Origin of the sequence: Corynebacterium sp. HMSC05C01 (assembly GCF_001807155.1) — a bacterium.
GTDB classification, from domain to species: domain Bacteria; phylum Actinomycetota; class Actinomycetes; order Mycobacteriales; family Mycobacteriaceae; genus Corynebacterium; species Corynebacterium coyleae.
Genome location: NZ_KV787962.1, coordinates 1 through 41,282, shown reverse-complemented (window position 1 = coordinate 41,282; position 41,282 = coordinate 1). Strand labels below are relative to the sequence as shown.

Here is a 41,282-nt window from a genome sequence, read left to right as displayed (position 1 = left end):
ACTTCACACACAAACACCCGTAGACGAAACCACCCAGTTTCATCTACGGGTGTTTTTTCACATTCCCATCCCTCTACATTTCGTTGGTGACCACCAACTTGTCCGCAATGCGGAGTCGGAATGTCTGCAATGCGGAATCAACGACAAAACCGGCGTCACTATCCCACTGCATAGTCAACGGCTGGGTTCCCAACCGCCCGTGACCTGGCTGAGGCAACAGAATCGTTGGTGTCCACCAGGTTGTCCGCAACGCGAAGTGAGAATCGGAATGAGGCTCACTATGCCACTGCATAGTTGGTGTCCACCCACTTGTCCGCAATGCAGAGTAAGGAGGGGATCGGGCATGACTATGCCGCTGCATAGTTAATGGGTACACCCCCACTAGTCCGCAATGCGGAGCCAAGCGGTTTCCACCCGCCCGTAGATACTTCATGTCTGGCGCGAACAGCTATCGATGCAAAATGATGCCTCATCGGCTGCAGGGTTTTACACTCCGCCCAGGTCAGCGAAAGGTGTGATGTGCAGTTTTGCATTCGGGGTTCCGGTAAGTCAGAAATGGTCCCGACAGATTGTGACAGCCGGACTGGCCAACGAAGGAGCTGTCAGGCCTTCCCGCCTCTAATTCAGCGCGAAGGAGCGATCTTCGCCGGTCAATGGATCTACAAACCCTAAGCGGATGCAACGTAACCGCATGGGGCGGGAGAAGTCTTCGGCGTCGGCGGGGAGTAGGACTGGGTAGATGGTGTCGCCAAGGATGGGGGCGGCTTCGGTCATCATTTGCAGCCGCAGTTGGTGGGTGCGGCCGGTCGTTGGGTGGAGGACGTAGCGTGCCAGAGGAACGGTAACGCCATAGAGCGACTGCAACTCCTGCTCCTGCTCGGCAGGCAGCCGAGTAACGGAAGCTACCTCGGTGTGGGAGTTCGGCTCCTCACCCACGAGTACAGAACCAGCGGCTTCGCCAGCAACCTTGACCAGGTGGTGGGACCAGTCTGCAGGTACGGACAGTGCAACATACGGTGCGATCGCCTCGTACATCTTGTCCACCTCCCGGCGGGCAAAAAGTTCCTGGTAGGCGCCACGGACTTCGCGGCGTTTGGTCAACAGCAACAAACCAGAAGTGCCGCGGTCCAACCTGTGAGCGGGGGTGAGTTCTTCGTTCCCGGTGGCGCGACGGAGACGCACGGTGGCGGTTTCGGTGATGTGGGAGGCACGCGGCATCGTCGCCAGGAATGGTGGCTTGTCCACGACGAGGATGTTGTCGTCTTCGAAGACTGGAACGATGTCGTAGGGGACGGCGGTTTCGGGGGCGGGACGTCGGTAGAAGAAGACGTCGGTGCCCGGGGCCAGCCAGTCCTCGGGAGAGATTGGGGTGGTGTCGCGGTGAACGACGAGGGAGTCGTCGAAACGCTGTTGTACTGCGGAAAAGTTGTCTTCGGGGTGGCGGTGGCGCTGAGTGGAGACGAGGTGCCAGATGAAGTCGATGGCGCGGATGCCGTCGCCTTCGGGGACGCGGGCGCGGGATGCGCCGAGGCCGCCGCGGGGTGGCAGCGGCATTGCTGGTGGACCCTTCTTTCTCGCCATAGTGTGTAGTAGATTAGCCCGCATGGATCTTGGAGCATTGGTTGAGCCATTGATGGGCTTCTTTTCGCAGGGCATTGGTAAGGCGATCGCGGACGCGTTGACCCTGATTTACAACTTGCTGTATCCGGCGAATGCGCCGGCAGCAACCCCGGTGGAGATTCCCCGCTAACTTGCGCTTGCGCGACTAGAATGTGGGTATAACCAGCTGTCTAGCTCAGAAAGGCTGAGATAATGACCCAGGAAGAGACCCGCGAAGACATCGTCGTTGTTGCTGTCGATGGCAGCCCCGCTTCAGATAATGCGGTGCGTTGGGCGGCGAATACGGCGATGAAGCGTGGTATTCCGCTGCGTTTGGCTGCGAGCTACACCATGCCGCAGTTCCTGTACGCGGAGGGCATGGTTCCGCCGGCGGAGATTTTCGACGAACTCCAGCGCGAGACGATGCAGTCCGTGGATCGTGCCCGCGATATCGCACTTGAAGTGGCGCCGGACCTGCACATTGGCCACGCGGTGGCTGAGGGTTCTCCGATTGACATGCTGCTGCGTATGTCGAATGAGTCCACGATGATCGTGATGGGCTCCCGTGGTCTGGGTGGCCTGTCTGGCATGGTGCTGGGCTCCGTTTCTGGTGCTGTGGTGTCGCACGCGAACTGCCCGGTTGTGGTGGTGCGCGAGGATAGCGCGGTGACCGAGGAGAACAAGTACGGCCCGGTTGTGGTCGGTGTGGATGGCTCCGAGGTTTCGCAGCGCGCAACTGAAGTTGCCTTCGAGGAGGCGGCGGCGCGTGGTGCCGAGCTGGTTGCGGTGCACACTTGGGTGGATACGCACATCCAGGGCCCTGGTGCTGGATACGCGGTGGCTGAGGATCACTGGGAAGCTGTGAAGCAGGATAAGCAGCAGCTTCTCGACGAGTTGTTGGCCGAACTGATCGAGAAGTACCCGGATGTCCAGGTGAAGAAGGTTATTGCACGTGACCGTCCGGTGCGCGCACTGACCAACGCGGCAGAGAACGCCCAGTTGCTGGTGACCGGTTCGCACGGCCGTGGCGGCTTCAAGGGCATGCTGCTTGGCTCCACTTCGCGTGCGCTGCTGCAGTCGGCGCCGTGCCCGATGATGGTGGTCCGTCCGGAGGAGTAATAGATTCGTTACCCAAAAGTCCGAAAAACGAGGGACAATGGTAGGGGTAACTGACAAAATCTATTTAAAAGGACGGATTCCAACATGACTCCAACACTTGGTTTTATCGGCTGGATTATTATCGGCGGCCTTGCTGGCTGGATCGCATCCAAGATGCAGAACCGTGACGCACAGATGGGCATCGGCCTGAACATTCTGGTCGGTGTTATCGGTGGTTTCATCGGTGGCTGGCTGCTTGGCCTGCTCGGCTTTGATGTGGAAGGCGGTGGACGCTTCTTTAGTTTCTTGACCTGCCTGATCGGTGCGGTGATTCTGCTGTGGATTGTGAATAAGGTGACAGGTAGTCGTCGATAAGCAATCTGCTTTGAGCCCCCGGAGTGAGCTGCTCCGGGGGCTTTTCGCTGGAATAGACGAACCGTTTTGTCTATATTGAGATGGTCCTGTTTTAGGCGCGCGAAAGGAGTTCCTATTGGCCGCCGCCACGAGTAAGAAGAAGGCGCCTGCGCGCCGCCGCGATCGTCCGAGTCCTCGGCAGCGTCTGCTGGATGCCGCGACGAAGCTGTTTACAGAAGAAGGTATCCGCGTCATCGGCATCGACCGCATTTTGCGTGAGGCGGATGTGGCGAAGGCGTCGTTGTACTCGCTGCTGGGGTCGAAGGACAACTTGGTTGTTGCGTACCTGGAGGAGCTCGACGAGCAGTACCGTTCACGTTGGGGTGAGCGTGCGGCGAAGGCGCCGGATGCGGATTCGAAGATCCTCGCCTTGTTCGATATGGCGATCGAGGAGGAGCCCCAGAAGGAGTTCCGTGGCTCGCCGTTCCTCAACGCTGCGGCCGAGTACCCGCGCCCGGAGACGGAATCCGAGGAGCGGATTGTGGAGACCTGCAGGAATCACCGCCTGTGGATGCATTCCACGATCACGGAGTTGCTCAATGAGAAGAATGGCTACGATTCGTCCTCGTTGACGGATGAGCTGCTGATCTTTTTGGAGGGTGGGCTTGCTGGTGCGCGCATTTTGCGTGATAGCGCACCGCTGCACACCGCGAAGGCTCTGGCTAAGTCCAAGCTGGGTGCGCCACCGCCGGATTACTCCATTTAGGTAGGGCTGTGAAGAATCGGATTAGCTTCTCGCAGGTGATTGGCGAGGTCCTGCTGACGGTTGGTGTGTTGCTGTTGCTGTTCGCGTTTTATGAGTCCTATTGGACCAATTTGGCGTCGGCGAAGATGCAGGACGATGTGCAGACGAGGCTTGAGGAGCAGTGGGTGAACCCTCGTCAGGCAAAGCAGGCTGAGTTGGGGGACGCGCTTGCGAAGATGTATATCCCGGCGTTTGGGCAGGACTACCAGTTCGCCATCGTCGAGGGCGTGCAGGAGGCGCAGTTGCTCACGGGTCCGGGGCACTACCCGGATACGCAGTTCCCGGGCCAAGATGGCAACTTCGCGGTTGCCGGTCACCGTGTGGGCAAGGGTGCGCCGTTTAACGACCTTGGCGCACTGAAGGCGTGCGACGCGATTGTGGTGGAGACGCAGCGCGAATGGGTGACGTACCGGGTGATGCCGTTGTCGCCGGATCCGGCGGCTCGTCACGCGGAGGGCGCCGGATGCTTGCCGGAGCAGATGAATGAGCGCATCGCGTCGGGCGATTACCAGCACGTGCTTGGCCGGGAGATAACGCTGCCGGGCAACATTGAGGTGGTCAACCCGATGCCGGGGTCGAAGTCCACGAAGGTGGAGCCCGGCATGGAGGGCTTGATTACATTGACCACGTGTCACCCACAGTTCTCTAACGCGGAGCGCATGATCATTCACGCGGTGCGCACGGAAGTGACGCCGAAGGACCAGGCGGGCGCGCTCCCGCCGGCGATGACGGAGGTGGATTAGCCCATGTATGCAGCGTTGTGGCGTAAACTGCCCGGCCCGCCGGTGGTGAAGTGGCTGCTCACCGCCGTCATTTTGGTGTTGCTGTTCCTCCTGCTCATGGAGGTTATTTACCCATGGGTGTCGGCGCAGATGCCGTATAACGACGTCGCGGTGTAGCCCTTAGAGCCAACGCGGTACCGGTGGGTGCCAGGCGCGCAGTGCTGCGATGAGTTCGTCGGGGTCGTCGGCGACGATGAGGTGTGCCCGGTCGGTGGCGCGCACAAAGCCGTGGGCGACCATGTGGTCCACCATGGCGATGAAGGGGGCCCAGAAGTCGCGGCCGAGCAGCCCGATGGGTTTGCGGTGGAGGCCGAGTTGTTGGTTGGTCCATTCGTCGAAAAGTTCGTCGAGGGTGCCGGCGCCGCCGGGAAGGGCCACGATGGCGTCGGAAAGTTCGCTCATGCGTGCTTTGCGCTCGGCGAGGGTGTCCACCATTTCGAGGCGCTCGAGCCCGTCGTACTGGATCTCGTATTGCGCCAGGTGGTGTGTGAGGACGCCAATGCTTTTCGACGACCCCCTCGCCACCTCACCCATCAACCCGAGCTTGGATCCGCCGTAGACCAGAGTGATGTCGTGGCGGGCCAGTGCCTCGCCGAAACTGCGGGCGAGCGTGGCGTTGTTCGGGTCGGTGCCCTCGCGGGCGCCGGCGAACACGGCGATGGCGTTGATGTTCGCGGGGGTTAGCGCGGGAAAGATTTGGGTGCGCAGCAGGGGCGCGATTTCAAAGTCGGCGTGGTCGGTGGGGTCGATCCAGGTGGCTTCGGCGATCTCGGCGGCGGGGGCCGGGTCGGCGGGCAGGCCGGGGTGGAGGAACACAGTGGAGGTCACGCTGTGGCCGGGCTCGTTGGAGGCCTCGGCGGTAAACGTGCCCAGGTAGCTCAAGTGTTCGGGGTCGACGTCGATGCCGATTTCTTCGCGGGTTTCGCGCATTGCGGTTTGCAGGCGAGTCTCGCCGCCTTCCGGCTTGCCTCCGGGGAGTTGGAAGCGCGGGCTGGAGTGTTTGCGTACGCACAGGACACGCCCGGTGCTGTCGGTGAATACGATGGCGGCGACGTTGATGGTGTTCATTACAGCCCTAGGTTAGTGATTGCTTCGGTGGCGACCGCTTCGGCTTTGACCGACTCATCCTGGTTAGTAAACACCGTCACGGCCACGTTGCCTTTGGCCACGGAGTATGCGGCGCCGATGCGGTTGGGGACGTCCCCGCCGCCGTGGCGGCCGCCGTCCCAGCCTGCGGGGTGGTCGGCGGGTTGGGTGAGGTCCACTGGGGTGGCCCAGTCCACCACCGCCATGGCCTGTTCGGGGGAGTCCATGTGGCGCACGATCACGGTCAGTTGGGGTTCTTCGGGGTAGGACCAGAACTGGCAGGCTGGGGTGTCGAAGCGGGTGTCGGTGCCCACCCCGGTGACGCGCTGGCCGTTGGTGCGCGCTACCCACTCGGTGTCCAGGTAGGGGCATTCCTGCCACCCGTCGCGTGCGGTTTCCGGCAGTGCTTCGACGGGCAGGCCGGAATCGGGGGCGGGTGCGGGTTCGGGGGTGGGGTTGTCGTCGTTAAGCGATTGCTCCCCGCAACCGGCGAGGGCGAGCACGAGCAGCACGATGGGTAATCTCGAACGCATGAGCTCCAGATTAGTGCTGCTGGAGCAGCACCCCGGAAAACGTACCGAAAACAGCGCGCTTGATTCCGGCATCACCATTTTGGCCGTGTGCCTGATGGTGGTGTCGCTGGGCGCGCTGGCGCGGATGCCGCTGAACGAGGCGCTGCTGCACATTTTGCTCACCGCCGGGTTCGCGTTTCTGCTGTTCTACGGCATGGTGGAGATGTACCGGTGGGGCAAATGGGGTCGCATCGTGTGGGCGTTTAGCGCGACTGCGTTGTGGGTGGCGGATACGACGGTGTCGCCGGTGGCAGTGTACTGGGTGTTTGTGCTGTTCTTCGTGTACCTGCGGGCGATGCGCGGCTGGCTCGGCTACGCCTGGGTGGTGGTGGGGCTGGCGATCAGTATCGCGGTGCAGATCCCGGCGGGGCTCACGCTCGGCGGGGTGATGGGGCCGGCGCTGTCGGCGGTGGTGGTGATGGCGATTGATTGGGCGTTTTTCACCATCAATAAGGTCAGCCAAGAGCGCCAGCAGCTTATCGACGAACTCCTGGCCACCCGCGACCTTCTCGCCGAAACTGAGCGCGCCGCCGGTGTAGCGCAGGAACGCGAACGATTGGCTCACGAGATTCACGACACGGTGGCGCAGAACCTGTCCTCCATTCAGATGCTGCTGCACTCCGCCGAGCGCGACATCCAAGCGTTGGGTGTGGACGCGACGCAGCCGTTGCGCAAGATGGAAACTGCGCGGCGGGCGGCGTCGAACAACCTGGCAGAAACGCGGGCGATGATTGCGGCGTTGGCGCCGGCGCCGTTGACGGAGTCGTCGTTACGTGAAGCGCTCGAGCGGGTCGCGGGTGACTTTGCCGCGGCAGGCGAGTTGGACATTGAGGTGGAGACAGACGGCGAGGCCATCCAGCTGCCCATGCGCGTGGAGGCCGGCCTGCTGCGTATCGCGCAGGGGGCGGTGTCCAACGTGGTCAACCACGCCGAGGCCACCCGTACCCGCATCACGCTGACGTATGCGCCGGACGAGGTGCGCCTGGACGTGGTGGACAACGGACGCGGCTTCGACGTGGATGCTCAGGAACTCAAACCCAGCGGGTTGGGGCATCTGGGGCTGGACGCGATGCGTTCACGTGCGGCAGAACTGGGCGGAAAGTTGGACATTGAGTCCGCGCCGGGCGGGCCTACGGCCCTTTCTGTCGCCGTGCCGGTTAATATCAACCAAAAGACGTAAACGAGGAGGTCCCCGGTGATTAGAGTCCTGCTGGCAGACGACCACGAGATCGTTCGCCTCGGCCTGCGTGCCGTGCTCGAAGAAGCGGACGACATCGAGGTCGTGGCAGAAGTTGCCACCGCGGAAGGCGCGATCGCCGCAGCGCAAGCCGGCGGCATTGACGTGGTGTTGATGGACCTGCGCTTCGGCGCCGGCGCGGAAGGCCAGCGTGTGACCACGGGTGCGCAGGCGACGGCGGAGATCCGTTCCCGGATGTCCAACCCGCCGAAGGTGCTGGTGGTGACCAACTACGACACGGATGCGGACATCCTCGGTGCGATTGAGGCCGGTGCGGTGGGCTACCTGCTGAAGGACGCCCCGCCAGAAGAGCTGGTCGCGGCGGTGCGCTCGACTGCCCGCGGTGATGCCACGATGTCGCCGGTGGTGCGCGACCGTTTGGAAACGCGCGAGCGTACGCCACGTTCGTCGCTGACGCCGCGCGAGCTGGAGGTGCTGCAACTAGTGGCTGCTGGCTCGTCGAACCGCGAGATCGGCCACGAACTCATGCTGTCTGAGGCCACCGTGAAGTCCCACCTTGTCCACATTTACGACAAGTTGGGTGTGCGCTCGCGCACCTCGGCCGTGGCGTCGGCGCGCGAGCAGGGAGTGCTCTAACTAGCGGGAGAGGCGCTCCTGGACATCGCCGGCGAGGACGTTGAGGTCCTCGTCGATGGAGTTGTGGGCCAGGCGGCGCTGCTCCGGGTTGGCGTGTTCGGCGTTGCGGACGGCCTGCTCGAGCTCGTCGAGACGCACGCTCGCGTCACGCTTGAAGCTCTCGGTCAACTCGCCGGAGCCGGACACGCTTGCGCGGATCGCCTCGATGCGGGCCTTGAGCTCGGCGCCGCGGCCGGAGTGGCGCGCCAGATCACCTGCGGACAGGCCGAGGCCTGCTGCGTTGGCGTTCACCTGGTTCTGCTGCAGGGAGGTCAGCGCCTTGTAGATCAGCGGCAGCGCGATGGGGATGAGGACGCGGGCGGCGCCGGTCCACTGCTGGGCCTTCTTCTTGGTAATGCCGGCTTCCTCGATGCGCTTCAGGTGAGCCTTAGCCAGGTCCTTTTCGTGCTTACGCTTGCGCTTCAGGCCCTTCTTCTCTTCCTTCAGCAGACGCTTTTCTGCCTTGTCCAGCAGTTCGGCGGTGCGCTTGTCGGCCTTCGCCTGATCCTTGGCCAGTTGGCGTGCGTGCACCTCAGCGGCCTTAATTTCGGCCTTGACGTTGCGGCGTGCTTTGCGGATGATGCCCAGGACACCCATGGTCGGTACTCCTTGCGTTTTCGTTTGCGTTAACTCCAAACAACTGTACCTGTCGGTCCGGCAACGCTGCCCGGGTATCGTGGCAGGCATTGTGAAACCTCCCACCGTGGGCGGGACTGCCCAACCAGCGCAGCCGGTGCGGGCATCCGATCTTGTCGGGTGCCGCTACCGGCTGCGTCAGCGACGCGCGCACCCGGATACGCCTGAGTTGCCGGATGCGCTGCTGCGCCAACCGCAGATTGATGCGGGTCGTGCTGCTGTGTTCGATGCGTTGCCGGTGAAGCGGGCGGTTGGGGATGGCCGTGGAAAGGCGTTTACGCGCATTGATATCGATCCGGGTGCGGGGGTGGATGCGCGGGTCGTCGATACGCGGTTGGCGCTGAAGCGGCGCGCACACCTGATCACTAACGCGGCGCTCGAAGGCGAGATCGATGGGGCGCCTGCACTCGCGGAGGTTGACATCCTCGTGCGCACCGACCGCGGGTACGCGCCGGTAATCATCTCGAACCACCGGGTAGCGCGGGAGCATCCGACGAACGAGATGTTGATGGTGCCCACCGCCAGGCTCGGGTTGGGGCGCGCGATGACGGTGAAGGCGAAGGGCCGCCACCACACGGTGGACGGGTACCGCCTGGCCATGGCGCATGTCCTGCTGGGCACGCTTGCGGATGGTCGCGGCGGAGCGGTTGGGCAGGATCGGGCGCGCGTGTACGTCGTCGACCCCGCCCGCTACGTCCCGCAGTTGCGTGAGGCGCTCGCCGTGGAGATCCCAGACGAGCCGAAGCGGATGAAGCAGTGCGCATCCTGCCGATTCTGGCCGCTGTGCAAGCCGCGCCTGGAGGAACTCGATGACATTTCGCTGCTCCTGCCGGGCGGCCGCGGGGACGTGTGGCGCGAGGAAGGGATCACCACGGTGCAGTCGCTTATCGACGACGGCCCCGCCGAACCCGCAGCCATCGCCCGCGCCTGGCGCGCCGGTATCCCGGTGCTGCGGCGTGAGAAGTTAGCGCCGGTGCCGCGCGCCGACGTGGAGATCGACATCGACATGGAGGCCTACCTCGACCAGGGCGCCTACTTGTGGGGCGCGTACGACGGCGAGGAGTACCGCGCGTTTGTCACCTGGGAAGACGTTGGTGGTGCGGCCGAGGAGGCGAACTTCAACGCGTTCTGGTCGTGGCTGATGCAGCGGCGTCGCGACGCGCGCGAGGCCGGCCAGACCTTCCGCGCTTACTGTTATGCGGCGGGTGGGGAGAACCACTGGCTGCGGTCGTCGGCACGCAGGTTTGCCTCGGTGGACGAGGCGGAGGTTGCGGAGTTCATCGCGTCTGAGGATTGGGTCGACGTGTTCGCCCTGGTGCGACGTTCGCTCGTCGGCACGGATGGGCTCGGCCTGAAAGTACTCGGGCCTGTGGTCGGCTTCGCGTGGGAAGACGACGACGTGGATGGGGAACGCTCCGTGGCACTGCGCCGCGCGGGCAGGCTTGGCGATATCGACGCGCGCGACATGCTCATCCGCTACAACGAAGACGACTGCCTGGCCACCCGTGCCGTGCGCGACTTCCTCGACGCCGGCGCGCCGGGCGTGCCACGATTGGGCGAGGTTTAGCGGGGTTTAGCGGGGCTCCGCCTTCCACAGCGCCGCACCCGTGGCCACGAGGGCAGCAAGTAGCCCAGCGAGCACACCGACGAAACCTGCCCACGGCAACGCCTCGTACGCACGCCCGGTGGCCGCGCCCAAGATCGACGAGCCCATGTAGTAGCAGAACACGTACATACTGGAGGCCTCCGCACGGTCGCGCTCAGCGATGAGCCCAACCCAACCGGACGCCGTGGAGTGCAGCGCGAAGAAGCTGGCGGTGAACACCAACAGGCCAATCAGCGTGACCCACAGCGATCCGCTGGCTGCGGCAAGCGCACCGAGGAGCATGAGTATCGACGATGCCAGCACCACCACCCCGTGCCCGTGGCGCTTCAGCAGCACTCCGGCACGCGCGCTCGACCAGGTGCCGGACAGGTACACCACGTACACCAGGCCGGACAGTGCGGCGGGCAGACCGAAGTCCAGCACCGCGCGGAAGCCGAAGAAGTTGTACATGGAGACGAACACGCCCATGGCCACGAACGCGGTGGCGTAGAGCACCAGCAGCCGGGGGTTGCGAAGGTGGCGGGCCATCGCGCGAATTTCCGCGCTCGGCCGGATGGAGAGTTTTGGTACGAAATTGCGCTGCTCCGGAAGCAGCCACACGGCAATCACTGCCAGCAGGAAGGCAACGAGGCCGCTGCCTAACAGCGCCCACCGCCAGGAGGTGACCTCCAAAAGCCCTGCCGGGATGAGGCGACCGGTGAGCCCGCCGATGCTGTTGCCGGCGATGTAGAGCCCCATCGCGCCGGGTAAGTCCCGCTGGTCGAGTTCTTCGGACAACCACGTCATGGCCACCGCCGGGGTGCCGGCGATCATCGCGCCCTGGAGGGCGCGCATGGCGATGAGTTGCTCGGCGTTTTGGGCGATGGGCAGGAGCAATCCGATGCCGGTGGCGGCCAGTGCGGAGATGACCAGGACGCGTCCGCGCCCGTACTTTTCCGAGAGGATCGACGCCGGCACCACGCACAGCGCAAGGGCGCCGGTGGCGGCGGAGACCGTCAGTGCGGCGGTGGAGGGCGTGATGTCCAACTCGGTGGTGAGCGTGGGCAGCAGGGCCTGGGTTGCGTAGAGGGTGTTGAAGATGGCGAGGCCGAACGCCAGCATCGCTAGCGTTGCTTTGCGGTATTCAGGACTGCCTTTTCTCACCCTGCCTATGTTACGAAACTTCTCGCGGGGGAATTACGCAACAAAAACTTTGCGAAAATACTTGCAGTTAAGGCGACCCTAACTTAGACTGCTTCTTGAGTTCATGCGGACTCGACGTATCACAGGGAAAACAACAAGCGCCCGCCACCTCCGAAAGGAAGTGGCGGGCGTTTGTATTAGCTGGGTTGCTGCAGGTTTATGCAGAAGCCTTTGCGTAGCGCTCGTTGACGTCATCCCAGTTGACAACGTTCCACCAAGCCTCAACGTAGTCAGCCTTGACGTTCTTGTACTGCAGGTAGAAAGCGTGCTCCCACATATCGAGCATCAGGACCGGGGTGAAGTCCACGGAGATGTTGCCCTGCTGGTCGGTCATCTGCTGGATGATCAGACGGCCAGCGATGTGGTCGTAACCAAGCACTGCCCAGCCGGAGCCCTGCAGGCCGTTAGCCACGGCAGCGAACTGCTTCTTAAAGCCCTCGAAGGAGCCGAAGTCGCGGTCGATAGCCTCGGCGATTGCGCCGGTCGGGTTGCCACCAGCGTTCGGTGCCATGTTCTTCCAGAAGATGGAGTGGTTCGTGTGTCCACCGAGGTTGAACGCAAGGTTCTTGGTCAGTGCGCGAATCTTGTCGGCGTTTGCGTCGCCGTTGCGCTCTGCCTCAAGAGCCTCGAGTGCAGTGTTTGCGCCGTTGACGTAGTTAGCGTGGTGCTTGTCATGGTGCAGCTGCATAATCTCTGCGGAGATGTGCGGCTCAAGTGCGTCGTATGCGTACGGGAGATCAGGAAGCACGTAAACAGCCATGATGGTTTCCTTTCGTTTGATTTCGTGTACGGCAACCATCGTAGAGAAAATTTGGGAACAGTGTTGTGCCCAAACTCGTTACAGCAGATATGGGATTTCTTTTCGCACCTGAGCCAAAGCTTGTCGACGACACCACGGCCCTCCCCGGCCGCCCCGAACCCGTCCTTGCCAACCCCCGCCCGCACGCCGTGCTGACCACCCCGATTACCGGCCCGTGGCGTGAGGGGCAGAAGCGCATCCTCATCGGGATTGGCTGCTTCTGGGGTGCGGAGAAGATGTTCTGGCAGCTCGACGGTGTTGAATCGACCTCGGTCGGCTACGGCGGCGGCATTACCCCGAACCCCACCTACCGCGAAGTCTGCTCCGGCCAGACCAACCACGTGGAGTTGGTGGAGGTGGTCTACGACCCGGAGGTGATCTCGCTGAAGGAGATCGTTAAGACTGCACTCGAGGCGCATGACCCAACCCAGGGCTACCGCCAAGGCAACGACGTGGGCACCCAGTACCGCTCCGCCTTCTACACCGACACCGAGGAAGAGGCCGAGCAGATCCGCGAGTGGATCCGCCAGTACGAGGCGGACCTGAACAGCGCTGGCTACGGCGACATCACCACCGAAGTGCACGCCGGCGCGCCGTACTACCTCGCTGAGGAGGAGCACCAGCAGTACCTGCACAAGGTGCCCAACGGCTACTGCCCGCACCACTCCACCGGGGTGGCCTGCGGTATCTAGTAGCCGTGCTTGGAGGGAAACCCTCCGACGGGGCGGCGCAGTTTGGTGGCGTCGTTGTGGATCCAAGCTGCTGCGCGCTTGATTTCGTCCTTGGTCAGCGAGGCGTCTGAATCTTCGCCTGCATCCTCGCCGTGGATGACGCCGTTCCAATACGCCACGGTTTCCTCGTGGTAGTTGTGCCCGTGGGGTGACGGGTAGTCCTTGGAGGACAACTGGTCGATGGCAATCTGCCAGTAGGTGACCAACGGCATCCACCGCATCGTGTGCAGCGCATCCAAGTGCTGCGCCTTCGGTGCCGGAACCCCGCGCGAGCCCGGCTCCTTCAGCCAGTCCGGCCGGCGCCACGCCAGGCTGTGGTCCCACCACACCACCGGGTCAGAGGCGTGCTGGGCGAACACGACGCGCGGGGCCTCCCACTTCTGCGCGTAGGCGTCGCCTTGGAAGTCGTGGTTGAGGTGGTCGGGGTGGGCGGTGAAGCGGACGTGGAGACCGTCGTCGATAAGCGGAAGGCGCTCCGGAGAACCTTTTTGGCGCTGCTTAGTTAGCTCTCTGTGGTTGCGGGCGAAGCCGGGCGTGCCGGTGAACACGGCGCCAGAGGTGAGCTCGAAGAGTTCGTCGATGGACTCGAACGCGTCGGACACCCCGTAGGCGCCGAGCGATTCGCCGCCGAGGAAGAGCTTCGGGCGGGAGGATTCTGGGATGTTTTCCAGTTCGCGCAGGATGTACTCGATCAACATGCGCGAGGAGCGCACCGGGTTCGTGCGGTCCGCAAGATACGAATACGCCGAGGGCAGATACGAGTACTGCATAGCGACGATCGCACTATCGCCGCCGGTGACAAACTCGAACCCTGACGTGTGGAAGTCGTTGATCCAGCCCGTGCCGGCTGCCGACATCACCGCAATGTGGGAGCGCTCAAACGCGCCGGTGCGATGCATCTCCTTAATAGCCAGGCGCGCCATCTGCTCAAAGTCCGGCTCGTCCTGCTCACGCTCCAGATCCAGGCCGACGAAGATCCGGATCGGCTCCTGTGCCTCCCGACCAAGGACACGTTCAATGTCCTCCTTTCGCGGGCCACCGGAAACCACCGCGCGGCCCTGACGACCCATGAGGTTCCAATCCACCGAAGACTCCGGCGAACCCGAACGCTGCGGGCGATGCGGTTGCACCGCGCCTCGCATGTACTCACGGTCTAGCTCAAAGGCACGCCGGCTCGCATTGGAGAGGAACTGGCGCAACACCACCCGGTCGCTTACCAACACCAGCAACACACCACCGCCCACGATGGCGATTGGCCACGACGCCACCGGCGGCAACTTCTTGCCCAGCAGCTCGTTGAGCGCGTCGATGAAGGACTGGATCGCATCGCCGACCAGCAACACCGTGCCGTATCCGAGCGTGCCCAGCATCACGCCGCCCGCGAGGTCAGAAGCCCGGAACGTGTCGTCGCTTTGCACCAGGCGCTTCAGCCGTATGCGCCGACGGATCGAGGTGGCGAACACCGCAACCGTGGTCGCAGTCATCGCAACACGCGCCGGGCGGGGCAAACGGCCGGTCCCGGTTGGTGGGGTCGTCGGCCCGAACGCGCGCGCAAGGCCCGTCGCAACCCCGTGGCCGATGCCCTGGAGTACCGCCACGTTCGCCGCCGTTGCCCACCAGTTGTGCGGCAGCAACGACGGAGACACCGCACCCCACGTGGCAACCTCCGCGCCGACCAAACCAGAGCGAAACGCGGGCGGCAGGCGGTGCGGGCCAAGCAGGCGGATCGCGGGGGAGAGGTCCCCCAACACCTGCACCGCGCCGATCGGTACCGCCAGCCAGCCGTCGCGGCTAAACGAGAACCGTTGGCGCGCACGCCATACCGCGTTGGGCAGTTTTGCGGTGATGTTGCGGATGGCGTTGCGGGTGTCGTCGATAAGCACGCTCGCTATTGTCCCAAACTTCTTACACTCGCGGGCGGGCGCAAGGGCGAGTAGCCTGTGGGCCGTGAGCCACAACACCGCACCAAAAATCGTCGCCCACCGGGGATTTTCCGGATCCTACCCAGAACTCACACAACGCGCGTTTGAAAAGGCGCTCGAACTTCCCATCCACGGCATCGAATGCGATGTACGGCTCACCCGTGACGGGCGAGTTGTCGTCTTCCACGACCCCACGCTGATCCGCACCGCGGGCGTGCGGGGGCGCATCGACTTCAACGACTACAACGACCTGCGTGAACTGAACGTGGGCACCAAAGAAGACCCGCAGCGCATCATGCTGTTGGAAGAACTGCTCGAACTCATGCAGGACTACCCCGACAAACACATCTACATAGAGACCAAACACCCCACCCCGCACGGGCCTGAGGTGGACGAACAGACCTTCCGCATGCTCAGGTACGCGCGTCTCGACGACTCGCCGAACATCCACCTCGCATCCTTCTCCCACCGCGCGGTGCGCTACTTCACCGACATGGCGCCCGAACTGGAAACCTTCTACCTGTTCCGCCTGCGCGAGATGAAGTGGAACAAAAAGAACCGCATGTTCTCCCGCCCCTACGGTGTGGGCCCTGCGCTGCAGCACCTGCAACTGCGCACTGAGCTGCTGGGATACCGCGGTTTGAAGACGTACACCTGGACCGTAAACACGCCTCGCGGTATGCAGTGGTGCGCTGACAAGGGCGTGGATGTGATGGCAACGGACCTTCCCGATCTTGCCCTGGAGATCTTTGGCAACCACACCGCTGTTGTGTCTGACTAGCTTGTTGCCCGCCGGTGTCGTGCGCGCCGGTACGATTGCGCGCATGGTGCAACGCAAACCGAAGAAAAAGAAGAACCGCGCAGACCTGCCCGAGGGCATGTCGCGCCGCGAGGCAAAACTCGCAGCCCGCGCCGCTGAGCGCGAGAAGTTCCAGAAGGACCCCCGCCCGTACGGCGGTCTGGCAGCAGAAGCCGACCTGGTAGCGCTGCAGGAGTTCGTCCCCTCTGCCGTGACCACGGTGGATGTGAAGGGCACCCCGGTCAACATCGTGACCGTCCTGCCGGGCGCCGGTGCCGCGCTCGTGCGCGAGGAGGACCAGGGCGGCGAGCGTTTCGTCGCGCTTCAGGTCACCTCCCACTCCCAGAACCCGGGCCGCGACCTCGCGTACGCCCTGAACTGGGTAGTGAATGCGAAGCCGGGCGAGACGCTGCAGTCCACCGTCGCCGACGGTTCCCAGCCAGAGCTGTCGGAGCTTCTTAGCGACGACGCCACCCTGGACATCACCACCTACCAGGACTTCTCCTGGTGGTTCCCGGAGGGGGCTTCGGTCCCGCCGCAGATCCAGCAGGCGCTGCGCCAGGCCAACGACGCCGTCCTGCCGTCCGAGAAGATCGGTGAGAACCTGCCGGGCGCAATCTGGTGGGTTAACCCGGGCGGCGGCAAGGCACACATCCGCTGGGTGCGCACCGAAGATAACGAGGCGCAGATGCTGTCCGCACTGGCACGCATCGCGGCACGTGGCGAGCTGAACCTGGGCGAGGACACCAAGTTCGCCGGCGCATTCCGCACCCACGGCCTGGTTGTTCCGGTGTTCGACCTCGACCCGTCCGTGGCGGCCGACTCCTACGAGGCAGCGCTGGCAGATCTGGACAAGAAGATCACCGCCGAGTACGCCAACGACGCTGCATTATCTGCAGACGAGCGCAAACAACTGGACAACATTAAGTCCCGTCAGGTGACTATCTAGCTAGCCGTAGACCTTCTTGCCTGCCACCCAGGTCTGCCACGTAATCGGCATGCCTGGGCGGTAGGCCAGGTTGATGGCGTTTTCTGCATCCAGGATGTGCAGGTCGGCGGCCGCGCCGGGCACCAGCGTGCCCTTGGCCGGGCGGCCCTGCGGGTCCTTGCCGTCGCCGACGTTGTGACGGCGCAGCGCCTTCGCACCGCCGGTGGTGGCAGCCTCGATCGCCTCGTCGAGCGTGAGGTACTGCTGCAGCACCGCGGTGGTCACGCAGAAGTTCATCGAGGACGTAAACGACGTACCGGGGTTGAGGTTGGATGCGATGGCGACGGTGGCGCCGGCGTCGATAAGTTTGCGCCCCGGTGCAAGATCCTCGCGGGTGGACAGATCGCAGGCAGGCAGCAGCGTGGCTACGGTGTCCGAACCGGCCAGCAACTCAAAGTCCTCGTCGGAGAGGTAGTTGACGTGGTCCACGCTGGCCGCGCCCATCTCCACCGCAAGCTTCACGCCCGGGCCCTGCCCAAGCTGGTTGCCGTGCACGCGCACACCCAGGCCAACCTTTTTGCCGGCCTCGAGGACGCGGCGGGACTGCTCCTCGTTAAACGCTCCGCGCTCGCAGAACACGTCGATCCACTGCACGTGGTCCTTCACCGCATCCAGCATCGGGCCGACGACCTCGTCGATGTATTCGTCAGCGTCCGCCCCTGGCGGGACCAGGTGTGCGCCGAGGAACGTCACCTCGTCCACGTGGCGGGCGGCCACACGAGCAGCCTCTGCCTCGGACTCGACGTTCAGACCGTAGCCGGTCTTGGTTTCAAACGTGGTGGTGCCGCCCGCATGGCCTGCGGCGACGCGCTCCGCCACCAACTTATCCAGGCGCTCCTCACCTGCGGAGCGGGTGGCTTCCATGGTCACGGCGATGCCGCCGGCGGCGTAGGACTCGCCGGCCATGCGGGCCTCGAACTCTTCGGCGCGGTTGCCGTCGAAAACCATGTGGGAGTGGGAATCTACCCAGCCGGGCAGGACTGCGCGCCCGCCAACATCGACGGTTTCGGCGGCGTTTGCTGCTTCCGCGGGGGCTTCGTCGGCGGGGCCGACCCAGGCGATCACGCCGTCGTCGATAAGCAATGCTGCGTTCTTAATGGTGCCCAGCTCGGAGACCGTGCGGAGCTCGGAAATGCCAGTAATAAAGGTGCTCATGGGTGCCTTTCTTCGGAGGGCTTCGTGGGGCCCAGGGTAACGAAAAGCGCTGACGCGCCCGTGAGGGAAACGTCAGCGCTCGCCGGCGCGGGATTAGTCGCGTGCCTGGAACTTCATCGGGATGCGCACGCCGCGCTCCTGCGCGACCTCGTTGGCGCGGGAGTAACCGGCATCCACGTGGCGGATGACGCCCATACCCGGATCGTTGGTGAGCACAGCCTTGAGCTTCGCCTCGGCGAGCTCGGTGCCGTCAGCCACCGTGACCTGGCCGGTGTGGATGGAACGACCCATGCCCACGCCACCACCGTGGTGGATGGATACCCAGGTCGCGCCGCCGGACACAGCGGTCATGGCGTTGAGCAGCGGCCAGTCAGCCACAGCGTCGGTGCCGTCGAGCATGGACTCGGTCTCGCGGTACGGGGAGGCCACGGAGCCGGAGTCGAGGTGGTCGCGACCGATGACGATCGGTGCCTTGACCTTGCCTTCCTTGACCAGGTTGTTGAAGATCACGCCGGCCTTGGCGCGCTCGCCGTAGCCCAGCCAGCAAATACGTGCCGGCAGGCCCTCGAACTCCACGTACTCCTCGGCCGCATCGAGCCAGCGGTGCAGGTGCTCGTTGTCCGGGAAAGCCTCCTTGATGGCCTGGTCGGTGACCTTGATGTCCTCCGGGTCGCCGGAAAGTGCAACCCAGCGGAACGGGCCAAGGCCCTCGCAGAACAGCGGGCGGATGTAGGCCGGGACGAAGCCCGGGAACTCAAACGCGCGGGAGTAGCCGGCCTTGCGGGCCTCGTCGCGGATGGAGTTGCCGTAGTCGAACACCTCGGCGCCCTCGTCCTGGAACTCGACCATTGCCTGGACCTGTGCGGCCATGGCCTCGCGGGCCTTCTTGGTAAAGGTGGTCGGGTCGGCGTCTGCCTCGGTGTGCCAGTCGGCGAACGGGATCTCGCTTGGCAGGTAGGACAGCGGGTCGTGTGCGGAGGTCTGGTCGGTGACGATGTCCACGGTGAACTCGCCAGCGCGGTGGCGGCGCAGCATCTCCGGGAAGACCTCGGACGCGTTGCCGACGAGGCCCACGGACAGGGCGCGCTTCTCGTTCTTCGCGTCGGTGACCAGCTTGATTGCTTCCTCGAGGTCGGTGGTGACCTCGTCGAGGTAGCGCTTGCCCTGGCGGCGCTTCAGGCGGCCCTCGTCAACATCGACGATGAGGCAGGCGCCACCGTTGAGGGTGACGGACAGTGGCTGTGCGCCACCCATGCCGCCGCAGCCGCCGGTCAGGGTCAGGGTGCCGGCGAGCGTGCCGTTGAAACGCTTCTTCGCCACAGCCGCGAAGGTTTCGTAGGTGCCCTGCAGGATGCCCTGGGTTGCGATGTAGATCCAGGAACCGGCCGTCATCTGGCCGTACATCATCAGGCCCTCGTCCTCGAGCTCGCGGAAATGCTCCCAGTTCGCCCAGTCGCCCACCAGGTTGGAGTTGGCGATGAGCACGCGCGGCGCCCACTCGTTGGTCTTCCATACGCCGACCGGCTTGCCCGACTGGACCAGCAGCGTCTCGTCGGACTCGAGGTCCTTCAGCGTATCGACGATCGCGTCAAAGGCCTCCCAGCTACGTGCCGCACGACCGGTGCCGCCGTAGACGACGAGGTCATCGGGGCGCTCCGCAACCTCGGGGTCAAGGTTGTTCTGCAGCATGCGCAGCGGGGCCTCGGTCTGCCAGGACTTTGCAGTGATCTCGGTGCCTCGCGGGGAGCGGACCTCGCGTGCACCTTCGGACCAGTTCTTCGCCATGGGAATCCTTTCTACGGCTCATTGAGTTTCGTGATGCAGGACCACAATCCGACAGGAATGTAACCCGCGTTACATTGAGGATAAGGGAGCAATGTGGTTGCTGGAATACAGTTTTTGCCCGGTTTGTCTCGGATACGAGACAGACCGGGCAGTGGGGGTTAGAAGATCAGGTACGCGATCGGCACCGTCAGGATGATGGACAGCACCACGCGCTGGAACCAGATGATCACCATGTGGCTGATCTTCAACGGGATGTCCGTGGCCAGCACCGCCGGGATCATCGAGGAGAAGAAGAACACCTGGCTGATGGAGACCACACCAACGGTGAAGCGCAGTACGTCAGACTCGTTGCCAGCCGCCAACGTTGCCGGCAGGAACAGCTCGGAGAGGCCGATGGCAAACGCCTCGGACGCGAGCCACGGATCCGGCAACTGGAACACCCACGCGAGCGGGTAGAACAGCGCGCCCAGAATCTTGAATGCCGGGGTGTAGAACGCCAGCGCCAAGCCGATGATGCCAACAGCCATGATGCCCGGGATGACCTGGATGGTCATGATCACGCCGTCCTTGAAGTTGCGCCAAATGGTCTTTGGCAGCGACTCCGCCTGCGCCAAAAACGCCTTCGCTTCCTTCCACGCGGCGGCGAACAGGTTGCCCTCCACGCGCTCCTCCGGCTGCGGGGTAGCGCCCGGGTAGTAGTCGTCCGGGATCGTGCTCAGCGGAGGGATACGGACGACGACGATAGTGACCAGGAAGCACACGATCAGTGTGACCGCGAAGTACACGCCCCAGATGTGCATCAGGTCCAGCGTTCGCGCCACAACCACCATGAACGTTGCGGACGCGGTGGAGAACCCAGCCGCGATGATCGACGCTTCGCGGGCGGTGTATCCGCCGGTGCGGTAGACGCGGTTGGTGATCAACAAGCCCAGCGAATACGAGCCCAGGAAGGACGCCACCGCGTCAACGGCAGACTTGCCCGGCGTGCGATACACCGGCCGCATGAACCGCTGCACCATCACACCGATGAATTCCATCAGGCCGAAGCCAACCAACAAACCCAAAAACACGGCGCCGACTGGGATAAGCAGGCCGACGGGGATGACGAGTTTGTTCAGGATGAAAGGGCCGAGGCGTTCGTCGAAAAGAAATGCGGGGCCGAAGTTGAACACGAGCATCGCGCACAACACCACCGCCAACGCGGAGAGGAACGCGAACACGGCACGCGCTTTATCCTCGCGCCACTTACCGGTGGCGAATTGGTAGACGGCACCGGCGGTGATCATCACCAAGGTGATGTACGGCAGGGCGCCGGCGAGTGAGGACTGGAGCCAGCCAACAATGTGATCCAGCAAAATCGTGTTCTTCTCCCCGACAGTAAACGGGACGAAAAACGCAAAGGAACCGATCGCGCTGTAGAGGAAAAACCTCCACTTGTTCTTCGGCTCTGCGCTGTCTACCTCATGCTCGGGCGGAAGGGACGGGACGGCGGCAATATTGTCGCCCGGAATCCAACGGGTGCTGCCACCACGACGTGGGGTCTGCGTTTCATCCATGGTGCTGCTCCTTTACGGAACTCAGGTGGTGCGCGGATCTTCGCTCAACCAGGACTGGATACGTTCGTTGTCTTGCCCCAACTCCGGCGCCGGCGTCGGCTTTTCCATCCCGGCGAGCTTGAGCGGGGAGGCGAGGGTGCGGAACCCATCCGTTTCTTCAACCACCACGCCACGCTCCTGGGCGAACGGGCTACGCAGCGCCTCGTCCAGGTCGTACACGCGGGCGGTGGGCACGCCATGCTCTTCAAACAGGGCGATGGTCTCCGAGCGTGTCTTCGTGCTCAGCGCTTCTTCGATCAGTTCGCGCAGCGCAACCCGGTTGTCGGAGCGGGCCACCGGCTCTGCAAAGCGATGGTCGGTTGCCAACTCCGGCATGCCAAGCGCGTTGGAAAGGCGCTCAAACAGGCGGTTCGTGGTGATCGCGATGACCACGTCGCCGTCCTTCGTGGCGTAGGTGGAAAACGGCGCTGATAGGCCGTGGTCGTTGCCGATGCGGGTGGGTGGGGTGTCGTCGTAAAGCGCGCGCATGCCCACGGACTCCATGACGGAGATGAGCGAGTCGTACATAGCAAGGTCCAAATGCTGGCCGGTGCCGGTGGATTCACGCTGGTAGAGCGCCGAAACCGTGCCGATTGCGGCGTAGAGGCCCGGGATGAGATCACCCAGCGAGATGCCCACGCGCGTCGGCTTGCTGTTCGGCCAACCCGTAATCGACATCAGGCCACTCATCGCCTGCGCAACCAGGTCGTACGCCGGTTCCTTGGCCAGCGAGCCCGTCTGGCCGAAGCCGGAGATGCTCGTGACCACGAGGCGCGGGTTGATCTCCAGCAAATCCTTCGGTCCAAGGCCGAGCTTCTCAAGCACACCAGGGCGGAAATTTTCGACGACCACATCAGCGCGGCGGACCAGATCACGCAGCACCTCCTTGTCGTCGTCGTTTTTGAAATCCAGCGTGATGCCCATCTTCGAGCGGTTGAACAGGCGGTAGTAGGCGGACGTGCCGTCGACGAACGGGCCGAACTGACGCGAATCGTCGCCCCACGGCGACTCCACCTTGACCACCTCGGCGCCGAGATCCGCCAAGATCATCGAGCAAAACGGGCCTGCGAGCACGCGGGAAAGGTCGAGGACACGGATTCCAGAGAGTGGTGCATTCATAGTGTTGCCTCCTGCGTGGACTAGACGAAGGCCGATTCGCCCGTGATGGAACGACCGACGATGAGCTGGTTGATGTCGTAGGTGCCCTCGTAGGAGTAGATGGCCTCGGCGTCGTTGAAGATCTTCGCCATGCGGTAATCCGAGATCAGGCCGTTGCCGCCGAGGATCTCGCGGCCGAGCGCGACCGTCTCGCGCATGAGCTTCGAGGTGAATGCCTTAGCCAGTGCGGACTGCTCGTTGTTCGCGGAACCGCGGTCCTCCATGCGGGCCAGCTGGGCCATCATCGACTCGGAGGCAACGAGGTTGCCCTGCATGGTGGCCAGCTTGTTCTGGTTGAGCTGGAACGAGGAGATCTTCTTGCCAAACTGGATGCGCTCATCCGCGTAGCCGAGTGCCACGTCGAGCGCGCCCATCTGCGTACCGACGGCCTGCCAACCCACCGTGGAGCGTGCACTCTTGAACACCTTGTTGATGTCCTTGAACGAGTTCGCCCCCTCGAGCTTGTCGCTGTCCGGAACAAACACGTTGTCCAGGGTGATGTCGGCGTTTTGCACCGCGCGGATGGCAATGCGGTTTTCCATCAGCGTGGCCGTGTAGCCCTCGGACGTGGTGTCCACGATGAAGCCCTTGACCTGCTCGTCCTCCGGGTCGCGGGCGTAGACGGCGACGTAGTCGGAGAAGGTGGCGTTGCCGATCCAACGCTTCGCGCCGTTGAGGATCCAGCCGCCATCCACCTTGGTGGCGGTGGTGCGCATGCCCTGGGCGACGTCGGAGCCGGCCTCCGGCTCCGTGATCGCAAGCACGCCGGTTTTGCGCACGGCGTAGAGGTCCGGCAGCCAGCGCTCCTTCTGCTCCTCGGAGCCGAGCAGCTCGATACTGCCGGTGAACAGGCCATCCTGGCCGGAGAAAAACGTGCCTACGGAACCGTCGGCGCGGTGAATCTCCGCCGCGACGAGGCCTGCGAGCAGGCGGGAGCGACCCTGGCCGCGTACGAGGCTGATGATGTTGAGCTCGCCTATCGACGGCAGCAGCTCGTGCGGGAACTCCGAACGGTTCCAGTAGTCCACCGCGATCGGAAGCACCTTCTCCTTTGCCCAATCGCGGACGTTGTAGAGGATGTCCTTTTCCTCTGTGGACAGTTCGCTTTCAAAGTCGTAGAAATCGCCATTCGGGTACCGGCCAGCCATGGTGAGACTCCAATCACAATCTGCGGGGGTTAATGATGTAGGCGACAGTGTATGGAGTTTCCCGTGGTAACAAAGGGGGCAGTGTCGCCAGTTGTCTGGGTTCCCAGACTATTGGTGATGCGTAATAGAAAACGGGCGGCGCCGATGCTGCGGCGCCGCCCGTTGAGTAGTGCGGTTTAGCGAAGTGTGCCCACAACCGCCTCAACGGCCGTGACGTAATCGCCGCCCTTGACCAAATGCACGGAATGCTCAATCTCCGGGGCCAGGAAACGATCGGTGCCCGGGCCCTCCACATGCTTACGCAGCGTGGCCAGAGCTGCACCGGTGCCGACGGACGGCTCACCCTCGCGCATGTCCAGCGCACGCGCGGCGGTAAGGATCTCTACTGCAAGGACGCGCTGCAGGCCGTCGATGCTGCGGCGCAACTTGCGGCCCGCCGACCAACCCAACGAGACGTGGTCCTCCTGCATCGCTGACGACGGGATCGAGTCCGCAGATGCCGGAACTGCGTTGCGCTTGAGCTCGCTGACAATGCCTGCCTGCGTGTATTGGGCGATCATGTGGCCGGAATCCACGCCCGGGTCGCCCGCGAGGAAGGCGTTGAGGCCGCGGTTGCGTGCGGGGTCGAGGAAGCGGTCGGTGCGGCGCTCGCTAATCGACGCCAAATCCGCCACCACAATCGCCAAAAAGTCCAACACGTACGCCACTGGTGCGCCATGGAAGTTGCCGTTCGAGGCGACACGGCCGTCCTTGGCCACCACCGGGTTGTCGTTCGCGGCGGCGAGCTCGCGGTCCGCCACCGTGGTCACGTACGTCAGTGTGTCGCGGAAACCGCCGGCGACCTGCGGGGTGCAACGGATCGAGTACGCATCCTGCACGTCGTTAGCCTTGAAGTCCTCGAGTGCGGCCGCCAGGATCGGCGAATCCGCCGCCACGGTGCGGATGTTGTACGCGGCATCCGCCTGGCCCGGGTGCGGGCGCAGCTGCTGCAGGTCGTCGTCGAAAACGGACAGCGTGCCGTTGAGGCCCTCCACGCTCATCGCGGTTGCGATGTCCGAAACCTTGGCCGCCTCGCGCAGGTCCGCGATGGCCAGGCACAGCATGCCGAGCATGCCATCGGTGCCGTTGATCAGCGCCAAGCCTTCCTTTTCGCGCAGAACCAGCGGCTCGATGCCGGCCTGGGCAAGGGCGTCAGCGGCTGGAACGATTTCGCCACCCTTGACGCGGACCTCGCCCTCGCCCAGCAGGGCCAGGGCGCAGTGGGCCAGCGGCGCCAAGTCGCCGGAGCAACCCAGTGAACCGTACTCGCGCACCACCGGCGTGATCCCAGCGTTCAGCGCGGCGGCGTAGGTCTCCGCCACCACCGGGCGCACACCCGTGCGGCCCGTGCACAGCGTGGACAGGCGCAGCAGCATCAGCGCGCGAATGACCTCTTCTTCCACCTCCGGGCCGGAGCCCGCGGCGTGGGAGCGCACCAGCGATACCTGCAGCTGCGCGCGCATATCTTCCGGGATGTGCTTCGTGGCCAGGGCGCCAAAGCCAGTGGAGACGCCGTAGACCGGGGTCGGGTCCGCAGCGAGCTCCTCGATGCGCTCACGGGTAGCGGCGATTTCCTCGAGCGCCGCCGGATCGATCTCAACGTTTGCGCCGTAGCGCGCGACGGCGACGACGTCCTCAACGGACAGCGCGCCGATGCCTACTGTGACGGGGTTAATAGTTGCCATGCGTGCGATGCTAGATCACACCGTTGTAGTCCTCAACGATTACCAAAAAACTGCGTACGCAAGCGGGCCGAAGCATCCGTCAGCGCTCCGAGAAGCTCCTGCTTATCGGCACTACCCACAGGAAACGTCGCCGCAAGCGCCGCCGCCGGACGCCCCAAGTGGTCCAGCACCGCCACCGCGACCGACTCCTGCCCGCGCGAGACTTCCTCACATTCGCCTTCCCAGCCGTGCTCGCGGACGTCGACAAGCTGCGCTTTGACCTCGCTGTACCGACGACGCTCGCCGGACGACGTGAACACCGCGCGCAACTCCGCGTCCGGCAAATACGCGAGCATGATGCGACCCGACGCGGTAGCCAACGCCGGCAGACGCACACCAACCTCCGTCACCAACGACACCGCCCCCGGCGAACGCACCTCGTGCAGATACACAATCTCCGAACCGGCGAGACGCGTCAGGTGCGCCGAACCCCCAGCAAGCGCAGCAATACGCGCCAGAGGCTTCGCCGCCAGGCGCACCAGCGGCTGCTGCGTGGTGTACGCCTGCGACATCCGGTACGCCGCCAGGCCCAACCCGTACGTGCCCGGGTTTTTCAAGTGCACCACAAAGCCGGAATCCTCCAACTCGCGCAGCAAGTGGTACGTCGTCGAACGGGGCAGCTCCAACTCGCGTTGAATACGGGTCGCAGAAATCGGCGCATCTGTAGTGGACAGCAGCGACAGGATGCGCAGCACATTGTGCGCAGCGGGAACCTGGGGCTTATTCATCGCCTCTCAGTATGCCCCGACGCTAGGCTCGTGTGGCATGAATACAGTCACAGCACCACTTTTCGCACCCGCACCCGACTGGACCGGCCGCGACGACGGCCCCGGCGCCGAGCACGCCCGCTGGCACAGCGAGGTCTCCACCAACGCCGAACCGCACGAAGGAGCCGTGCACCTCATCGGCTTTGCCTCCGACGAAGGCGTTGAGCGCAACGGCGGCCGCCAAGGCGCCGCCCAGGGCCCCGACGCGTTGCGCGCCGCACTCGGCTCCCTCGCTATTCACGACGAGCGCACGCTTATCGACGCCGGCACCGTCACCACCCAAAACGACGACCTCGAAACCGCGCAACGGACCCTTTCAGACAAGGTCCGCGACCTCGTCGCAGCCCAGGGCACAGACGGCATGACTGTCGTGCTTGGCGGCGGACACGAAACCTCCTTTGCCACCCACCGCGGCGCCTACGAGGCCATCGGCCCGATGCAGATCATCAACTTCGACGCCCACTTCGACCTGCGCACCGCCAGCCGACCCACCTCCGGCACACCCTTCCGCCAGATCGCCGACCTAGCGGGCAGCGACTTCGACTACTCCGTCTTCGGCATCTCCCAGCCCAACAACACCAAGGTGCTCTTCGACACCGCCGACGACCTCGGTGTGACCACCGTGCTGGACACCGAACTTGCTGAAATGTCGATGCGCGAAGCCGTCTACCGCGCCCTCGCCTCCGTCGACGGCGACCTGCCGATCCACCTCTCCATCGACCTCGACGTCCTTCCCGCCGCCGTCGCGCCGGGTGTGTCCGCCCCCGCGGGCTTCGGCGTGGACTACGCGAAACTGCGCGCCATGGTCTCCGCCGTCGCCGCCACCGGCCGCGTCGCGCTGCTGGATGTTGTCGAACTCAACCCCGATTTCGACGTAGATAACCGCACCGCCAAAGCCGCAGCACGGCTTATCGACGATGCGGTAACGGCGACGGCAGGGCGTCGTCGCTAAGCAAACGCCCCTTAGAACAGCAGGTAGGCGACGGGCACCGTAATGATCACGGTGAGCACCACGCGGATGAACCAAATGATGACCATCTTCACGATGTTCAGCGGAATGTCCGTCGCCAACACCGCCGGCACCATCGCCGAGAAGAAGAAAATCTGGCTCACGCACACCACAGCAATGGTGAACTTCAACACCATGTCATCCGAACCCGCCGTCAGCGTGGCCGGCAGGAACATCTCCGCCAAGCCGGTCGCCAGCGCACCCGACGTTGCCCACGGATCCGGCAGACGCAGCAACCACACCACCGGATAGAACACCACGCCAACGGCCTTGAACACCGGGGTGTACGTCGCCAGCACCAGGCCAATCACGCCAACCGACATGATGCCCGGCGTGACCTGCACCGCCATGACCAAACCGTCGCGGAAGTTCGTCCACAACACCTTGCCCAACGAATCCGCACGGTTGAGCTCAATCTTCGCCTCACGCCATGCCGCCTTGAAACGGTTACCGGTGATCTCCTTCTCCGGATGCGGCGTCGCCCCCGGGTAATAATCCTCCGGAATGCGCGAAATCGGAGGGATACGCACCGTAATCGCCGTCACGATAAACGTGATGATGAAGGCGATAAAGAAGTACGCGATCCAGTGCTCCATGATGTCGAGCGTCTTAGCGACGATCACCATAAACGTGGCCGACACCGTAGAAAAACCTGCAGCAACAATCGACGCCTCACGCCCGTTATAGCTGCCGTTCTTATACATACGATCCGTGATCAACAGGCCCAGCGAGTAGGAACCAAGGAATGACGCCACCGCATCCACCGCAGACTTGCCCGGAGTGCGGAACACCGGGCGCATGATCGGCTGCACCATCACGCCAATGAACTCCATCAGGCCAAAGCCCACCAGCAAACCCAAGAAAATCGCGCCGACCGGAATCAGCAGGCCGACCGAGATCACCAACTTATCCAGGATGAACGGACCAATATCCGGGTTGAACAACCACTCCGGGCCGAACCCAAACGTCAACATCGCACACAGCACAATCGCCAACACGGACAACGCCGCAAAGGCCATGCGCGCGTAGTCCTCCTTCCAGCGTCCAGTGACGAACTGGTAGATCGTGCCAGCGACGATCGCCGCCAACGCCAGGAAGCGGGTCCCCTCGCCGAGGGTCGTGGTGATCCACGTGACGATGTGATCCAGCAGGATCGTCGACTTCGAACCATTAATAGAAAACGGCACGAAAAACGCGAAGATGCCGATGGCGCTGTAGACAAAGAAACGCCACGCCGCCTTCGGCTTCACATCCGCATCGGGGGTGATGTCGGGATTGGTATCAGCCGGGGGCGTGGAGTCGTCGTCAAGCACATGCGAACTTGCGGGCAAGTCCTTTACCGGCCAAGCAGGCGAGTACTTACGCAAGCGATTCGTGCGCTTACCAGCGGGTTCCATAAACATCCTTTCAATACTGCAGCGGCGTCCGCAACGTCTGCCCAACAATTGGGGCCGAATATTTTTGGTGCCGAAGAATAATTTTTACACAAAAAGTGACACACAGCACAAAGTGATGGTCTAGATTCTCTAGTTACTTGAAACGACGTTCAAGAAAACCCCAGCACACAAACAAAAGGAGGGCGCCATGGAAGGGTTCATCGACACCCTCAATGGCCTCATTTGGTCCAACTGGTTGGTATTCCTGTGCCTCGGCGCAGGCGCATACTTCACACTCGTCACCCTGTTCCTGCAGATCCGCTGCCTGCCCGACATGATCCGCCAACTCAAATCCGGCGAAAAGTCCGAAGAAGGTATCTCCTCGTTCCAATCGCTGATGATCTCCCTTGCCGGCCGCGTCGGCGTCGGCAACATCGCCGGCGTCGCCACCGCCATCGCCTTCGGTGGCCCGGGTGCCGTCTTCTGGATGTGGCTCGTCGCCCTACTCGGCTCCGCAACCTCGTTCATCGAGTGCTGCCTCGCCCAGATCTACAAAGAAACCGACCGCGACACCGGCGAATACCGTGGTGGCCCGGCCTACTACATCGAAAAGGCCTACAAGCACACCACCGCCGCACCATTCATGCTGGTCTACGCCATCATCTTCGCAATCTGCATGCTGCTGGCAACCTCCTACTTCCTCCCCGGCATCCAGGCCAACGGCGTAGCCGCAGCCGTGGACAACGCATGGGGCATCGACGTCAAGATCTCCGCAGCCGTCATGGCGATCCTCCTCGCCTTCATCATCATCGGCGGCGTGAAGCGCATCGCGAACTTCGCATCCATGGTCGTCCCGTTCATGGCCGCCATCTACATCATCATCGCCATCGTCGTCCTCTTCGCCAACGCCTCCGACATCCCCGAAGTCTTCGGCATCATCTTCCGCTCCGCCTTTGACAAGGAAGCAGCATTCTCCGGCATGCTCGGCGCAGCCATCATGTGGGGCGTCAAACGCGGCATCTACTCCAACGAAGCAGGCCAGGGCACCGGCCCGCAGTCCGCAGCAGCCGCCGAAGTCTCCCACCCGGCCAAGCAGGGCTTCGTCCAGGCATTCGCCGTCTACATCGACACCCTCTTCGTCTGCTCCGCAACCGCCTTCATCATCATCTCCACCGACATGTACAAGGTGTTCGAAGGCCAGTCCGAAGACGGCGCCGTAGTCTACGACGGCTCGCTTCCCGACGGCGTGCCCGTCGGCCCCGGCTTCGTCCAAGAAGGCCTGAACTCCTTCTCCGCCGGCCTCGGCCCATCCTTCATCGCGCTGGCCATCATGTTCTTCGCCTTCACCACCGTGCTGGCGTACTACTACATGGCAGAAACCAACTCCGTCTACCTCAACCGCTGGGTAAAGAACGAAGGCGCCCGCAAGGCCATCATCTGGGGCCTACGCGTCCTGATCATCGCTGCGGTGTTCATCGGCGCAACCACTACCCCGGGCAACGCGTGGGCACTCGGCGACATCGGCGTGGGCGCAACCGCATGGCTCAACATCGTCGCCATCCTCTTCCTGCAGGTCCCGGCCCTCAAGTGTCTGTGGGACTACCGCCGCCAGAAGAAGGCCGGTATCGACCCGCACTTCGACCCCGAGGCCCTCGGCATCAAGAACGCCGACTTCTGGGTTGAGCGCAAGAACGAGCTCATCGCCGCCGGCAAGTGGCCAGGCGTTGAGGGCACCGCAGGTGCTGCTGGTGCTGGCTCTGGCTCGACGGTCGTGCGACCAGACGAGCAGTAAGCGCTTACTGCTCTAAGCCGGTCCCCGGGTTTGCGCCCGGCGGCCGGCTTTTTCGTGCGTGGCGGGGTGGTTCGGTTGGGTGCTGGCCCCAAACGGTACATCCAACACAGCTCATTTCGCTGATTTTCGACGAAATGCACCGTGTAGGAGGCGCCGTTTAGCTTTGCGACGCCGCCCCCACCGACCCCACCACCACAGATGGTGAGAACGCAACGGAGAGCTTGCGAGTTTTTACGCGTCTTCACCGTTGTGTTCTCACCATGTGTGGGAGGGGCGGGGGCGGGGGAAAGGAGGCGCAGCCGGCCCACCCGCCAACCGGCCGCCAACCAGCCGCTACCGCAGCCGGGCGAACAGGGCTTCGGCTGCCTCGTCGTCCCAGAGCACCACGTTGCCCACTTCGGTGTCGTCGAAGCCGCCGATGGGCACGGTCTCGGTGTCAAGGCCGCCGCGCATAGCGAAGGCGATGCGGGCGAGGTTCCAAACGTGGTCGCCGGAACCGACGGTGAGCAGGGTTGGCGCGACCCATAGCAGGCGTCCAACACGGAACGGGTTGAGGAACACCGCAGGTGAGAACACTCGTGAGGTCAATGCGCTGAGGAATTCGCGTTGGCGGACGACGCGGTCGAGGTCGCCTTGGGCGGTAGCGCGGGTGCGTACGTAGCCGAGTGCGGTGGGGCCGTCCATCTTTTGGCAGCCGGGCTCGACGAACAGGTTGGCGAGGGGGTCGTCGATAGGTTCGGCAACGCAGATTTCCACGCCTCCGACGGCGTCGACAACGCCGGCGATGCCGCCCATGCCGATTTCGGCGTAGCGGTCGATGTGTAGCCCGGTGTTTTGCTCGACGGTCTGCACGAGGAGTTCGGGGCCGCCGAGGGCGAACGCGGCGTTGATTTTGTCGTAGCCGTATCCGGGTACTGGCAGGTAGGAGTCGCGCGGGATGGACATCAGGGTTGCTTTGCCGCGTAGGGGCAGGTGGAGCAGCATAATGGTGTCGGTGCGTGTAGAGCCGATGTCGCCGCCGGTGCCGAGCCGTTCGACATCGCGTTCGCTCAGGCCCGTGCGTGAGTCGGAACCGACGAGGAGCCAGTTGGTGCCGGCTGTATTGCCGATTTGTTCGTCGGGGAGTGCGGCGACGCGGTTGAGGCGGGCGTCGGTAAGGAGGACGGACGCGAGCGCGATCACGACGATGAGCGCGATGATGCTGGCGCAGCCAGGGCGTTTTGCTTGACGACGACGCCCCGCCGACCTTTCCCTCCTCTTGGACACCTGCAGCGGCATCGGCCGTTCATCACGGGGTGCCTGACGCTGCACCGGGCGCTGCACCGGGCGCTGTGTGGGCCGTTGAGCGGGCCGGTACTGCACCGGCCTTGAAGTTTCGCGCGGCGGGTACTGGGGTGCGCGACGTGGCTCGTAGGCGGGACGCGGCTCGTACACGGTGTGGCCCGGCTCGACGCGGCGCTCCGCACGGTATTCGGATTCGGAAGGCCGTGCAGACTGAGTAGGCCGCGCTGTCTGCGAGGTCCGGCGGCGGACGGGCCGGCCGTAGCGGTCGACGATGGGTTTTCCGTCTTTGCCCAGGACGAACTCGCCCGCGTTGTCGCGGGGGTCGTTGGAGTGGGGCGTCGTTGACATAAAAACAGTGTAACCAGTGTGACGCGTGTGGTTAGATTCCGAGCCACGACAGGTCGAGGAGTGGGTAGGCGATAAACGCCACGGCGTCGATGAGGAAGTGGGCGATGATCAGCGGCCAGATGCGACCGGTTTTGTGGAAGTACCAGGCGAACACCACGCCCATGACGATGTTGCCCAGGCCCGCCGAGATGCCCTGATACAGGTGGTAGGACCCGCGCAGTACGGCTGAGGCGGCGATGAACTGCCAGGGCTTCCACCCGAGTTGGCGCAGGCGGGTGACCAGGTACATCACCACGACGATTTCTTCGCCGAAGCCGTTGGCGAGCGACCACAGCAGGGAGGTCGGGACCTGCACGGCTTCGGTGGTCGGTACGACAACTTTGGACAGGCCGAGGTGTACGGCGGCGACGTAAAACGCGAGCCCGGGCAGGCCGATCAGGGCTGCGAATCCGGCGCCGCGGGCGAGGTCGGGGAGGCGAGGTAGGCGCGGTGGGTGCGTTCGGTCGTCGAGAAGAAACCATGCGAGTCCACCCCACGCGAACAGGGTCAGCGCCGAGCATGCCTGGAGGGCGAGGTCGAGCCACGGGATGGTGGAGGTGGCGTCGTAAATTGTGGTGGTTTGTTGGTTGAGCGGGGCTTTGAGCAGCGAGTCGATCAGGCGCAGGGCTGCGCGCAGGCCCGCGGTGCCGAATGTGACGGCGAGGACCAGCAGGATCTCTATCTTCAGGCGCCGTTGCATGCGGTAACTTTAGCGCCATGCACGAATTGTGGGCGCGCACTGTCGTCGAGGTCGTCGGCCGGGAGTATCCGGCGGCGATGCACCACGCGAGCCTCGGGCCGGCCGACACGGATGTCACCCCGCGCCGCCTGCACCCGGCGTTTTGGGGGTCTTTCGACTGGCATTCGTGCGTGCACATGCTGGCCAGCGGGGTGAAGTTGCACAAGCTAGTCGACGACCCCTCGCTCACCGACCTGCTCAACCAGCGCCTGACCGCCAACAACATCGCCGCCGAGGCCGCCTACCTGCGCGAGCACCCGCTGTACGAGCGGCCGTATGGCTGGGCGTGGGCGCTGCAGTTGTGCAAGGTCACGCTCGGCACCCCATGGGAGGCCGCGATGGCGCCGCTGGCCCGCCAACTGGAGGAGAACATCACCGCCTGGCTTGGCACTCAGCAGTTGCCGGTGCGCCACGGCGTGCATAGCAACTCGGCGCTCGCTTTGCTGCTGATCATCGACGCCGCCGACGCACTCGGCCTCCACAAGCTCCGCTTGCTTTGCGACGACACCGCCCGCGCCTGGTTCCACAACGACCACGCCTACCCACACACCTGGGAACTGTCCGGCCACGACTTCGTCCCCAACGGGCTGGCGCAGGCAGCCCTGATGCAGCGCGTACTCGGCGAGGATTTCCCCGCCTGGCTAGACTGCTTCTTCACTCCGGGTGCGCTGGAGTTCTACGCCACCCCGCTCCAGGTCAACGACCCCGAGGACGGCCAGCAGGCCCATCTGCTCGGGCTAATGCTGACGCGGGCGTGGTTGCTGCGGGCCATCGGTAAGCCAGAGGGCACGCAGATGCTTATCGACACCACCGTGCCCCACCTCACCGGCACCAACTTCATGGCCACACACTGGCTGATCACCTACGCGCTACTCGCTGAAGAAACAGCACAGGAGAAGAAATGACACGAATTGCGTATCTCGGACCCGAGGGCACCTTCACCGAGGAGGCGGCGCGCCGCTTCGACTCCACAGGCCAAGCCGAGTTCGTCCCGGTTGACTCGCCTGCGGCGGCGCTCAAAGCGGTCGCGGAAGGCAAGACCGATTGGGCGGTGTGCGCGATCGAGAACTCCGTCGACGGTGCGGTGACCACCACCGCCGACGCGCTCGTGGACACCCCCGGCGTGCAAATCTACGCCGAGACGGAACTGTCCATCGCGTTCGCCATCATGACACGCGCGGGCGAAACCCTTGAGAGCGCCCGCCGCTTGGCCACCCACCCGGTGGCGTACAGCCAGGTCAAACGCTGGGTTGGTGAGCACGCGCCGGGCGTGGAGTTCGTCCCGGCGTCCTCGAACGCGGCCGCGGCGAAGATGGTCGCGGACGGCGAGGCGGACGTGGCGGCCGCGCCCGAGCGCGCCGCGGACCTGTTCGGCCTGGACGTTCACGCCCGTGGGGTGGCGGATATGGAGACGGCGCGGACGCGGTTTGTGCTCGTCGGTAAGCAAGGCAAGGTACCGGCCGCAACAGGCAACGACCGCACCGCCATCGTCTTCCGCACCCCCAACAAACCAGGCACCCTGGTCGGCGCGCTGCAGGAATTCGCGGTGCGCGGGGTGGACATGTCGCGCATCGAGTCGCGCCCGACCCGCAAAGAGCCCAACACCTACAACTTCTTCGTCGACCTCGTGGGCCACATTGACGACGACCCCATCGCCCAAGCGGTTGCCGCCGTGGGGGAGCAGGCGACGCAGATACGCATGCTCGGAAGCTGGCCGAAGGCCTAACCCCAGCCGAGGGCGTGCAGCTCGTGCTCCTCTAACCCGAAGTAGTGGCCGACCTCGTGCAGGACGGTGACCTTCACCTCGTGGCGCAACTGCTCCTCGTCAGTGCAGATGGCTTCGAGTGCGTTTTTGTAGATGAACACCGCATCGGGCAGGAACCCGGAGTGGTTGGAGTGCTGCTCGGTCAGCGGCACGCCCTCGAAAAGCCCGAGCAGTGTGGGGTCGTCGGGGTTGAAGTCGCGGGCCAAAATCACCATGTTCTGCATATGTTCGGCGAAGCGGTCCGGGATGGTGTCCAACGCGTCGTTGATCATCTCCTCGAACAGTTCGTCGCTGACCGGGGCCATCATCAGAACTGCACCGGAGCCTCAGGTGCAGGCGCAGGCGCTTCGGGGGCAGGCGCTTCGGGGGCAGGCGCTTCCGGCGCAGGCGAAGGCGCAGGTGCCGGGGCCTGCGACTGGTTCGCCTGCTGCTCAGAGCGTAACGGGCGGCGTTCGGGGCGTGCGGGTGGCGGGGCGTCGTCGATAAGCAAATGCTCGCGGCCCTGCGTCGCAGACCCGGTGAGGTTGGCAAACTGGCCCTCCGGGCGCGAGAACATCAACGCACAATTGGCGCTGCGGGAACCGCCCTCCCAGGCGGCCGGGGTTTGCGAGGTCCAGAAGGGGCGCAGCGCGATCTGGTACAGCGCCTCCTCGCTGCCCAGGTAATCCTGCGCGGCCTGAGTGCACACGTCGCCGAGGTACTTGTCCTGCTCCTCGACGGACGGGGTGTGGTCTGCGAAGTGCTTCGCCAGGTTGACGCGGCTGGTGATCTCCAGCTGGTGCGGCTTGTCGCATGGCACCACCGACAGGGAGTTGGCGGCGTCGATGGCCACGCACTCGCCGGCCTCAAACACGCGGGCCTGGTCCGCGTCCGCAACCTTGCCGGAGGTGAGCACCGGCTCGCCGTTGCTGTCGGTTTCTTGCAGGCCGCACAGCATGGTGCGGTCCCCGTTTTGCCACGCGTCGGCCGGCGGCAGGATCGGGGCGATGGAGTAGCGCCCGTTCGGGTCGTACTTGCCGTCCAGGTAGCGCAGGGTTGCAGCGCCACAGAGTTCCTCGCGCAGTTGGGCCTGGCGGGTCTGGTTTGGCAGCGGCGCCTCGGGCCCGAACTCAGAGGTGGGGTAGGTTGCCAAGTCCTCGCGCTTGGCAATCTCGAAGCGGTGCTCGCCGGCGCAATCCGCCTGCTCGAAGTTGGTGCGGGTGCCGTCCTCGGCGACCTGCCAGGTCAGGCACGAGCCCGCGTCGGCGGTGGTGAACGACGCCGCCTCCGCAACAGAACTCGAGGTAGGCGAGCCGCCCGCCTGGTCCGCGGAGCCGGAACTATCGGCGGTCAGTCCGTAGGTGCCGGCGCCCACCGTGCCCGCCAGGGTGGCGATGAGGAAGGCGCGCAGCGCGGTCTGTTTCGAAGCCATGGCGCACCATTATTCCACTTCGCGGGCGACCCGTGTAGTCAGCCGGTAGCGGTCCGTGCGGTACACCGAGGAGCAATACTCCACGTTGCTGGTGCCACTGCGGGCGTAGCGCAGGATGTGGAGGAGGGCGGTGTCCGGGGTGACGTCGAGAAGCGGTGCGTTGTCGGGGCCTGCCGTGACGGCGGTGACGGTCTGCTCCGCTTCCGTAATGCCGAGCCCGTATTCGTTTTCCAGCAGGGTGTACACGGAGTGGTAGACATCGTTTTCCAGCAGGTCAGGCACAAGGATGGAGTTGTACCAGGCGTCGTCGACGGCGTAGGGTTCGCCGTCGCCAAGCCTGAGGCGCCGCAGGCGGATGTGCTCAGTGGTCGGCGGGGTGCCGAAGAACGTCGCCACCGCGTCCGGCGGGGTGGTGCGCTCAGAGAGCAAGATTCTCGACGACGCCTCCACCCGCTGCGCCCGCATCTCGTCCGAAAAACTCGCCAGGTGCAGGCGGCTCACCAGCGGGGCAGGCGCCACAAACGTGCCTTTGCCGCGTACCCTGCGCAAACGTCCAGCGGACACAAGATCCCCGATCGCGCGGCGCACCGTGATGCGGGATACGCCGTAGGCCTCTTCTAATGCCCGCTCGCCAGGCAGGGGGTCGCCGGGGGAGAGCTCGGTGGAGATCAGTTCGTCGATAATCGCGCGCAGCTGCTCATGCTTGGGCACGGGGCCGTCTGTGATCCGGGTGGGCATAAGGCCACCATAGCGCACTGGTTATGACCGGATTGCGGATCGGCGTACGCGCGTCGGCGGACAAGGTAAGGTATGCAACTGTGATTGATCTGAAGCGTGTGCGCGAAAACCCCGAGGCAGTCCGTGAGTCCCAGCGAGCTCGCGGAGAGGACCCAGCGCTTGTCGACGAGCTCCTGGCCGCCGACGAAGCCCGACGCTCTGCGATCCAAGCAGCGGATGAGCTGCGCGCCGAGCAGAAAGCGTTCGGTAAAAAGATTGGCCAGGCAGCCCCGGAGGACCGCCCAGCGCTGCTGGAGGGCTCTAACGAGTTGAAGGCCCGCGTGAAGGAAGCCGAAGCGGCGGAAGCTGAGGCGCAGGAGAAGCTGGAGAAGCTGCAGTACTCCATCGCCAACGTCATCGAGGGCGCCCCGGCTGGCGGCGAAGAGGACTTCGTGGTGCTCGAGCACGTCGGCGAGGTCCCCGAGTTCGACTTTGAGGTCAAGGACCACCTGGACCTCGCCGAGCCGCTCGGCCTGATCGACATGAAGCGCGGCACCAAGGTCGGCGGCGCGCGTTTCTACTACCTCACCGGTGACGGCGCCTGGATGCAGCTGGGCATGCTCATGCTCGCCGCGCAGAAGGCCCGCGAGGCCGGCTTCAAGCTCATGATCCCGCCGGTGCTGGTACGCCCGGACATCATGCAGGGCACGGGCTTCCTCGACGCGCACGACGAGGAGATTTACTACCTGGAGCGCGACGACATGTACCTCGTCGGCACCTCCGAGGTTGCACTCGCTGGCCTGCACCAGGACGAGATCATCGACCTGTCCGATGGCCCGCTGCTCTACGCCGGCTGGTCCTCCTGCTTCCGCCGCGAGGCCGGCTCCTACGGCAAGGACACGAAGGGCATTCTGCGCGTCCACCAGTTCGACAAACTCGAAATGTTTGCGTACTGCAAGCCGGAAGACGCAGAGGAGATGCACCAGAAGCTCCTTGGCCTGGAGCGCGACATGCTCGCCGCCGTTGAGGTGCCGTACCGCATCATCGACGTCGCCGCCGGCGACCTGGGCTCCTCTGCAGCCCGTAAGTTTGATACGGAGGCGTGGGTGCCGTCGCAAAACACCTACCGCGAACTGACGTCTACCTCGAACTGCACCACCTTCCAGGCACGCCGCCTGCAGACCCGTTACCGCGATGCCGACGGCAAGACCCAGATCGCCGCAACCCTCAACGGCACCCTGGCCACCACCCGCTGGCTCGTCGCCATCCTGGAGAACAACCAGCAGGCCGACGGTTCCGTGCGCGTGCCTGAGGCGCTACGTCCGTGGGTGGGCAAGGAAGTGCTCACGCCCTAATGAAACTGCGCGCCTACCGTGGATTCAACGTCCCGCAACGCTTTACTGAAAGCCCAGCCCACCGTGAGGAGGCGGTGGAGCGCTTCTACCAGGGGCTCGTGGGTACGCTACGGCGCGTGATGCGGGCGTTGAACATCGACGTCACCGTCATCGGCGCCGAACACGTCCCCACCGAGGGCGGCGCGCTTATCGCCGGTAACCACACCGGTTACGCCGACTTCATCCTCATGGGCACCGGCCCCTACCTGCGCGGCGAGCGCCTCGTGCGCTTCATGGCCAAACAGGAAGTCTTCGACGTACCCGTCCTCGGGCGTCTGCTGCGCAAGATGCATCACGTGCCGGTCAACCGCGCCCATGGCAGCACCGCCATCGCGCCCGCCGTGGAGCGACTTCGCAGCGGCAACCTGGTGGGCATCTTCCCGGAAGCGACCATCTCCCGCTCGTTCGAACTGGCCAGTTTCAAAACCGGTGCCGCGCGCATCGCCCATCAGGCCGGTGTGCCGCTCATCCCGTGCGTGATCTGGGGATCGCAACGCATTTGGACCAAGGACCTGCCGAAACACTTCCGTAATGTGCCGGTCATCGTCCGCTACGGCGCACCCGTCGAACTCACCGGTGACGCCGAGGCCGACACCGCGGAACTCAAACGCCAGATGCAATTGCTTCTCGACGAATCCCGCACCGAATACACCGCACTCGCCGGCCCCGGCACAGGTGAGCCCTGGCTGCCCGCCGCCCTCGGCGGCACCGCACCCACTATTGAGGAGGCCGACCGGATCCACGCCGAGGAACGCGCCGAGAAAGCCGCGAAGAAGGGCCGGAAACCATGACCACCTCGCTGCCGGACACCGCACCCCGCCTGATCATCTCTGACATCGACGGCACCTTCATCACCTCCGCCGGCCGCGTCACCCCGCGCCTGCGCAACGTGGTAACCCGTGCGATTTCCAGCGGCGCTCACTTCGGCCTGGCCACCGGCCGCCCCCACCGTTGGCTCATCCCGGTGCTCGAGCAGCTCCCGGTCGCACCCGTGTGCGTGTGCGCCAACGGCGCAGTGGTCTACGACCCCACCGAGGACCGCGTCCTCCACACCCACGAACTCACCCCCGACACCATGGGCGAAATCCTCCACGACGTCGAACGCGCACTTGCTGGCGTTTACCACGGCTACGGCGTCGAACGCGTCGGCTCCTCAGCCCTCGACCCGGAGGACGAATGCTTCCTGATCACGCCGGAGTACAACCCGGATGCGTGGGATAGTCGGTTTGGTGTCGTCGATAAGCAAACGCTCATCGAGGTGCCCGCCGCGAAACTGCTGGTCCGCTGCCCCGACATGACCTCCGCCGAGATGTACGACATCATCGCACCGCTTATCGACGACACCGTCGCCCACCTCACCTACTCCATGGACGAAGGCCTCATCGAAATCTCGCGACCCGGCGCCAACAAAGCCACCGGCGCCCAATACCTCGCCGACCGCTACGGGCTTACCGCCGCCGAGACAATCGCGTTCGGCGACATGCCCAACGACCTGGAGATGATCCAGTGGGCGGGCACCGGCGTGGCCATGGCTAACGCCAAACCCGAACTCAAGGACGCCGCCGACCACGTCACCGCCACCAACGACGAACACGGCGTCGCCGCCGTCCTCGAGCGCTGGTACTAGGTCTCTTCGAGGATTTCCTGCATTCTCTGACGGAAATAGTCGCGATCGTCCTCTTGCATGCGAGCAAATTCCATGAGTACGCCCGGCCAGGTGGGAAATGTATCGACAAGGTTCTCCGAGATACCTAACAACGGTGAAAATGCGAGCTCGCCCCACCTAACACCTACACCTACTCGCTCTGAGTAAGCAGTGCTGCTGAGAGGACCAACAGTCCACTGGCTCCCTGATGCGGCATTCATCCATGTTCCGGTTATGGCCAGGATGCGGGAGACGGTGTCTTCATGGCTGTGTTTAGAGTTGAGAATTTCGAGCACGATTTCAAAGGGAAACTCGTCTACGCCATTGGTAACTTGCTCCCGTTGGGAAGGCGTCAATTCTGCGAGCGCTTCGGGGACTGCTACTGAAAGGAAGTCCTCCAGCCGGTTTCCGAATTGCCGTAGATATCCGTCAAACCACATAGTGTCCTCCTAGGTTATGAGTGTGACGTAGAGCATACATAGGCGGTGGCGTGCGCGGTTTGAGCACGAGCAGATTATGCCGCGCGTTGTTCTAACTCCTCCAACCAGTCGCGATAGTTCACGTCCACCCGATTCGGTAACTCCCTCACGCCGGGGCTGCTGTCGATCACAGTCTGCAGCGACGCGATGAACTCAGTGGACGTTGCACGGTCCCACCTCACCCGCCTGACAACTGCGCCCTGGTTTTGAAGCTGGGTTTCGCGCTCGAGTTCGTCGCGAAGCATGCTCGCTGCATCCCCCATCACCCCGCTCGTCTTCTCGAGACCGTCTGCCTCCACAACGAGAAACCCGTTGATCAGTATGTCCGCCCAGGCCATCATCGGGCGGCCGTCACGTTCCCGAATCCGCAGGCCAACCTGGAACTCGAGCGTGACCACCCCGGTAAGCGTTCCGTCTGCGATCGCGCGCAGGATTGCGTCGCGCACAATTGTCTCCAACGCACTCGCTGACGTATCCGTCGCGTATTCGATGAGTTTCCGGAACCCCGCGATCCCGCGTGCTTTCGGCAGCGCTCCCGTTTTATCCAGTAGGTATTCCGTGGTCAGGTGGCGGTGCTTCCACCTCGCCGACTCGATCTGCACCAGCGCTTCAGTGCGCCCGTGGTACCTGAACGAGTCGAACATCGCCCTGATCGCCGTCGCCGTGCGAACCCCCTTGTGTACGAGGTACTCCTGTTCAGCGAGGATTCCACTTCTGTAAATGCGATGGGCATCGCCGCGCTTCCACGGCCTCGTTTCTCCTGGTAGTGCGAGGTCGACTGTGGTGACCCAGTTGTATGTCGAGAGTCCTAGCCACCTGGCCGCGGCTGGACCTGTGATCACTGCAGATTTGGACTTTGCTGCGACGTCTTGAATGAGTTCGAGTTCTGCTTCGCGTTTCTTCTGTAAATCCCCCATGTAGGCAATATTGCACCCGACTGCTGCGCTGTAAAGGGGGTCTTTGCGCAATATATTGTGCATTTTGAGGGAACCGGGGCGCGCTGATCGTCTAGTTCGGCTCATCGTCTAGCTCCGCCTCGAATCCAGCTAGACGTGTCATGTCTCATGACTTTTTGGACATG

General features: G+C 63.8%; 41 protein-coding genes. 19 read left to right on the top strand and 22 right to left on the bottom strand.

What is annotated here, in order from left to right:
• Positions 1 to 618 precede the first annotated feature (618 nt).
• Positions 619 to 1,668, bottom strand: a complete 1,050-nt coding sequence (locus HMPREF3145_RS07750; RefSeq protein WP_141740840.1) for a pseudouridine synthase — start codon at positions 1,666 to 1,668, stop codon at positions 619 to 621.
• Here HMPREF3145_RS07750 and HMPREF3145_RS11855 point away from each other — a divergent pair.
• From HMPREF3145_RS11855 to HMPREF3145_RS11850, 6 genes are all read left to right on the top strand, one after another.
• A complete protein-coding gene (locus tag HMPREF3145_RS11855; RefSeq protein ID WP_167594476.1) occupies positions 1,604 to 1,750 on the top strand; it encodes a hypothetical protein in 147 nt (48 codons plus the stop codon). The two genes, HMPREF3145_RS07750 and HMPREF3145_RS11855, sit on opposite strands and share 65 nt — an antisense overlap.
• A gap of 62 nt (positions 1,751 to 1,812) precedes the next feature.
• A complete protein-coding gene (locus tag HMPREF3145_RS07745) occupies positions 1,813 to 2,718 on the top strand; it encodes a universal stress protein (protein WP_070422661.1) in 906 nt (301 codons plus the stop codon).
• 84 nt (positions 2,719 to 2,802) lie between these two features.
• Positions 2,803 to 3,072: a GlsB/YeaQ/YmgE family stress response membrane protein gene (locus HMPREF3145_RS07740; protein ID WP_070422660.1), complete on the top strand. Its 270-nt coding sequence runs from the start codon at positions 2,803 to 2,805 to the stop codon at positions 3,070 to 3,072.
• Between the two features lie 115 nt (positions 3,073 to 3,187).
• Positions 3,188 to 3,817, top strand: coding sequence for a TetR/AcrR family transcriptional regulator (locus HMPREF3145_RS07735; protein WP_070422659.1), 630 nt, complete (start codon positions 3,188 to 3,190; stop codon positions 3,815 to 3,817).
• An 8-nt stretch (positions 3,818 to 3,825) separates the two neighbouring features.
• The gene (locus HMPREF3145_RS07730) at positions 3,826 to 4,599 is read left to right on the top strand and encodes a class E sortase (RefSeq protein WP_070422658.1); all 774 of its coding nucleotides are present in this window, start codon (positions 3,826 to 3,828) and stop codon (positions 4,597 to 4,599) included.
• A 3-nt stretch (positions 4,600 to 4,602) separates the two neighbouring features.
• Positions 4,603 to 4,755 (top strand): hypothetical protein, encoded by a 153-nt coding sequence (locus HMPREF3145_RS11850; RefSeq protein ID WP_167617510.1) that lies wholly within the window; start codon positions 4,603 to 4,605, stop codon positions 4,753 to 4,755.
• 3 nt (positions 4,756 to 4,758) lie between these two features.
• Here the strand turns inward: HMPREF3145_RS11850 and HMPREF3145_RS11500 are convergent, their stop codons facing one another.
• On the bottom strand, positions 4,759 to 5,706 hold the full coding sequence (locus tag HMPREF3145_RS11500) for a TIGR00730 family Rossman fold protein (RefSeq protein WP_083279462.1): 948 nt from the start codon (positions 5,704 to 5,706) through the stop codon (positions 4,759 to 4,761).
• Positions 5,706 to 6,257: a DUF2020 domain-containing protein gene (locus HMPREF3145_RS07720; RefSeq protein ID WP_070422657.1), complete on the bottom strand. Its 552-nt coding sequence runs from the start codon at positions 6,255 to 6,257 to the stop codon at positions 5,706 to 5,708. Before HMPREF3145_RS07720 ends, HMPREF3145_RS11500 begins: the two co-directional genes overlap by 1 nt.
• Between HMPREF3145_RS07720 and HMPREF3145_RS07715 the strand changes: the two genes are divergently transcribed.
• Positions 6,256 to 7,476 (top strand): sensor histidine kinase, encoded by a 1,221-nt coding sequence (locus HMPREF3145_RS07715; RefSeq protein WP_070422671.1) that lies wholly within the window; start codon positions 6,256 to 6,258, stop codon positions 7,474 to 7,476. The genes HMPREF3145_RS07720 and HMPREF3145_RS07715 overlap by 2 nt on opposite strands.
• Before the next feature lie 15 nt (positions 7,477 to 7,491).
• The gene (locus tag HMPREF3145_RS07710) at positions 7,492 to 8,130 is read left to right on the top strand and encodes a LuxR C-terminal-related transcriptional regulator (protein ID WP_070422656.1); all 639 of its coding nucleotides are present in this window, start codon (positions 7,492 to 7,494) and stop codon (positions 8,128 to 8,130) included.
• Here HMPREF3145_RS07710 and HMPREF3145_RS07705 read toward each other — a convergent pair whose 3' ends face one another.
• Positions 8,131 to 8,766, bottom strand: a complete 636-nt coding sequence (locus HMPREF3145_RS07705) for a DUF6474 family protein (RefSeq protein WP_070422655.1) — start codon at positions 8,764 to 8,766, stop codon at positions 8,131 to 8,133.
• Between the two features lie 91 nt (positions 8,767 to 8,857).
• Between HMPREF3145_RS07705 and HMPREF3145_RS07700 the strand changes: the two genes are divergently transcribed.
• Positions 8,858 to 10,372, top strand: a complete 1,515-nt coding sequence (locus HMPREF3145_RS07700; protein ID WP_246815482.1) for a TM0106 family RecB-like putative nuclease — start codon at positions 8,858 to 8,860, stop codon at positions 10,370 to 10,372.
• 6 nt (positions 10,373 to 10,378) lie between these two features.
• Here HMPREF3145_RS07700 and HMPREF3145_RS07695 read toward each other — a convergent pair whose 3' ends face one another.
• Both HMPREF3145_RS07695 and HMPREF3145_RS07690 read right to left on the bottom strand, forming a co-directional pair.
• A complete protein-coding gene (locus HMPREF3145_RS07695) occupies positions 10,379 to 11,512 on the bottom strand; it encodes an MFS transporter (protein ID WP_083279460.1) in 1,134 nt (377 codons plus the stop codon).
• 238 nt (positions 11,513 to 11,750) lie between these two features.
• Positions 11,751 to 12,353 (bottom strand): superoxide dismutase, encoded by a 603-nt coding sequence (locus tag HMPREF3145_RS07690; protein WP_070422653.1) that lies wholly within the window; start codon positions 12,351 to 12,353, stop codon positions 11,751 to 11,753.
• Between the two features lie 89 nt (positions 12,354 to 12,442).
• Here HMPREF3145_RS07690 and msrA point away from each other — a divergent pair, with 89 nt between their 5' ends.
• On the top strand, positions 12,443 to 13,084 hold the full coding sequence (gene msrA, locus HMPREF3145_RS07685) for a peptide-methionine (S)-S-oxide reductase MsrA (RefSeq protein WP_070422652.1): 642 nt from the start codon (positions 12,443 to 12,445) through the stop codon (positions 13,082 to 13,084).
• On the opposite strand, the gene HMPREF3145_RS07680 is transcribed toward msrA, so the two are convergent.
• Complete coding sequence (locus HMPREF3145_RS07680; RefSeq protein ID WP_246817550.1) at positions 13,081 to 15,006, bottom strand: alpha/beta-hydrolase family protein; 1,926 nt, start codon at positions 15,004 to 15,006, stop codon at positions 13,081 to 13,083. The two genes, msrA and HMPREF3145_RS07680, sit on opposite strands and share 4 nt — an antisense overlap.
• Before the next feature lie 64 nt (positions 15,007 to 15,070).
• On the opposite strand from HMPREF3145_RS07680, the gene HMPREF3145_RS07675 reads away from it, so the two are divergent.
• Positions 15,071 to 15,826, top strand: coding sequence for a glycerophosphodiester phosphodiesterase family protein (locus HMPREF3145_RS07675; RefSeq protein WP_070422651.1), 756 nt, complete (start codon positions 15,071 to 15,073; stop codon positions 15,824 to 15,826).
• 43 nt (positions 15,827 to 15,869) lie between these two features.
• The gene (locus HMPREF3145_RS07670; protein WP_070422668.1) at positions 15,870 to 16,793 is read left to right on the top strand and encodes a DUF5926 family protein; all 924 of its coding nucleotides are present in this window, start codon (positions 15,870 to 15,872) and stop codon (positions 16,791 to 16,793) included.
• Here the strand turns inward: HMPREF3145_RS07670 and hutI are convergent, their stop codons facing one another.
• The 7 genes from hutI to HMPREF3145_RS07635 all read right to left on the bottom strand — a co-directional run bounded on the left by hutI (position 16,794) and on the right by HMPREF3145_RS07635 (position 26,164).
• Positions 16,794 to 17,987, bottom strand: a complete 1,194-nt coding sequence (hutI, locus tag HMPREF3145_RS07665; RefSeq protein WP_070422650.1) for an imidazolonepropionase — start codon at positions 17,985 to 17,987, stop codon at positions 16,794 to 16,796. It abuts the gene before it with no gap.
• A 93-nt stretch (positions 17,988 to 18,080) separates the two neighbouring features.
• Positions 18,081 to 19,772 carry a urocanate hydratase gene (gene hutU, locus HMPREF3145_RS07660; RefSeq protein WP_083279459.1) on the bottom strand — a complete coding sequence of 564 codons (1,692 nt, stop codon included), beginning with the start codon at positions 19,770 to 19,772 and terminating at the stop codon, positions 18,081 to 18,083.
• Positions 19,773 to 19,930: 158 nt separating this feature from the next.
• The gene (locus HMPREF3145_RS07655; RefSeq protein WP_141740839.1) at positions 19,931 to 21,328 is read right to left on the bottom strand and encodes a YjiH family protein; all 1,398 of its coding nucleotides are present in this window, start codon (positions 21,326 to 21,328) and stop codon (positions 19,931 to 19,933) included.
• Positions 21,329 to 21,349: 21 nt separating this feature from the next.
• Positions 21,350 to 22,486, bottom strand: coding sequence for a CaiB/BaiF CoA transferase family protein (locus tag HMPREF3145_RS07650; protein ID WP_070422649.1), 1,137 nt, complete (start codon positions 22,484 to 22,486; stop codon positions 21,350 to 21,352).
• Between the two features lie 20 nt (positions 22,487 to 22,506).
• Positions 22,507 to 23,673, bottom strand: coding sequence for an acyl-CoA dehydrogenase family protein (locus tag HMPREF3145_RS07645; RefSeq protein WP_070422648.1), 1,167 nt, complete (start codon positions 23,671 to 23,673; stop codon positions 22,507 to 22,509).
• A gap of 176 nt (positions 23,674 to 23,849) precedes the next feature.
• A complete protein-coding gene (gene hutH, locus HMPREF3145_RS07640; protein WP_070422647.1) occupies positions 23,850 to 25,397 on the bottom strand; it encodes a histidine ammonia-lyase in 1,548 nt (515 codons plus the stop codon).
• Between the two features lie 32 nt (positions 25,398 to 25,429).
• Entirely contained in the window at positions 25,430 to 26,164 is a 735-nt protein-coding gene (locus HMPREF3145_RS07635) for an IclR family transcriptional regulator (RefSeq protein WP_070422646.1), read from the bottom strand.
• 37 nt (positions 26,165 to 26,201) lie between these two features.
• On the opposite strand from HMPREF3145_RS07635, the gene hutG reads away from it, so the two are divergent.
• Positions 26,202 to 27,155: a formimidoylglutamase gene (gene hutG, locus HMPREF3145_RS07630; protein WP_070422645.1), complete on the top strand. Its 954-nt coding sequence runs from the start codon at positions 26,202 to 26,204 to the stop codon at positions 27,153 to 27,155.
• Positions 27,156 to 27,166: 11 nt separating this feature from the next.
• Here hutG and HMPREF3145_RS07625 read toward each other — a convergent pair whose 3' ends face one another.
• Positions 27,167 to 28,609 (bottom strand): YjiH family protein, encoded by a 1,443-nt coding sequence (locus HMPREF3145_RS07625; RefSeq protein ID WP_083279458.1) that lies wholly within the window; start codon positions 28,607 to 28,609, stop codon positions 27,167 to 27,169.
• 187 nt (positions 28,610 to 28,796) lie between these two features.
• Here HMPREF3145_RS07625 and HMPREF3145_RS07620 point away from each other — a divergent pair, with 187 nt between their 5' ends.
• Entirely contained in the window at positions 28,797 to 30,380 is a 1,584-nt protein-coding gene (locus tag HMPREF3145_RS07620; RefSeq protein ID WP_083279457.1) for an alanine/glycine:cation symporter family protein, read from the top strand.
• Between the two features lie 333 nt (positions 30,381 to 30,713).
• On the opposite strand, the gene HMPREF3145_RS07615 is transcribed toward HMPREF3145_RS07620, so the two are convergent.
• Positions 30,714 to 32,012, bottom strand: coding sequence for an LCP family protein (locus HMPREF3145_RS07615; protein WP_083279456.1), 1,299 nt, complete (start codon positions 32,010 to 32,012; stop codon positions 30,714 to 30,716).
• Positions 32,013 to 32,043: 31 nt separating this feature from the next.
• Positions 32,044 to 32,751 (bottom strand): CPBP family intramembrane glutamic endopeptidase, encoded by a 708-nt coding sequence (locus tag HMPREF3145_RS07610; protein WP_070422644.1) that lies wholly within the window; start codon positions 32,749 to 32,751, stop codon positions 32,044 to 32,046.
• A gap of 17 nt (positions 32,752 to 32,768) precedes the next feature.
• On the opposite strand from HMPREF3145_RS07610, the gene HMPREF3145_RS07605 reads away from it, so the two are divergent.
• Together HMPREF3145_RS07605 and pheA are read left to right on the top strand one after the other, a co-directional pair.
• Positions 32,769 to 33,695: a DUF2891 family protein gene (locus HMPREF3145_RS07605; RefSeq protein ID WP_070422643.1), complete on the top strand. Its 927-nt coding sequence runs from the start codon at positions 32,769 to 32,771 to the stop codon at positions 33,693 to 33,695.
• The gene (gene pheA / locus HMPREF3145_RS07600) at positions 33,692 to 34,516 is read left to right on the top strand and encodes a prephenate dehydratase (RefSeq protein WP_070422642.1); all 825 of its coding nucleotides are present in this window, start codon (positions 33,692 to 33,694) and stop codon (positions 34,514 to 34,516) included. Before HMPREF3145_RS07605 ends, pheA begins: the two co-directional genes overlap by 4 nt.
• Here the strand turns inward: pheA and HMPREF3145_RS07595 are convergent.
• Genes HMPREF3145_RS07595 through HMPREF3145_RS07585 form a run of 3 tightly spaced genes read right to left on the bottom strand, consistent with a single transcriptional unit; the run spans position 34,513 to position 36,704 of the window.
• Positions 34,513 to 34,860 (bottom strand): metallopeptidase family protein, encoded by a 348-nt coding sequence (locus HMPREF3145_RS07595; protein ID WP_070422663.1) that lies wholly within the window; start codon positions 34,858 to 34,860, stop codon positions 34,513 to 34,515. The genes pheA and HMPREF3145_RS07595 overlap by 4 nt on opposite strands.
• 2 nt (positions 34,861 to 34,862) lie before the next feature.
• A complete protein-coding gene (locus HMPREF3145_RS07590; protein ID WP_070422641.1) occupies positions 34,863 to 35,966 on the bottom strand; it encodes a septum formation family protein in 1,104 nt (367 codons plus the stop codon).
• A 9-nt stretch (positions 35,967 to 35,975) separates the two neighbouring features.
• Positions 35,976 to 36,704, bottom strand: coding sequence for a GntR family transcriptional regulator (locus HMPREF3145_RS07585; protein ID WP_070422640.1), 729 nt, complete (start codon positions 36,702 to 36,704; stop codon positions 35,976 to 35,978).
• Positions 36,705 to 36,784: 80 nt separating this feature from the next.
• Between HMPREF3145_RS07585 and serS the strand changes: the two genes are divergently transcribed.
• Genes serS through HMPREF3145_RS07570 form a run of 3 tightly spaced genes read left to right on the top strand, consistent with a single transcriptional unit; the run spans position 36,785 to position 39,704 of the window.
• Positions 36,785 to 38,038 (top strand): serine--tRNA ligase, encoded by a 1,254-nt coding sequence (gene serS / locus HMPREF3145_RS07580; RefSeq protein WP_070422639.1) that lies wholly within the window; start codon positions 36,785 to 36,787, stop codon positions 38,036 to 38,038.
• Positions 38,038 to 38,868, top strand: a complete 831-nt coding sequence (locus HMPREF3145_RS07575; protein WP_070422638.1) for a lysophospholipid acyltransferase family protein — start codon at positions 38,038 to 38,040, stop codon at positions 38,866 to 38,868. Before serS ends, HMPREF3145_RS07575 begins: the two co-directional genes overlap by 1 nt.
• The gene (locus HMPREF3145_RS07570; protein ID WP_070422637.1) at positions 38,865 to 39,704 is read left to right on the top strand and encodes a Cof-type HAD-IIB family hydrolase; all 840 of its coding nucleotides are present in this window, start codon (positions 38,865 to 38,867) and stop codon (positions 39,702 to 39,704) included. Before HMPREF3145_RS07575 ends, HMPREF3145_RS07570 begins: the two co-directional genes overlap by 4 nt.
• Here the strand turns inward: HMPREF3145_RS07570 and HMPREF3145_RS07565 are convergent.
• Both HMPREF3145_RS07565 and HMPREF3145_RS11685 read right to left on the bottom strand, forming a co-directional pair.
• Positions 39,701 to 40,162 carry a hypothetical protein gene (locus HMPREF3145_RS07565; protein WP_070422636.1) on the bottom strand — a complete coding sequence of 154 codons (462 nt, stop codon included), beginning with the start codon at positions 40,160 to 40,162 and terminating at the stop codon, positions 39,701 to 39,703. The genes HMPREF3145_RS07570 and HMPREF3145_RS07565 overlap by 4 nt on opposite strands.
• A 74-nt stretch (positions 40,163 to 40,236) precedes the next feature.
• Positions 40,237 to 40,845 (bottom strand): hypothetical protein, encoded by a 609-nt coding sequence (locus tag HMPREF3145_RS11685; protein ID WP_141740838.1) that lies wholly within the window; start codon positions 40,843 to 40,845, stop codon positions 40,237 to 40,239.
• Positions 40,846 to 41,282: the final 437 nt, after the last annotated feature.

Excerpts from the sequence above, each read along its gene's own strand:
- msrA (WP_070422652.1), top strand. The coding sequence starts at position 12,443 with ATGGGATTTCTTTTCGCACCTGAGCCAAAGCTTGTCGACGACACCACG.
- HMPREF3145_RS07715 (WP_070422671.1), top strand. The coding sequence starts at position 6,256 with ATGAGCTCCAGATTAGTGCTGCTGGAGCAGCACCCCGGAAAACGTACC.
- HMPREF3145_RS07615 (WP_083279456.1), bottom strand. The coding sequence starts at position 32,012 with ATGTCAACGACGCCCCACTCCAACGACCCCCGCGACAACGCGGGCGAG.
- HMPREF3145_RS07575 (WP_070422638.1), top strand. The coding sequence starts at position 38,038 with ATGAAACTGCGCGCCTACCGTGGATTCAACGTCCCGCAACGCTTTACT.
- HMPREF3145_RS07635 (WP_070422646.1), bottom strand. The coding sequence starts at position 26,164 with ATGAATAAGCCCCAGGTTCCCGCTGCGCACAATGTGCTGCGCATCCTG.
- HMPREF3145_RS07645 (WP_070422648.1), bottom strand. The coding sequence starts at position 23,673 with ATGGCTGGCCGGTACCCGAATGGCGATTTCTACGACTTTGAAAGCGAA.
- HMPREF3145_RS07695 (WP_083279460.1), bottom strand. The coding sequence starts at position 11,512 with ATGCTGGCGTTCGGCCTCGCCATCTTCAACACCCTCTACGCAACCCAG.
- HMPREF3145_RS07595 (WP_070422663.1), bottom strand. The coding sequence starts at position 34,860 with ATGGCCCCGGTCAGCGACGAACTGTTCGAGGAGATGATCAACGACGCG.
- HMPREF3145_RS11855 (WP_167594476.1), top strand. The coding sequence starts at position 1,604 with ATGGATCTTGGAGCATTGGTTGAGCCATTGATGGGCTTCTTTTCGCAG.
- HMPREF3145_RS07705 (WP_070422655.1), bottom strand. The coding sequence starts at position 8,766 with ATGGGTGTCCTGGGCATCATCCGCAAAGCACGCCGCAACGTCAAGGCC.
- HMPREF3145_RS07565 (WP_070422636.1), bottom strand. The coding sequence starts at position 40,162 with ATGTGGTTTGACGGATATCTACGGCAATTCGGAAACCGGCTGGAGGAC.
- hutH (WP_070422647.1), bottom strand. The coding sequence starts at position 25,397 with ATGGCAACTATTAACCCCGTCACAGTAGGCATCGGCGCGCTGTCCGTT.
- HMPREF3145_RS07720 (WP_070422657.1), bottom strand. The coding sequence starts at position 6,257 with ATGCGTTCGAGATTACCCATCGTGCTGCTCGTGCTCGCCCTCGCCGGT.
- HMPREF3145_RS07740 (WP_070422660.1), top strand. The coding sequence starts at position 2,803 with ATGACTCCAACACTTGGTTTTATCGGCTGGATTATTATCGGCGGCCTT.
- HMPREF3145_RS07670 (WP_070422668.1), top strand. The coding sequence starts at position 15,870 with ATGGTGCAACGCAAACCGAAGAAAAAGAAGAACCGCGCAGACCTGCCC.
- hutI (WP_070422650.1), bottom strand. The coding sequence starts at position 17,987 with ATGAGCACCTTTATTACTGGCATTTCCGAGCTCCGCACGGTCTCCGAG.
- HMPREF3145_RS07605 (WP_070422643.1), top strand. The coding sequence starts at position 32,769 with ATGCACGAATTGTGGGCGCGCACTGTCGTCGAGGTCGTCGGCCGGGAG.
- HMPREF3145_RS07620 (WP_083279457.1), top strand. The coding sequence starts at position 28,797 with ATGGAAGGGTTCATCGACACCCTCAATGGCCTCATTTGGTCCAACTGG.
- pheA (WP_070422642.1), top strand. The coding sequence starts at position 33,692 with ATGACACGAATTGCGTATCTCGGACCCGAGGGCACCTTCACCGAGGAG.
- HMPREF3145_RS11685 (WP_141740838.1), bottom strand. The coding sequence starts at position 40,845 with ATGTTCGACTCGTTCAGGTACCACGGGCGCACTGAAGCGCTGGTGCAG.
- HMPREF3145_RS07655 (WP_141740839.1), bottom strand. The coding sequence starts at position 21,328 with ATGGATGAAACGCAGACCCCACGTCGTGGTGGCAGCACCCGTTGGATT.
- HMPREF3145_RS07585 (WP_070422640.1), bottom strand. The coding sequence starts at position 36,704 with ATGCCCACCCGGATCACAGACGGCCCCGTGCCCAAGCATGAGCAGCTG.
- hutU (WP_083279459.1), bottom strand. The coding sequence starts at position 19,772 with ATGGCGAAGAACTGGTCCGAAGGTGCACGCGAGGTCCGCTCCCCGCGA.
- hutG (WP_070422645.1), top strand. The coding sequence starts at position 26,202 with ATGAATACAGTCACAGCACCACTTTTCGCACCCGCACCCGACTGGACC.
- HMPREF3145_RS07610 (WP_070422644.1), bottom strand. The coding sequence starts at position 32,751 with ATGCAACGGCGCCTGAAGATAGAGATCCTGCTGGTCCTCGCCGTCACA.
- HMPREF3145_RS11500 (WP_083279462.1), bottom strand. The coding sequence starts at position 5,706 with ATGAACACCATCAACGTCGCCGCCATCGTATTCACCGACAGCACCGGG.
- HMPREF3145_RS11850 (WP_167617510.1), top strand. The coding sequence starts at position 4,603 with ATGTATGCAGCGTTGTGGCGTAAACTGCCCGGCCCGCCGGTGGTGAAG.
- HMPREF3145_RS07570 (WP_070422637.1), top strand. The coding sequence starts at position 38,865 with ATGACCACCTCGCTGCCGGACACCGCACCCCGCCTGATCATCTCTGAC.
- HMPREF3145_RS07650 (WP_070422649.1), bottom strand. The coding sequence starts at position 22,486 with ATGAATGCACCACTCTCTGGAATCCGTGTCCTCGACCTTTCCCGCGTG.
- HMPREF3145_RS07690 (WP_070422653.1), bottom strand. The coding sequence starts at position 12,353 with ATGGCTGTTTACGTGCTTCCTGATCTCCCGTACGCATACGACGCACTT.
- HMPREF3145_RS07745 (WP_070422661.1), top strand. The coding sequence starts at position 1,813 with ATGACCCAGGAAGAGACCCGCGAAGACATCGTCGTTGTTGCTGTCGAT.
- HMPREF3145_RS07625 (WP_083279458.1), bottom strand. The coding sequence starts at position 28,609 with ATGGAACCCGCTGGTAAGCGCACGAATCGCTTGCGTAAGTACTCGCCT.
- HMPREF3145_RS07590 (WP_070422641.1), bottom strand. The coding sequence starts at position 35,966 with ATGGCTTCGAAACAGACCGCGCTGCGCGCCTTCCTCATCGCCACCCTG.